47 protein-coding genes (2 of these 47 running past the window's edge) are annotated in these 57,671 nt (G+C 59.6%); 27 read left to right on the top strand and 20 right to left on the bottom strand.

What is annotated here, in order from left to right; all coding sequences use genetic code 11:
• The 7 genes from SFUM_RS14210 to panB all read left to right on the top strand — a co-directional run.
• Positions 1-457: the final stretch of a TonB-dependent receptor plug domain-containing protein gene (locus SFUM_RS14210; RefSeq protein ID WP_011699589.1), read on the top strand. It extends 1,649 nt beyond the left edge of the window; only the last 457 of its 2,106 coding nucleotides appear in the window; the start codon falls outside the window, past its left edge; it ends in the stop codon at positions 455-457.
• Positions 458-971: 514 nt separating this feature from the next.
• Entirely contained in the window at positions 972-3,074 is a 2,103-nt protein-coding gene (locus SFUM_RS21905) for an adenosylcobinamide amidohydrolase (RefSeq protein ID WP_011699588.1), read from the top strand.
• Between the two features lie 37 nt (positions 3,075-3,111).
• On the top strand, positions 3,112-4,017 hold the full coding sequence (locus SFUM_RS21900) for an energy transducer TonB (RefSeq protein WP_011699587.1): 906 nt from the start codon (positions 3,112-3,114) through the stop codon (positions 4,015-4,017).
• Positions 4,018-4,085: 68 nt separating this feature from the next.
• Positions 4,086-4,976, top strand: coding sequence for an ABC transporter substrate-binding protein (locus SFUM_RS14195; protein WP_011699586.1), 891 nt, complete (start codon positions 4,086-4,088; stop codon positions 4,974-4,976).
• Between the two features lie 3 nt (positions 4,977-4,979).
• The gene (locus SFUM_RS14190) at positions 4,980-5,981 is read left to right on the top strand and encodes a FecCD family ABC transporter permease (protein WP_011699585.1); all 1,002 of its coding nucleotides are present in this window, start codon (positions 4,980-4,982) and stop codon (positions 5,979-5,981) included.
• Entirely contained in the window at positions 5,978-6,787 is an 810-nt protein-coding gene (locus SFUM_RS14185) for an ABC transporter ATP-binding protein (protein ID WP_011699584.1), read from the top strand. The genes SFUM_RS14190 and SFUM_RS14185 overlap by 4 nt, the downstream gene beginning before the upstream one ends.
• A 615-nt stretch (positions 6,788-7,402) precedes the next feature.
• Entirely contained in the window at positions 7,403-8,251 is an 849-nt protein-coding gene (gene panB / locus SFUM_RS14180; protein ID WP_011699582.1) for a 3-methyl-2-oxobutanoate hydroxymethyltransferase, read from the top strand.
• Between the two features lie 122 nt (positions 8,252-8,373).
• Here panB and shc read toward each other — a convergent pair whose 3' ends face one another.
• The 3 genes from shc to SFUM_RS14165 all read right to left on the bottom strand — a co-directional run bounded on the left by shc (position 8,374) and on the right by SFUM_RS14165 (position 12,362).
• Entirely contained in the window at positions 8,374-10,440 is a 2,067-nt protein-coding gene (shc, locus tag SFUM_RS14175; protein ID WP_011699581.1) for a squalene--hopene cyclase, read from the bottom strand.
• Positions 10,441-10,750: 310 nt separating this feature from the next.
• A complete protein-coding gene (locus tag SFUM_RS14170) occupies positions 10,751-11,584 on the bottom strand; it encodes a metal ABC transporter permease (protein WP_011699580.1) in 834 nt (277 codons plus the stop codon).
• Between the two features lies 1 nt (position 11,585).
• Entirely contained in the window at positions 11,586-12,362 is a 777-nt protein-coding gene (locus SFUM_RS14165; RefSeq protein WP_011699579.1) for a metal ABC transporter ATP-binding protein, read from the bottom strand.
• Positions 12,363-12,734: 372 nt separating this feature from the next.
• Between SFUM_RS14165 and mutY the strand changes: the two genes are divergently transcribed.
• Positions 12,735-13,901 (top strand): A/G-specific adenine glycosylase, encoded by a 1,167-nt coding sequence (gene mutY, locus SFUM_RS14160; RefSeq protein ID WP_011699578.1) that lies wholly within the window; start codon positions 12,735-12,737, stop codon positions 13,899-13,901.
• Between the two features lie 103 nt (positions 13,902-14,004).
• Complete coding sequence (locus tag SFUM_RS14155; protein ID WP_011699577.1) at positions 14,005-15,177, top strand: ChaN family lipoprotein; 1,173 nt, start codon at positions 14,005-14,007, stop codon at positions 15,175-15,177.
• Here SFUM_RS14155 and SFUM_RS14150 read toward each other — a convergent pair.
• Positions 15,174-15,695 (bottom strand): response regulator, encoded by a 522-nt coding sequence (locus tag SFUM_RS14150; protein WP_011699576.1) that lies wholly within the window; start codon positions 15,693-15,695, stop codon positions 15,174-15,176. The two genes, SFUM_RS14155 and SFUM_RS14150, sit on opposite strands and share 4 nt — an antisense overlap.
• Before the next feature lie 596 nt (positions 15,696-16,291).
• On the opposite strand from SFUM_RS14150, the gene SFUM_RS14145 reads away from it, so the two are divergent.
• Together SFUM_RS14145 and SFUM_RS14140 are read left to right on the top strand one after the other, a co-directional pair.
• The gene (locus SFUM_RS14145) at positions 16,292-16,675 is read left to right on the top strand and encodes a hypothetical protein (protein ID WP_150109522.1); all 384 of its coding nucleotides are present in this window, start codon (positions 16,292-16,294) and stop codon (positions 16,673-16,675) included.
• A 157-nt stretch (positions 16,676-16,832) separates the two neighbouring features.
• Positions 16,833-17,327: a hypothetical protein gene (locus SFUM_RS14140; RefSeq protein WP_011699574.1), complete on the top strand. Its 495-nt coding sequence runs from the start codon at positions 16,833-16,835 to the stop codon at positions 17,325-17,327.
• Between the two features lie 63 nt (positions 17,328-17,390).
• Here the strand turns inward: SFUM_RS14140 and SFUM_RS14135 are convergent, their stop codons facing one another.
• The 3 genes from SFUM_RS14135 to SFUM_RS14125 are packed head-to-tail and all read right to left on the bottom strand — an operon-like array spanning position 17,391 to position 20,232.
• Complete coding sequence (locus SFUM_RS14135) at positions 17,391-17,822, bottom strand: archease (protein ID WP_011699573.1); 432 nt, start codon at positions 17,820-17,822, stop codon at positions 17,391-17,393.
• Positions 17,812-18,708, bottom strand: a complete 897-nt coding sequence (locus tag SFUM_RS14130) for a CobW family GTP-binding protein (protein WP_011699572.1) — start codon at positions 18,706-18,708, stop codon at positions 17,812-17,814. Before SFUM_RS14130 ends, SFUM_RS14135 begins: the two co-directional genes overlap by 11 nt.
• A 42-nt stretch (positions 18,709-18,750) precedes the next feature.
• Positions 18,751-20,232, bottom strand: coding sequence for an RtcB family protein (locus SFUM_RS14125; protein ID WP_011699571.1), 1,482 nt, complete (start codon positions 20,230-20,232; stop codon positions 18,751-18,753).
• Between the two features lie 559 nt (positions 20,233-20,791).
• On the opposite strand from SFUM_RS14125, the gene SFUM_RS14120 reads away from it, so the two are divergent.
• The 7 genes from SFUM_RS14120 (at position 20,792) to SFUM_RS14090 (ending at position 28,434) form a co-directional block, all read left to right on the top strand.
• The gene (locus SFUM_RS14120) at positions 20,792-21,829 is read left to right on the top strand and encodes a 3-dehydroquinate synthase II (RefSeq protein ID WP_011699569.1); all 1,038 of its coding nucleotides are present in this window, start codon (positions 20,792-20,794) and stop codon (positions 21,827-21,829) included.
• A gap of 119 nt (positions 21,830-21,948) precedes the next feature.
• Positions 21,949-23,094, top strand: a complete 1,146-nt coding sequence (gene pheA / locus SFUM_RS14115) for a prephenate dehydratase (RefSeq protein ID WP_011699568.1) — start codon at positions 21,949-21,951, stop codon at positions 23,092-23,094.
• A 91-nt stretch (positions 23,095-23,185) separates the two neighbouring features.
• Positions 23,186-23,890 carry a type I 3-dehydroquinate dehydratase gene (locus SFUM_RS14110; protein ID WP_011699567.1) on the top strand — a complete coding sequence of 235 codons (705 nt, stop codon included), beginning with the start codon at positions 23,186-23,188 and terminating at the stop codon, positions 23,888-23,890.
• Positions 23,891-23,926: 36 nt separating this feature from the next.
• Positions 23,927-24,787, top strand: a complete 861-nt coding sequence (gene aroE / locus SFUM_RS14105; RefSeq protein ID WP_011699566.1) for a shikimate dehydrogenase — start codon at positions 23,927-23,929, stop codon at positions 24,785-24,787.
• Positions 24,771-26,042: a 3-phosphoshikimate 1-carboxyvinyltransferase gene (gene aroA, locus SFUM_RS14100; protein WP_011699565.1), complete on the top strand. Its 1,272-nt coding sequence runs from the start codon at positions 24,771-24,773 to the stop codon at positions 26,040-26,042. The genes aroE and aroA overlap by 17 nt, the downstream gene beginning before the upstream one ends.
• A complete protein-coding gene (gene dacB, locus SFUM_RS14095; RefSeq protein ID WP_041440589.1) occupies positions 26,039-27,481 on the top strand; it encodes a D-alanyl-D-alanine carboxypeptidase/D-alanyl-D-alanine endopeptidase in 1,443 nt (480 codons plus the stop codon). The genes aroA and dacB overlap by 4 nt, the downstream gene beginning before the upstream one ends.
• A 227-nt stretch (positions 27,482-27,708) precedes the next feature.
• Entirely contained in the window at positions 27,709-28,434 is a 726-nt protein-coding gene (locus SFUM_RS14090; RefSeq protein ID WP_011699563.1) for a metallophosphoesterase family protein, read from the top strand.
• Between the two features lie 232 nt (positions 28,435-28,666).
• Here the strand turns inward: SFUM_RS14090 and SFUM_RS14080 are convergent, their stop codons facing one another.
• The 6 genes from SFUM_RS14080 to hoxE form a co-directional block, all read right to left on the bottom strand.
• Complete coding sequence (locus tag SFUM_RS14080) at positions 28,667-29,149, bottom strand: hypothetical protein (RefSeq protein WP_011699562.1); 483 nt, start codon at positions 29,147-29,149, stop codon at positions 28,667-28,669.
• A gap of 18 nt (positions 29,150-29,167) precedes the next feature.
• Positions 29,168-30,607, bottom strand: a complete 1,440-nt coding sequence (locus tag SFUM_RS14075) for a Ni/Fe hydrogenase subunit alpha (RefSeq protein ID WP_011699561.1) — start codon at positions 30,605-30,607, stop codon at positions 29,168-29,170.
• 84 nt (positions 30,608-30,691) lie between these two features.
• Positions 30,692-31,246 carry an NADH-quinone oxidoreductase subunit B family protein gene (locus SFUM_RS14070; protein ID WP_011699560.1) on the bottom strand — a complete coding sequence of 185 codons (555 nt, stop codon included), beginning with the start codon at positions 31,244-31,246 and terminating at the stop codon, positions 30,692-30,694.
• Positions 31,247-31,265: 19 nt separating this feature from the next.
• Positions 31,266-31,985 carry a bidirectional hydrogenase complex protein HoxU gene (hoxU, locus tag SFUM_RS14065; RefSeq protein ID WP_011699559.1) on the bottom strand — a complete coding sequence of 240 codons (720 nt, stop codon included), beginning with the start codon at positions 31,983-31,985 and terminating at the stop codon, positions 31,266-31,268.
• Between the two features lie 61 nt (positions 31,986-32,046).
• The gene (locus SFUM_RS14060) at positions 32,047-33,705 is read right to left on the bottom strand and encodes a NuoF family protein (protein WP_011699558.1); all 1,659 of its coding nucleotides are present in this window, start codon (positions 33,703-33,705) and stop codon (positions 32,047-32,049) included.
• Between the two features lie 83 nt (positions 33,706-33,788).
• The gene (gene hoxE, locus SFUM_RS14055) at positions 33,789-34,361 is read right to left on the bottom strand and encodes a bidirectional hydrogenase complex protein HoxE (RefSeq protein ID WP_011699557.1); all 573 of its coding nucleotides are present in this window, start codon (positions 34,359-34,361) and stop codon (positions 33,789-33,791) included.
• 892 nt (positions 34,362-35,253) lie between these two features.
• Between hoxE and SFUM_RS14045 the strand changes: the two genes are divergently transcribed.
• Positions 35,254-35,736, top strand: coding sequence for an FKBP-type peptidyl-prolyl cis-trans isomerase (locus tag SFUM_RS14045; protein ID WP_083764071.1), 483 nt, complete (start codon positions 35,254-35,256; stop codon positions 35,734-35,736).
• Positions 35,737-35,856: 120 nt separating this feature from the next.
• On the opposite strand, the gene SFUM_RS14040 is transcribed toward SFUM_RS14045, so the two are convergent.
• Complete coding sequence (locus SFUM_RS14040; protein WP_011699554.1) at positions 35,857-37,299, bottom strand: sensor histidine kinase; 1,443 nt, start codon at positions 37,297-37,299, stop codon at positions 35,857-35,859.
• A 1,018-nt stretch (positions 37,300-38,317) separates the two neighbouring features.
• Between SFUM_RS14040 and SFUM_RS14030 the strand changes: the two genes are divergently transcribed.
• On the top strand, positions 38,318-39,079 hold the full coding sequence (locus tag SFUM_RS14030) for a hypothetical protein (protein ID WP_011699553.1): 762 nt from the start codon (positions 38,318-38,320) through the stop codon (positions 39,077-39,079).
• 350 nt (positions 39,080-39,429) lie between these two features.
• On the opposite strand, the gene SFUM_RS14025 is transcribed toward SFUM_RS14030, so the two are convergent.
• From SFUM_RS14025 to nuoE, 4 genes are all read right to left on the bottom strand, one after another.
• Positions 39,430-40,371: a formate/nitrite transporter family protein gene (locus SFUM_RS14025; RefSeq protein ID WP_011699552.1), complete on the bottom strand. Its 942-nt coding sequence runs from the start codon at positions 40,369-40,371 to the stop codon at positions 39,430-39,432.
• A gap of 75 nt (positions 40,372-40,446) precedes the next feature.
• The gene (gene fdhF, locus SFUM_RS22590) at positions 40,447-43,152 is read right to left on the bottom strand and encodes a formate dehydrogenase subunit alpha (protein ID WP_083764070.1); all 2,706 of its coding nucleotides are present in this window, start codon (positions 43,150-43,152) and stop codon (positions 40,447-40,449) included.
• 105 nt (positions 43,153-43,257) lie between these two features.
• On the bottom strand, positions 43,258-45,069 hold the full coding sequence (gene nuoF / locus SFUM_RS14010; RefSeq protein WP_011699549.1) for an NADH-quinone oxidoreductase subunit NuoF: 1,812 nt from the start codon (positions 45,067-45,069) through the stop codon (positions 43,258-43,260).
• The gene (nuoE, locus tag SFUM_RS14005) at positions 45,050-45,505 is read right to left on the bottom strand and encodes an NADH-quinone oxidoreductase subunit NuoE (RefSeq protein ID WP_011699548.1); all 456 of its coding nucleotides are present in this window, start codon (positions 45,503-45,505) and stop codon (positions 45,050-45,052) included. Before nuoE ends, nuoF begins: the two co-directional genes overlap by 20 nt.
• Positions 45,506-47,124: 1,619 nt before the next feature.
• Between nuoE and rsxC the strand changes: the two genes are divergently transcribed.
• From rsxC to SFUM_RS13960, 7 genes are all read left to right on the top strand, one after another.
• Entirely contained in the window at positions 47,125-48,447 is a 1,323-nt protein-coding gene (gene rsxC / locus SFUM_RS13990) for an electron transport complex subunit RsxC (protein ID WP_011699544.1), read from the top strand.
• A 76-nt stretch (positions 48,448-48,523) separates the two neighbouring features.
• Positions 48,524-49,540: an RnfABCDGE type electron transport complex subunit D gene (locus tag SFUM_RS13985; protein ID WP_011699543.1), complete on the top strand. Its 1,017-nt coding sequence runs from the start codon at positions 48,524-48,526 to the stop codon at positions 49,538-49,540.
• Positions 49,537-50,451: an FMN-binding protein gene (locus SFUM_RS13980; RefSeq protein WP_011699542.1), complete on the top strand. Its 915-nt coding sequence runs from the start codon at positions 49,537-49,539 to the stop codon at positions 50,449-50,451. The genes SFUM_RS13985 and SFUM_RS13980 overlap by 4 nt, the downstream gene beginning before the upstream one ends.
• Positions 50,452-50,515: 64 nt before the next feature.
• A complete protein-coding gene (gene rsxE, locus SFUM_RS13975) occupies positions 50,516-51,139 on the top strand; it encodes an electron transport complex subunit RsxE (protein ID WP_011699541.1) in 624 nt (207 codons plus the stop codon).
• The gene (locus SFUM_RS21895) at positions 51,136-52,101 is read left to right on the top strand and encodes an electron transport complex protein RnfA (protein WP_011699540.1); all 966 of its coding nucleotides are present in this window, start codon (positions 51,136-51,138) and stop codon (positions 52,099-52,101) included. The genes rsxE and SFUM_RS21895 overlap by 4 nt, the downstream gene beginning before the upstream one ends.
• Before the next feature lie 17 nt (positions 52,102-52,118).
• Entirely contained in the window at positions 52,119-52,982 is an 864-nt protein-coding gene (gene rnfB / locus SFUM_RS13965; protein ID WP_011699539.1) for an RnfABCDGE type electron transport complex subunit B, read from the top strand.
• 96 nt (positions 52,983-53,078) lie between these two features.
• Positions 53,079-54,137, top strand: a complete 1,059-nt coding sequence (locus SFUM_RS13960) for an FAD:protein FMN transferase (protein WP_011699538.1) — start codon at positions 53,079-53,081, stop codon at positions 54,135-54,137.
• Between the two features lie 313 nt (positions 54,138-54,450).
• Here the strand turns inward: SFUM_RS13960 and SFUM_RS13950 are convergent, their stop codons facing one another.
• On the bottom strand, positions 54,451-55,473 hold the full coding sequence (locus tag SFUM_RS13950) for an NAD(P)H-dependent glycerol-3-phosphate dehydrogenase (protein ID WP_011699536.1): 1,023 nt from the start codon (positions 55,471-55,473) through the stop codon (positions 54,451-54,453).
• Positions 55,473-57,671, bottom strand: the 3' portion of a protein-coding gene (gene gyrA / locus SFUM_RS13945; protein WP_011699535.1) for a DNA gyrase subunit A. 243 nt of this gene lie beyond the right edge of the window; only the last 2,199 of its 2,442 coding nucleotides appear in the window; its start codon lies beyond the right edge, outside the window; it ends in the stop codon at positions 55,473-55,475. The genes SFUM_RS13950 and gyrA overlap by 1 nt, the downstream gene beginning before the upstream one ends.

The following is a 57,671-nucleotide window of genomic DNA, read 5'->3' as shown; positions in this document are numbered from 1 at the left end:
AATCGAGGGCAATGTCGGCTACAAACACTCCCTCGCGTTCCACGGTCATGAACTGAGCGTCAGGCCCTTCCTGAATTTCGTATACTACACTCAACGCAAACTCGAAGACGCCGCCTATGCCAAGCTTCTGAAATCGGATTCGGTTCCCTATGTGCCTTTATGGGATGTCACCGGCGGTATTGAAGTGAACATCAACCGCAAGGTCAACTTCATATTCAGCGGCTTCTACACCGGAGCCGAGAAACAGCAGGATTTCGACTGGACGTCTCCCACCTACGGCACCGCCGTGGATAAGGGAGGCTTCGTGGTCCTGGCCGCTCGGCTTGCCTTTCGGCCCGTGAAGCATTTCGAGCTTTTCCTCGTCACGGAAAACCTGACCGACCGGGACTATTGCTTCGTGGACGGATACCCCATGCCGGGGCGAACCATCCGTGGAGGCATGGAGGCCCGCTTCTAGGCCTCCCCATTAGAACACGGCGGCCCAGGGTGTTTTTCCGGGCCGCCGTGATTCGCCCATGGTGGGCCTGGTCGAGCATAAGGGTGCACGAGGCTCCGCCCGATCGTGGGCGGGTGTTCCCTCCCGGCCGGGCCATCGGCCCGGGGGGAGGTTCCCGGCCCGACGTGGGCAGGGTGGGGAGGCTCCCGGCCCGACGTGGGCAGGGTGAAACCGTGCCCACCCTACGGACTTGCACGGTCGGGCAGCCGCGTAGGGTGGGATGCGCGGCAGCGCAGCCCACGGTTTTAACGCTCCAGGGGCAGGAACTATGTGTAGCCAGCGTTTACGAGCGACCGGGGGCGGTTTCGACGTAGCGCAGCCCACGGTTTTGACGCCCTTGCCCCAGCGTTCGGCGCCGTGATGAATCTGCAACCGACGTGTGAAACGACCCTTTGAAAGCGCTCGCGGCTCCCGGGTTTCGCCGCAGGCAGCCGAAAACACCGGAGTCCGGCTTTCACCACCGAGAGGTGTCCGCATGAGAACAATCCGACGATCTCGTAAGCTTGCATTCCTGGGAATCTTTCTGCTGCCGGCCCTGTTTGGAGGTGCCGCCCCCTTGGCCGCTCAGCCGGCCGGCTTCGTCGATTCCGGCGGCAACCACGTCACATTGCCGCAACGGCCCAAAAGGGTCATCTCCCTCGTGCCCGCCCTCACCGAGATCATACTCCGACTGGGAGCCGGAGAGTGTCTTCAGGGCATCACGTTTCACGATACCCGCTTGGCGGAAGCCAACGGGAAGACAATCGTCGGCGGCTTTCTCACCCCATCCCCGATCCGCATGATGTCTCTCGATCCGGATCTCGTCCTGGTCTCGTCCATACATCGAACGGTTCAGGCAGAATTCCGGGGGCATCCGTTCCCCGTGCTCGAGCTGGAGTCCCGTTCCATTTCCGACCTCTACCGTAACATCCGGCTTCTGGGCGAGATTTTCGACAAGAAGGCGACGGCCGAGGAGGTGATCCTCGAGCTGCACGGGAAGCTGCGGCTCGTTGAGCGAAAGATCGAGCGGATTCCCGGGAACGCGCGCAAAAGAGTCGTCCGGTTCATGGGGATCAGCCACAACCGCATAACGACCCCGGGAGACGATTCCTTCCAGAACGATTTCATTCGCGCGGCGGGGGGCATTCCTCCCCGCCTCGGCAAACACGGAAACGTTGTAGAGATGACCGTGGAAGAGTGGAAACGCTTCAATCCCCAAGCGGTCTATGGTTGCGGCGCGGACCGCGAGACCGCCGCGAAATTCCTGTCGCAACCGGGCTGGAACGAAGTGGAGGCGGTGCGCAAGGGGAAGATCCTCTCCTTCCCGTGCGACTTGACGTGCCGTTCCTCGGTTCGATCGGCCGACTTCGTCGCATGGCTTGCTTCAACGGTCTACGACGATGCATTCGCCATGGAGCGCAACCGGGTCCTGCGGGAAAAACGCATCGGAACCAGGCCCGTGGAGCTCCCGCTCGATTATGTTCGATCCGCGCGAATAGTGGAAACCACCATTTTCGACTTTCCCAACAAGACGCTCCTCATTGAATTCATCGAACCCCAGCGGGTGACGTCGACCCTCGAGGGTGAACGCAGGGGAATTCGCGCCGTGGGAAACCACTACTTCCCGCCTCCATGCTGGAGCGTCGGGCACAGGCTCGGGTTCGAGCAGTGGAAGAATCACACCCTGCAAGTGATTGGCAGCCCTCCCGGGACAAGCTGCTTCCTCTTTACCGGTGCGGACATGCAAAACCTTTCCGTGCAGAAGGCGCAGTTCAAGGACCTTCAGGTTTACGCCCTGGTGACTGCCGGCGTGGAGAGCAATGCGATTCGCATGTCCGCCGACGAGGGGCTGTTTTATGAACCGGGAACCGTCAACGTGCTCCTCCTCACCAATAAGAGGCTCACCCCCAGGGCAATGAGCCGGGCGATCATCACGGCAACGGAGGCCAAGACGGCGGCGATGCAAGACCTGGACATCCGGAGCGCCGCCGGACCGAGGTTTCTGCAGGCGACGGGGACGGGAACGGATGAGGTGCTCGTGGTGGAGGGCAGGGGCGGGCGCATCGACAACACGGGGGGCCATTGCAGGATGGGCGAGCTCATTGCGAAGGCCGTATATGCGGGAGTCAAGAACGCCGTCGAACGGCAGAACGGAATAACCAATCATCGGAACGTCTTTCGGAGACTGAGGGAAAGAAACATCGACCTGCACGGGCTCACCCGGGAATGCGGCGCCTGCTCCGACAGGGATGTTTCGGACAACATCCTTGGGCAAATGGAAAATCTTTTGCTGCAACCCCGTTTCGCTTCCTTTCTGGAATCGGTTTTTGCTCTGAGCGATGCCTTTGAGAGAGGTCAAGTCGAGGACCCGGGACTCTTCAAGACATACTGCCTCGGTGTGGCGCAGGAAATTGCCGGAGACCGCAACGTTCGGTGGATCGATCGGAAGAGGTCGGAGACCATCCCGCCGGTTGTCGGGATGGCCCTCGACGCCTTGCTGAACGGACTGCTCTCAAAGGCGGAACGGGAAGGGGACGTTGTTTCACAGGCCTCGCCGCCCGAACGCCCATCCGGCCCGTACGTGTCCTCGGACCGTTGACCGCCGTGGCGGGCATCTGCATTGCGGGTTCAAGATCATGAGAATTTGGCCTAACCTCCTGTTTTCCATTCTGTTCCATGCCGCCCTTCTGGGTTGGCTGGCGTTTTCTCCTCCTTTTCTGCGACCGGAAACCGAGCGGTGCCTGATCGTCGACCTGGTGGCACTTGACGCAGACCCGGCCCGGGGCGGAACACCCGGTGGAGGGAAAGACGTTATCCTTGCGGCCCATGAACCGAAGGCGGATATGATGGCCGAACACTCCCTGGACATGTCGGCCGCATCCGCGGCAAAGGATTCAGGTACCGAACATGGGCCCAATCCGGGCGGGACCGAGCCTCCCGCCCGGATTGGGCCGTCGCAGGCAGCTTCTTCCGTCTCCACTCCGAAACCGACGAAAAAGGCGGACGCCCGGCGGAACGATCGCGAAAAACACAGGTGGAGCCATGCCCGTCGCCATGCGGCGACACGATCCACGGAGCCCGAAGGGACCGGGGAACGTGCTCCGGGGACCGAACGGGGGGCAAGCGCATCCCGGGAGACCGGGCACGGCGAACGACCGCGCGGTAACGCCGGAGGCGGTCATGGCGACGATGCGGGCTCTTCGGGGGTGGGCGCCGGCAACTCTTCTTCGGAAGGGCCCATCGACGCTCCACTGGGATCGGCAAACGGACCGAGGTTCGTCACGAAGGTGATGCCGAAATACCCTCACAGGGCAAGAGAACTTGGAATGGAAGGAACGGTGGTGCTGCGCGTGACGATCGACACTCGAGGAATGCCGGTCCGCGTCGAATCGGTGCGCAAAGCCGGGTTTGGATTCGAAGAGGAGGCCATCCGGGCGATACGGAGCTCGATCTTCTCGCCCGCCAGGATCGGCGGACGGCTGGTCGCCTGCCGGGTCCTCGTGCCCGTGCGCTTTCAGCTCGAGACGTCCGCAGACGATTGACCCCCTGCACGGACCCCGGAGACCTCACAGGGGGTGATGTGCCGCAATGCGTGTATACGGAGGGCAACATGGCATACCCATTCTCCCTTATCGTTGTCCTTTTCCTCGGATTGAGCGCCATGATTCCGTGGCGCTGCGAGGCCGGAATGCTTCCGGGGCCGGGCGGCGAAGCAATTCGGGTTCCGCACGATCCGACCCGCATCGTCTCACTCGCGCCCAGCATCACGGAAATCCTTTTCAGCCTCGGTGCGGGACATCGTCTCGCCGGTGCGACCGATCTTTGCGATTTTCCCTCCGAGGCAAGCCTGCTCCCCAAGGTGGGCAGATTCCCGGGCCCGGACCTCGAGAGGATCGTGAGCCTGCGGCCGGATCTGTGCATCGCGCTGAAGAATGTGAATCCCGCGGATTTGCTGGACCGGCTGGGGACTTTCGGCATCCCGGTGTACGTCGTGGAACCGAAAGACCTCTCGACCACCATGGAAACGATCCTGGAGCTTGGCCGGTTGCTCGATGCGGAAGCCAGGGCCCAGGAACTGGTGGGCGGCATGAGCTCCAGGGTCGAACGGGTGAAGTCCCGTGTGGCGAAGGTCGGGAGTCGTCCCGGGGTATTCCTGCAGATCGGCGTCACGCCGATCGTATCCGTGGGAAGCCATACCTTCATCGATGAGCTCATCACCCTATCGGGAGGGCGCAATCTGGCGCAAGGCCCCGTTCCCTACCCGCGTTTCAGCAGGGAACAGGTCCTCGCGCTACAACCCGAGGTCATCATTATCACATCCATGACGAGGGGACTGGTGTTCGAGCGCGTGAGGGACGAATGGCGGGAGTGGGAGAGTCTGCCCGCGGTGAAAAATCAACGCATTTTCATCGTCGATTCGGATCTCATCGACCGCCCCACGGCCCGCCTCGCCGAAGGGCTCGAGATGCTCGCCGGTCTCATTCATCCCGAGTTGTTTTGAGTCATGAATCATCGAGTGGTCAAACGCACGTTGAACGTGTCCGTTCTTTTGTGCCTGGTTCTGGCGGCGAGCACCGTCCTCGGGCTCTTCACGGGATCGACGGGGCAAAACCCCTGGGAAGTGCTTGCCCTGATCACCGGCCGGGGAGACCCGGATTCCGTGACGGCAAGCATCATCTGGCGAATTCGCCTCCCCAGGGTTCTTCTGGCCTCCATGATCGGAGCCACTCTTTCCCTGGGAGGCCTCGTGTTTCAGACCCTGCTCAGAAACCCCATAGCCGAACCCTATGTGCTCGGCATCTCGGGAGGCTCGGCGGTGGGAGCCATTCTGGGCATACTTCTCGGCCTGTCCCGGTTTCCCGGCGTTGCCTCCTTTGCGTTTGCCGGAAGCATGCTCACTCTCCTGCTGGTTGTGAGCATCTCCTCGGGGCAATCATCGGTTCGAAAGGACTCCCTAATCCTCGCAGGAGTCATGGTCAACGCGTTCTGCTCCTCCATCATCATGTTCATGGTCTCTCTGACACGGGATTCACGACTCCACAATATCCTCTTCTGGCTCATGGGAGACCTCTCCATAACCGACCAGAAGCAGGTCCTGATGCTTTTCGGAGTGCTGCTTCCCTGTTTTGTCGTGCTGTTCCTTTTTGCAAACTCCATGAATCTTCTGCTCATGGGCGAAGACATGGCCGCGGGCATGGGAGTGGACGTGCGTTTGATCTCCCTTGCGCTTCTCGGCACCACCTCACTGATGGTGAGCGCAACGGTTTGCCATTCGGGGCTCCTGGGTTTCGTCGGCCTGGTCATTCCCCACCTGCTCCGGCTGCTTTTCGGAGCGGACCACCGGGTGCTCATCCCTGCCTGCGTCTTTGGAGGCGCCGCATACCTGGTTCTCTGCGACCTGGTCGCCAGGACGCTTCCCGCCCATGGAGAAATCCCGGTGGGAGTCGTCACGGCGATGATCGGCGCACCTCTGTTTATCTTCCTCCTTGCAAAGTCTCGAAAATGAAACCGTCCCTGGATGTACGAAACGTCAGCCTGGCGTATGGAAAAAGCACCGTATTGAGAGATATTTCCTTTTCGGTTCGTGAAGGCGAGTTCTTCATCATCATCGGCCCGAACGGTTCGGGGAAATCTTCGTTGCTCAAAGTCATCGCCGGCATTGCCAGGCCGGGTTCTGGGGATGTGGAGCTTTTCGGGCGTCCTCTCCGGGGTCGCTCCCGAAGGACACTGGCGCGAACCATCGCCGTGGTGCCTCAGACTCAGCCAATGGACGTCCCGTTTTGCGTGGCGGAGGTGGTGCTCATGGGACGTTCCCCTTACATGGGCCTGCTGGGCATGGAAAGCCCCGAAGACCTGCGTATCGCCGAGAACGCCATGTCGTTCACCGGTGTGTCGGAGCTCGCCCGCCGCAAATTCGATCGATTGAGCACCGGGGAGCGGCAAAGAGTCCTCATTGCCCGCGCCATCTGCCAGCAGCCCCGGATCATGGTGCTCGACGAACCCACCGCCTCCCTGGACCTCGCCCACCAGGTCCACATCATGGAACTCATGGAGCGACTCAGGAGCCACGACGGAACCACCATCATCATGGTATCGCACGACCTGAATCTTGCGGCCATGTATGCGGACAGGCTGCTGCTCATGAGATCGGGTAGAATCATCAGCGCGGGATCGCCGGGAGAAGTTCTGAATTATGAAACCCTCGAGCGCGCATACGGCTGCGTCTTGCTGGTGGACGGCAATCCGGTGAAGAATGTGCCGAGGATCACCCTGGTGCCTGCGCACGCGTTGCCTCCGAAATCGGGCGGATGAGCCAAGCCGGGTCGGGCTCTGGGCCCCCTCAGCCGAACCTGCGTTCAAGACGGTAATATGGGCGGGAGGGCACAGAGCCCTCCCCTTGCACATCCGTCCTGCGCACCCCTGCGGACGATCTCTCCTGCACGGGAACACGGCATGACTCGCCCGCCGCGCAGCCCGGCGAACCGGGGTCCTGCAGTCTCGAACGCAAAGTGCCGGCAGCCGCACACGGAGCCCGATAACGACCGGCCGTCTCCGAGGGGATAACCCGTCGTCATCCAATCCTCGAAACGTTGGAACGCAACCCATTTTTCACTTGACGCACGATTAAAACGCGGCAATTTTGTTCGTGCCAGGAGATGACATTCCGTTCTCCAATGGTGATCTCGTCGAGAAAGTCCGCGGCAACGCGGACGGCTCTGGCGGGCATTCGGGAGTGAACCCTGCGGGAAGCGAGCGTTCCGGGCCGTTTTTCGTTGCGCTCCGCAGAGGAAATTCCCCGTATCACCGGACGAACCGATGCATTTACCGGCAAGGCTTGCCGGCGGGTCCGCCGTTGGATCCGCCCCCGGAAGAAACCTGAAGCGACGTGCACCAGGCACCTGACAGACTCAGGAGAAAGGTACGATCATGAAGAATCGAGTGACTGTTCCCGAGATCATTGCTTCCAAAGGCAAACGCAAACTCTCCGAACTGACTGCGTACGACTATCCCACTGCCCTGTGGGCGGATCAGAGCGGCATCGACATGCTGCTCGTCGGCGACTCCCTGGCCATGGTCGTTCTGGGCCACGACGATACCCTTTCGGTGGGAATGACCGAAATGCTCCACCACACGAGTGCGGTCGCCCGCGGCGCAAAGCGCGCCCTGGTGATCGGCGACATGCCGTTCATGTCTTACCAGGTCAGTGTGGAGGAAGCCCTGTACAACGCGGGTCTTTTTCTGAAAGAAGCGAAGGCCCAGGCGGTCAAGCTTGAAGGCGGGAGGAGAGTGGCGCCCCAGGTGAAGGCCATGGTTGAAGCCGGTATCCCGGTGCAGGGCCACCTCGGGCTCACGCCGCAGAGCTCCGCCCAGTTCGGCGGTTTCAAGATTCAGGGAAAGACGGCCGAAGCGGCCAAGATTCTCATCGAAGACGCACAGATCCTTGCCGAGGCAGGATGTTTCAGCATCGTTCTGGAAGGCATTCCCTCCAATGTTGCCGCCATGGTCACGGAAGCCATACCCGTACCCACCATCGGCATCGGTGCGGGACCCGATTGCGACGGCCAGGTCCTGGTGATCCATGATGTGCTCGGTTTGTATGACCGCTTCGTGCCCAAATTCGTCAAGAAGTATGCCCAACTTGGCTTGACGATCAAAGAGGCGTTGACAAAATACCGCGAAGAAGTGGAAAACGGGACGTTTCCGGGCCCCGAACACGAATTCGGCATGGCCGAACTGGAAGCGAAAAAACTGAGCGGACTGGAAGACAAGAAATAGGAAGCGTCGAGAAGAGAGTCCCCTTCGGGAACTGGCGGAGAAGGGGTTGAAAGGTTCCTGCGCCACCTCCCGCAGCGTCTTTCCGGGAGGTGGCGGTTACTCGGCGAATGAAATCCCGCCGGTTACCGCTCAAGAGCCCGCAGATACTGCCCCAGAGCCATCAGGGGGAAACAATTCCGATAATTGTGGTAGCGGATGTAGAAGTGCTTGGGAAAGCCCGTTCCCGTAAAATGGAGTTCCTCCCAAGTGCCGTCCCGTTTCTGCGTTCTGAGCAGATACTGAATCCCGCGGCTGGCTTCCTGAGATTTCATTTCCCCGCAGGCGATCAGCGACATCAGGGCCCAGGCGGTCTGGGAGGGAGTGCTCGGCCCCTGACCGCGCAGTTCAGGGTTCTCGTAACTCTCACAGGTCTCTCCCCACCCGCCGTCCGAATTCTGGTGATCCTTCACCCAGCGCACAGCCGCCCTGATGTAAGCCGCCCTGGGGTCCTCGCCGATGGATATCAGCCCCTTGAGGACGGACCAAGTGCCGTAGATGTAGTTGACGCCCCAGCGTCCCCACCAGCAACCGTCGCGTTCCTGGCGCTTCTTCAGGAATTGGATTGCCTTTCGCGCCCGCGGGTGTGAACCGTCGTATCCGAGATATCCCATGGCTTCGAGCACCCGGCCTGTAACATCGGCGGTGGGGTAATCAACCATCGCTTCCTGGTCGGCAAAAGGAATGCGATTGAGGATCTCGAGAGTATTGTCCTTGTCGAAGGCGGCCCATCCTCCATTGGAGCTCTGCATGCTGAGGCACCATTCCATGCCCCTGCACTTGGCGAATTCCAGCCCTTCGACCCGCTCCGCATTGAAGCGGTTCAGAGTGCTCAGCACAACCGCGGAATCATCCACGTCGGGATAGCGGGTGTTGTAGAATTCGAACGCCCATCCGCCCGGAAGACTATCGTTCTTGATCTGCCAGTCTCCACCCGTCAGAACCTGGTTCTCCAAAAGCCACCTTCCCGCTTTTTCCAGGCCGGGGTGTTCCGCAGCGACGCCTGCGTCGAGCATGGACAGAACGGTGAGGGCCGTGTCCCAGACGGGAGAAACACAGGACTGCATCCGCGTTCCCTCCTCGTCTTCCATGCAGAAGGCGTCAAGCGCCTTTATTCCCTTGACGATGACCTCGTGATCCAGCGGGTACCCCAGGTAGTACAGCGCCAGGACAGAGTAGACCATCGGCGGCTGTATCCCGCCCCAATCTCCGCTGTCCTCCTGGTGATCCAAAACCCAGGTCTCCGCCGCCTGCACCGCCTTGTTCCGCAAGGAAGGAACCGGGCGCCGCTCAAACGCCTTCGCAATACGGTCGAAAAGAAAAAACAGCTTGTGCGTGCACGATGCGAAATTCTTGTGCTTGCTGCCCGGGACGTAGAGCTCCTTGATCGAACACTTTGCGGGCAACGGACAACGCGGCCGGATGGACATCACAATGGACAACGGAACCACCGTGCCTCTGGCCCAGCTCGAAAACTCATAAATATTGAAATACAGACTGCTTGGGAGCAACACCAGCTCGACGGGCATGGACGGCACCTTGTCCCAGTCGTACTGAGAAAAAAGCGCCAGCCAGATCTTCGTGAATACCCGCGCCGACTCGATGCCGCCCTTGGACAGAATAAATTCGCGGGCCCTCCTCATCGGCTCCGACTCGCAGTGCTCACCCGCAAGCTTGAGCGCGAAATAGGCCTCGATCGTGGTGCTCAAATTCCCGCCGTCTCCGTAGTACAATCCCCACGAACCGTCGGGCCGCTGTTGATTGAGCAGGTATTTCACCATGCTTTTCTGCTGCTCGGGCCTGCTCACCTCCAGAAGGTAGAGCAGCATGATGTACTCGCTGGTGATCGTGACGTTCGATTCCAGTTCCGACCACCAGTACCCGTCTTCATATTGAGTCTTGAAAAGCTGACCGCACGCATTGTCGATGGCCTTCTCGATCTTTCGCAACCATGAATTCCGCACCCCCAGATGATGAACGCAGTGATGACCGGTGTGCTCCGTTGCGCTCCCGGCCTCGTACTCCTTCAACGCGGCCGGATGACCGCCTCCGGGAGTGCGCCCCGATTCGCCATGGTCAGCAAGATTCTCCCACTGATACTCTTCTTCGAGGAAATCCGCCGCGCTTCCTCTCTTGCCCCTGATTGGATTCATTCTGTCACCCAGATGAGGTTGAGATCCACACAATCCGTTTAGCCCGCAATATTCGGATAACAACAACCGCCCGCGCGCAGGTCAAACCTGCCTTCAGTCACTTCACCGCGTCGATGCGACCACCATCGGCGCAACACACGGTATTTTCAATAAATGGATAGTTCTTATATCATTTTCGAGATTTTCTCAAGTGAACATAAATGATACGCCTTGCCCCCGTGAAATATTAATGAATCAAAATTTTAGCTTGCCCAACCAAGGCCATGGGAGTGCGCATGCCTGCCAACATTATGTATTTATTGGCTGAATTTTAATCGCGCGATTCCGACCGGTTCCACTTCCGTTCACGCAGAACCTCGAACACCTGGGCGAGAAAGAAGAAGAAGGCGGCGACCAGGATGATGGTCGCCCCGGAGGTGAGGTTGAAGGAATAGGAAAGCCAGAGTCCCATCATTGAAACCGTGCAGCTCAGGAGAGTTGAGAAGAGCATCATTGCGCTCAAGGAACGGCAGTATTTCTCCGCGACATAGGGCGGTATGGTCAGCAGGGCGATGACCAGGATGAGACCGACCACCCGGATGACCATGACGACGGAGAAGGCCATCATCGCCAGCAGCAGAAAATAGAGTCCCTTGACCGGCACCCCTTTGGTCATGGCAAATTCCTCGTCGAAGGACATGGCCAGAAACCCGTGGTAGTAAACCACGACAAGAATCAGGATAAGCACATCGAGGAAGGCCATGAGCACGAGATCGAATCTCGGAACGGTGAGGATGCTCCCGAACAGATAGCTCATGATATCGACGCCGTATCCCGGCGTCAAGTCGATAAAGACGATGCCCAGGGCCATTCCCACGGCCCATAGCACACCGACGACGGTGTCCGCCCGTTGCTTGTTCTTCAACGTAACCAATGCCATCACGGCGGAAATGAGCAGGGAGAATCCGGCTGCTCCCAGGATGGGAGAAAATCCGAGATAGAATGCGATCCCCACTCCGCCGTACGCCGCGTGCGCCACTCCCCCGGAGATGAATACGATGCGGTTCACCACCACCAGAGTCCCGATGATCCCGCAGGCGATGCTGGTGAGGATTCCGGCCAGGAGGGCATTTCTCATGAACTCCAGTTGAAATGCTTCGAGCATCTCAGTGGTCCTCGTGGTCGCGAAAGACCCGGTGCGGCATTCCATGGGCGATGAGGTCCACCGGACAATGGTAGGCCATCTCGATCATCTCGGGGGTAATTTCCGCCGCGTCGTGAAAGAAGAGCCGTTGATTCAGGCATGCCACGGATTTGACGTAACTGGAAAGCACGCTCATATCGTGGCTCACCACAACGATTGTCATGGAATCGTTGAGTTTTTTCAGGAATTCAAAGAGCTCCGTCTGAAACTCCTTGTCCACGCTGGCCGTCGGCTCATCCATGATGAGGATGGAGGGGTTGCCCGTAAGCGCCCGGGCGATCAACACTCGTTGTCTCTGCCCGCCGGAAAGCCGGCCGATGGGGCGCTCGGCGTATTCCCACATGTGGACCCGTTCCAAAGCCTCCCGGGCCGTCCGGCGGTCGGCGGCCGAATACCTGTAGCCGTGTCCGGCCCCTCCGAGCCGACCCATCAGCGCCACGTCCAGGACGGAAATGGGAAAGTCCTTGTTGATGCTGGTGTCTTGAGGCACATAGCCGATCTCGCTCACCACCCTGCTCGGCTCTTTCCCCAATACGCGCACGATCCCCATGGAGGGCTTCAGAATACCCAGGAACAGTTTCAGCAATGTGGTCTTGCCGCTCCCATTGGGACCGATGACGGCCAGAAACTCCCGCTGCGCGATGGAAATGTTCACGTCGCGCAGCACGAGGTGACCGTTGTAAGAGAAAGACAAGTCCCTGACTTCAATGGCTTTCGGTTCATCCGCTGGCGTTGCCATGACCACCCTTTGCACGTAAGACGCTCCATCCCGATACAAACTCACCGCCCTCGCGGCGGCCCCAGCCCCTTGAAACACCGGAGGTTCCGGGCTCAGCCCGGAGGCGACCCGGGGAAGGCCCAGGCGAAAAAGCTTCGCAGTGGTACGCTTTGTCTGGTATCATTATCTCACTTTGCCGTTGAATGTCCATTCAGTCTTTGTACGCGGTCAACACTCCCAGCCGCTGAAAATACGAATCGCGGCCCCGGTTGTCCAGTCGCACCCATTGATTCGATCAGGACCCCGGATTCAAGGGATTCGGAAACGTTGCCGGCATTCTTTCCGCCATCATCGGTGAGGACCGCGAGAGTTCCCGGGACAGAGAGATGAGTCGTGCTGCAGCCAAAAACCCGTCTCCAAATTCAAACGCTCCTGCTTTCCTGGTTCGATGAGAACCAGAGGCCTCTTCCATGGCGGGAGAAATACCGTCCATACGAGATTTGGATCTCCGAAATCATGCTCCAGCAAACGCAGGTCAAGACGATGCTTCCCTACTTCCGCCGCTGGATGGAGCGTTTTCCGGACGTGCAGTCGATAGCGGACGCTCGGGAGGATGAGGTCCTGAAGCACTGGGAGGGACTGGGGTACTATTCTCGGGCCGTCAACATCCGCCGGACCGCCGAAATCATCGTCAGGCACCACGGCGGGACTTTTCCGAAAGCGCACAGCACCATTCTCGGCATGCCGGGCATCGGCCCTTACACGGCGGGCGCCATTTCCAGCATTGCGTTCAACGAAGACCGCCCATTGGTTGACGGCAACGTGGAGCGAATCCTTGCCCGTCTTTTCAACCTCGATACACCCGTCGAGGAAAAGAATACGCGGAAGTTCATATGGAACACGGCCGAAGAGCTCATTCCCGCAGGCCGGGCGCGGCAATTCAACCAGGCGTTGATGGACCTGGGAGCGACCGTGTGCCTGCCCCGCCGGCCCGCCTGCGAAAAATGTCCCTTGAACGGCCTTTGTGAGAGCCGTCGCATGGGGACGGCGGATCGACGGCCTGTCACCAACAGGCGCAAGGATATCGCCTCCATCGAAGTCGCCGTCGGAATCCTGCACCACAGGGGGAGAGTGCTCATCCAGAAGCGGCCCGCCTCGGGACTGATGCCCAACCTGTGGGAGTTTCCGGGAGGCAAGATTCACCCGGGCGAATCTCCCGAACAGGCGCTGATCCGGGAATTCCGGGAGGAATTGGAGCTGGAGGTCCGTTGCCGCGAGCGGCTCGCTTCGATCAGGCACAACTACACGTCCTTCAGGGTTCTCCTGCACGCATTCCTGTGCAGGCCGGCGGATTCCCGTCCGAGACCCGTTCTTCGCAGTGCGGTCGAAGCGCGATGGGTCGTGGTGGAGGAACTCGACCAATACGCCTTTCCCGCGGCCAATCGAAAGCTGATCGACCTGGTGTCCGGGAGAAAGCCGGCGGCGGCCCGAAATCATCGTCCGGAGCCTCGGAACGACGACGCAGAGGACGGAGCGAACGTCGTCCTGCTGAAGAAATGACCCTGCCGGTTGGCGCGGGAAAAGGAATTTTGCCGGTCGAAGTCACGTCGAACTGTCGTTTCCCGTCATGGGGAATGGAATCCGAACGGGGAGAGCGTTGCCTATGCACCACTTCTATTCCAGAGCTTTGGCGGTCTGGTTGTCCCTGCTTGTGCTTGCGGGGTGTTCCACCCTTGAGCCGAAACGGGGCACGGCCACAATGGAGCCTCCCGCATCGTTCAAAGTGGGAGACATCGTGGAGACTAAAACCGGAAAGACCCTCCCTGTCCACGCGCTGATGGAACAGTTGGCCCGGGCGCGGATCGTTTACGTGGGTGAAGCGCACACCAGCATCGAGGATCATCGGGTGCAGCTGGAGCTTTTCAAGAGGCTTTCGGCAGCCAACCCTCATCTCTGTCTGGCCATGGAGATGTTTCCTCGAACTGCCCAGCCGATTCTCGACAAATACGGGGCGGGCGAACTCTCCCGGGAGCTGTTGCTCAAAGAAACCCGGTGGGAAAAGGTATGGGGGCATCCATTTCGACTGTATGAGGCCATCGTGGAAGCGGCCCGCTCCGCAAATGTCCGGATCGTCGGGCTCAATGCCCCACCCGACGTCGTGAGCAAGATCGCCCGGGGGGGCATCGCATCGCTCTCCCCGGAAGAGCGGAGCAACGTCGCACGGGACTTTCACCTGGATGAACCCGGCAATCGCCTGCGACTCCACGGGGAATACGTCCGGCACATCAGGGGGGAGATCAAAGACTTCGAAACCTTCTACGAGGCCCAGCTCGCATGGGAAGAAACCATGGCCCAGACCCTCGCGGAAACCCTCAGAACCCTTCCCCGGGAAGGCCAGATAGTGGTCCTCATCGGCAAGGGTCACATGACCAAACGGCTTGGAGTACCCTATCTGACGGCCAAGCGCGCGGAGCACCCCCACAGAACCGTCGCGCCCCTCCCCTTCGACCACCTGGGAAGCGTCGTCGACCCGGACGTCGCGGATTACGTGTGGATCACGGACAAGGCGGACTCATCCCACAAGGGGCGGCTGGGCCTTATGGTGCGGACATTGGATGATGGGAGGGGACTCGAGGTCCTTTCAGTCGTCGCGGGCAGTATCGCCGAGCTCGCAGGGATTCTGAAAGGGGACGTCATCTTCATGATCGACTCCGTCCCGGTCAAAAGCCTGGACGACCTGCACCGGGCAATGGCACGGGAAGGCACGGGAAACCACAGGATTTTCATCAGAAGGGGCAAGCGGGAAATGTCCGTGCCCCTTCCCGCGGGGCCTTAACCCTGGCCGCGCGAACGGGGCGAGGCGCCCGGAGAGGAACAGCCGTTGAGTTCCTCCCGTTGCTTCTTCTTGCCCAGATGCAGGGTCACCGTACCGAACCAGTAGTTGCCAAGCCGCTCGATAGCCGTCACGAGCTCGTCGAACGACAGAGGTTTGGTGATGTAAGAATTGGCCCCCATGTCGTAGCTCTGGCAAATGTCCTCGTCCCGTATGGACGTGGTCAGGACCACCACCGGAATGCGGCGCAGGGCGGGATTGGACTTGATCTCCCGGAGGGCTTCCCGGCCGTCTTTTTTCGGCATGTTCAAATCCAGCAGGATCAAATCCGGAAGCGGAGCAAGAGATTCGTCAGAGTAGGCGCCTCGACGGCAGAGATAATCCATCAAAGCTTCACCGTCCCGGACACAGTGGAGCGCATTTCGCAAACGGTTCTCATTGAATGCATCCCTTACAAGCATGCAATCATCTTCGTCATCGTCCGCCATCAGTATGGTGAACCTCTTTTGCTTCCCGCTCATTTCCCTCCCTTCCGGCCTGGCCTATCGGCGCGGTATGACGAACGCGACGCCCCTCCGGGGACACTTTCAACCGCGGTGCCGGTCGCCGTCACATCCCCGGAGATTCATCCGCACCCGGAAAGCAATACGATAATGAATTAAAGAGTTCGCATATCTATTTGACATTCTACACCGTGTTTTAATATATGCCTAATGCAATTTTTCTCCCTCCAGCACGGCAGCCTATTTGACCCGGCAGCCACAGTGTTCGATGCCGGAAATCCTCCCGACAGATCCACCTGTGCGCCCGTCGTTCAGGCGACGGCGGGAACCACATTTCTTCTCAACCGAGCCGGCTTTCGGCCGGCGCGGGGAGAGGTGTTACGGGCAGGCGCCCACGCAACGTCGGCCACGGATAGACGTGATTCCATAAGGTGTTCTTCAGATTGATTCAAATACATATGTTTGGCCGTAAATACGCTTGACCGAGCGCCGACTCTATATTAAAAAATGTTAATATTTGCCTGGTCAAAGCATATGAAGCTTGGTTCAGCCCAAGAATCCCGCAGTTACTCGATCTTTCGAACAGCTTCTAAAAGTGGGAGTCAAGGGGCCGTATGAAGGACTTCAAGCCATGCAGTGGTTTCTCTTGGCAGGAGGAGGCAGGAAATGTGGTGCGTCCGGTACGGCGGCAACAAGTGTCCGGCGTGCGGCAGGCCGGGTTCCAGGGTGCATCGCAGGGGGTGGATGCGCTTCTTCCCGGGAAGCCGACTGTACAGATGCTCGACATGTCGCCGCCATTTCCTGGTGCTTCCATTCATTTCGGTGATCGTCCGTCGCCGCAGCCCCAAGACGGTTCGCCTTCCCGCATCGATGCGCGGCCGGCCCGAAAACGCGCAAAACGACCTCGCCTCGAATCGCTGAGCCGCTTCATTTTCTTTCGAATACCGTCTTGCGAGTATCCCGGCCGGACTGCCGTTGCAGGTCGGCTTGTTCAGTGAGGCTTGAAAACGCCATGGTCGCCCCGTCTCACGAAGCCTGTGTCACGAAGCCTGTTGAAAAAATCCCCGGGAAAGGTTAGCTTCATGGCCGCGGCGGCGGGATTTCGATGGTGATGCCGCTTGGCAATCGTCTGGGAGCCGGCATGGAGATTCCCGAATGACAAGAAGAAGCAAACAGGCTTGGGGGGCGATGGCAGCCGTGACCACGGTTCTCGCGGTGGTTCTGGCCGTTCCATGGTCAATCGGCGCCTCTGACGCGGCGCGTAAGGGTTCCGGGCACCCGCATTCGCTCAAACGGCAACTCGACGCCGTCATGCGCGGCTATCCGGGCAGCAGCGTGGTCTCCCTGGATGAAAAGCGCAAGTTCGTTACGGTGGCGCTCGATGAGAGAATCGGCTGCATTTCGGAAGAATGCAGCAAGATGACCGGCGAGCTGGCCTACAAGATAGTTTCAGCCGACAGGGAGTTGATCATCCTGTTCAAATTTGCCAACGGCGATTCCTTTTACGTGGACTACGCGGAAGCGAAGCGAATGTACCAGACCTACAGGGGGGGCGGTTCAGCCGTGGAGGACGAGGGGGAAGACGCCGGCCGGGGACCCGACAGGAGAATCTCCGAGGAACTGGCCAAAAGGGGGATCAAGGAACAGTAAACCTTGGCAGGCGTTTTCGCTCCGCGCAGACTTCCGACGCAGACCCCTTCGCCGCCCGGTACATCAAATATCGAGAATGACCGTCGCTTCCCAGCCCGACGCGGTTCGCTCCACCCGGTAACGGTGCAGCGTGACCGCTTTCACATCGACGGCCAGGTCGTGTTTCGCCGGATCGAGCTCTTCGCCGGCAGCCTCGGCGTCCAGGGTAAAGCAGCCTTCCCGCCCTTCGATTCTGACATCGCGCACCCTCAGCAGAAGCCGCTCGGCGTCCTTGAAGAAGATCAATTCCTGGAGCAGCTCGAAGAGCAGCATGTCGACGGCGTCCGCCTCCACGTGAATGGCCTTGCCCAGAATCCCGTCGATGGTATCGAGATCGGACACCATGACATTCATGGTGGCGTCGGCGGCCGAGACAAACAGTTCTTCCAGCGTTAGCCCGCGAGCCTCGAAGGCCACGTCCGCCGTGGCGATATCCTCCAGGTATTCATAGCTCATCCCGCACCTCACAACCTTTGAGGCCGGCCAGGATGGCTTCGCGGAATGTGTTGAGACCCCGGCCGATGAACACGAGCTGGGTTCTGTCGGCGGGAAACGCCTCGATGTCGACCCGTCCCACCACGAAGTTGAACAGATAGCTGCCTCCCGGAAAGCGTGCAAATCCCTTGGCGCGGTAGACGCATTCCGGAAGCTCTGAAACCAGTTTGTGGAATTTCCGATCATCGAGCAGGACTCGCGAAGTGAAAACGAACGACTGGAACTCGGGCTCACCGCGTCTGCTGGTGAACACGGGGTGGTTTTCGAGCTCGAGGCCGAACAGGAGAAGGGGGTCCACATCGCAACCGACGGTCTTGAAAAGCACCGCGTTGCGGTTGAGCCCCCTGACCCGGGCTTCCACCTCCTTTACGTCGGCCGTCGCCACCAGGTCGATCTTGTTGATCAGGACGATGTGCGCCGCTCTCAGATGGTTCCGGGCGGTGTGCCCCACATGGGGATGACGGACACTCATGTAAGCGTCGACGATACAAACCACGCAGTCGAGCCGCACGTCCGGCAGGTTATCCTCGACCTCGAACACCAGGGCATCTGCCTCCGCCAGCCCGGTGGCTTCGACGATGATGCATTCGGGCCGGACCTTTTCGATGATTTCCCTTATCGCCGCCTCGAATTCCCCCGTCATGGAACAGCACACGCACCCGCCGGCAAGCTCTACGATCTCGATGTTCTCCCCCTGTATCACCCTGCTGTCTATAGGAATCTCGCCGAATTCGTTCATCAATACGGCCATCCGCCGGCCTCCGGCGCGCAGGATCCTCCTGACCAGGGTTGTCTTGCCGCAGCCCAGCGATCCGGTGATCAATGTAAGGGGGGTTCTGGCTTCCATGGCGCAGCTCTGTCCTCTACGGCCGCATCGGCCCGGATCGTTTCATCCCTTGACATTCCCCACGGGAATCAATCGTGCAACCCGTCTGCTGATACCGGCCAGTTCGGTGGCGCCGACCACCTCGTCGATGTCCTTGTAGGCGGGACCGGCTTCTTCCGCCAATCCCGAGAAGGAAACGGTCCGCACGTAGATGCCTCGCCCTTCCATATCCCGCTGGAGTTGCTTGCCCTGGAACATTCTTTTGGCCTGTTTTCGGCTCATGGTTCGGCCGCTGCCGTGCGCGGTGCTGAAGAAGGTCTGGGAACCGGTCTCGACTCCTGCCAACAGGTATGAGCCTGTCTCCATGCTGCCTCCGACAATGACCGGTTGTCCCGTATTCCGATAGACCGGCGGCAGCGCGTGGGCTCCCGGGCCGAACGCACGAGTGGCTCCCTTGCGGTGCACCAGGAGCTGCCGAGGCTGCCCGTCAAGGATGTGTTCTTCGAGCTTGGCCGTGTTGTGGGCGACATCGTAAACCTGGTGAAGCCCCATTTCGGCGGGATCGCGTCCGAACACATCGGAGAATACCTCCCTCACCCGGTGCAGAATGACCTGGCGGTTGGCAAAAGACATGTTGACGGCGCATTTCATGGCGGCAAAGTAATCGCGGCCTTCCGGGGAATTGAACGGAGCACAGGCCAGCTCACGGTCCAGAATCCTTATGCCGTACTTCTTTTCCATGACTTTGAGAAACAGCTGCAGATAATCCGTGGCCACCTGGTGACCGAAGCCCCTGCTCCCGCAATGAAACATGACGGCCACCTGTTCGGGCAGGGTGATGCCGAAGGCTCGCGCCAGTTGAGGATCGAAAATGTTCTCCGGCTTCACCACCTGGATCTCCAGGTAGTGGTTGCCCGAACCCAGGGTGCCGATTTGTTTGTATCCTCGCTCAACGGCCTTGTTGCTGATTTTGGACGCATCGGCCCCCGAAATGCAGCCGAATTCCTCGGTGCGCTCCAGGTCTTCGTCCCATCCGTAGCCGTTCCTGACGCACCAGCGGGCACCTTCCTCCACCACGCGCCGGAATTCATCCTGCGAAATCTTGAGCAAACCCGTGCTGCCCACCCCCGCGGGAACCCTCTCGAAGAGCCGGTCCACCAAGTCTCGCAGTCGCTCCCTGACCTCTCCGAAGCTCAGATTGGTCAACACCAACCGCATCCCGCAGTTGACGTCGAACCCGATGCCGCCGGGCGAAATGACCCCCGAACGGGCATCCATGGCCGCCACCCCCCCGATGGGGAAACCGTAACCCCAGTGCCCGTCGGGCATGCAAAACGCATGGCCCACAATCCCGGGAAGGGTGGCGACGTTTGTCACCTGGTCGATCACTCCGTCGTCCATCTCCCGGATCAGCCGCTCCGTGGCATATATCCGGGCGGGCACGCGCATGCCGTCCTTGTAGCTCGAAGGTATTTCCCATACGGTATCGGAAACTTTCTTGAAGTCTCTCACCGAGGCCACTCGGATCACCTCTCTTTCATTCATTCCGGGAAATTGTCCGCGGCAAAACGACTTGGCGGCAAAACGACCGGTCCCCGGCGCAAACCACCCCTCTTCCGGGAACCCGTTTCCCGATCGGCCCCGCGTGAGGTCGGCTCGAGCCGGTAAGGCACCGGTACACATTGGACTCACTGCTTCTTGTTACTAATATATGACTCTGCCCGAGATTGTCCAGCAGATCGGAACCGGGCCGGGAACCAGGGTCAACCGGGACTGGATTCGACCGGCGAAAATAGCCCCCGTAATAATGTTCTTGACAGCCGGCCGATTGTCCTTTTATTTTGAAAAAGTATCGCACACTTGAGAAAGGGAAGCAGAGATGTCGGTTTGCGGTTTCTTCTTTTATTATTGCTTTACCAACAGAAAGCGGTGACCTGCATCGACTGTTTACGCGCTTCGTCAGCCAAGAGCCGCAGGTCCCGCCTGCGGCTCTTTCATTTGTGTCCCCGGGATTCGATGCGTGCCCGGGATTCGATGCGGAAGACACCGAGGTGTGCCGGACCTTTCCGGAGGAAATCGCCCTCTACCGGAGAAAGGAAGACGTGTGAAAGAGGCCTGGGTCAGACTGGATCGGTGGTCCAAGGACATGGTGACCACGGCCCTGGAAAGCGGTGCGGACGCTCTTGTCGTGCCCGCAGGCCTGGAAAGCGGGATCAAGGCTCTCGGCCGCATCACCACCGTGAGCCCGGACGGGGACCTCAAACCGGGTGTGGACGTGTTCTTCGAAATGCTCGATTCCCCCGCGGATGAAGCGAGAATCGTGCAGTCCCTTGGCCGGGGCCGCATTGTTATCGGGGCCTCCGGTTCCTCCGCGGGCAACACGTCGGAGGAAGCCCCGCGCACAACCCCGTGGGAAATCATTCCCCTGGAAAACCTCCTCGCCCGCGGCGGCGACATCCTTTTGCCCGTCCGCACGATCGAGGAGATCGATCTGGCGCTGGGCATACTGGAAAAGGGCGTTCGGGGCGTGGTGATTCAGGCTTCGACGCCGGGGGAGCTGAAGGCCATGATCGCGCGTGTGAAGGCCGCCGAAGAAAAGGTTTTCCCGACGGTCGCCCGCATCACGGCAATCCGCCCGGCAGGGATGGGCGATCGGGTCTGCGTCGACACGTGTACGCTCATGACGGAAGGCGAGGGGCTGCTGGTGGGCAATTCGAGCGGTTTCCTTTTCCTGGTGCAAGCCGAATCGAAGCCGAACCCATACGTGGCGCCGCGGCCTTTCCGGGTCAATGCCGGGCCGGTCCACGCCTACGTCAGGGTGCCGGGGACGTTGACCCGCTATTTGAGCGAACTGCATTCGGGGGACGGCGTCTGCGTTGTCGACGGCAAAGGTTCTGCCCGGGCAGCAACGGTGGGACGCGTGAAAATCGAACGTCGTCCGCTGCTTTTGATTGAGGCGGACTGCGAAGGGGTCACCGGTTCGATCCTTTTGCAGAACGCCGAGACCATACGGCTCTCCAGGCCGGATGGTAAGGCCGTTTCGGTGGCCGGGCTCGCCGTCGGAGATTCCGTTCTCGTGTGTCTTGAGCGGGCGGGCAGGCATTTCGGCATCCGGGTGGACGAAACGATTCGGGAGAATTGAACGGGGAATGGCGCGGGACATCGAAGCCTTCGGGTCCCCACGGCGCGAAGACCGCTGTGAAACCCGATTCGAGGGCGGTACCGGACCACGTCGCGAAACGACGATCAGGGGAGAAACACGTGCAAGAAGAACTGGAAAAACTGCGACAAGCCATAGACGGCATCGACACCAACCTGCTGAATCTCCTCAACGCCAGGATGGAACTGGCCCTGCAGGTGGGACGGCTCAAAGCGGACAAGGGCTTGCCCCTGTTTCATCCGGAACGCGAGGAAATCATTTTCGACCGCCTCAACCGCCTCAATCCCGGGCCTCTGTCCGAGTATTCCCTGCGTTCGATCTACCGTGAAATCTTCTCCGCTTCCCGGATTCTGCAGGTTCCTTTGCGCGTGGCATTCCTCGGTCCGGAATGGACCTATTCCCACCTGGCGGCGCTTTCTTTTTACGGCCACGCCGCCCAATATGTCGCGTGCCCGACCATCGAAGACGTTTTTGACGCTCTGACCAAGGGCAAGGTGGACACCGCGGTCATTCCCATCGAGAATTCTCTCCAGGGCGGGATCGGACTCAGCATGGATCTCCTGTACGAAAAGGAAGTGAACGTGGTCGGCGAGTGCTACCTCGAAATCGCCCACTACCTCTGCGGACGCGCAAAATCCATCGACGACGTCCAACGATTGTACGCCCACCCGCAGACCCTGGAACAATCCCGGCAATGGCTCATGGAAAAGCTCAAACACGCCGAACAGCACGAATGCGCATCCACGTACGGCGCCGCGCTCCTGGCCCGCAAAGACCCCGCCGGAGCAGCCATATGCAACCTTTACGCCGCGCGGCACTATGGGCTGCCCATTCTTGCCGAACGCATCGAGGACCACGCCGGGAACACCACGCGCTTCCTGGCGCTTGCAGACCACCACAATCCCAAGACCGGCAAGGACAAGACCTCCGTGCTCTTCGCCGTGGCCGACCAGCCCGGCGCGCTCTTTTCCGCTCTGAAACCTTTTTCACGCAAGGCGGTGAACATGAGCCGCATCGAATCGCGCCCCAACCGCATGATGCGGTGGCAGTACCTGTTCTATGTCGATTTTGAAGGACACGCGGACGACGAAGAGGTAAAAGAAGCGTTGGCGGAACTCAAGAATCACGTGTCTTTTCTGAAAATCCTGGGTTCGTATCCGCAAAAGGACCCGATGCACCCCATCCGCCCGGAAAACGAAAGGATCAGGGGCCTGGATTCAATCAACGCGGATGCGAAGATAGGATAAGAGCCGGCATGTTCGAATCAGCCGATACCCGGACCGCATACGCCGGGGAGACCTCAAAGGCGATGCGCGATCCCTTCGGGAGCCATGGTCCATGAGTCTAGCACATTCCCTGATTTGCGGCTGTCTCATGAGGGAATCCACGGAAGACACGGCTCGTTTTCTCGAGTATCCGGGGATCGGCCTTGTGGAATGGCGACTCGACGCCCTGCACGGCATCCACACCCGCAATGGACTGGACGAGGCTCTTGCCGGGCTGTCCCTGCCCGGGCGTCACCCGGTGATTGCGACCGTCAGGCCTGAAAGGTTCCGGGGAGGATTCCGCGGCACCGAGGAGGCTCGTATCCGGGCGCTCGAGAGGACCGTTCGGGCCGGAGCGGAATGGATCGACCTCGAAGACGATCTGCCCGAAGACGTATTGTCCCCGTTTCGTGATTCCGCGGCGAGGGTCGTGATTTCTCACCACGATTTCGATGGGACCCCGGCTTCCGATCCCCTCAAACACCGGGTGGAACACCTGGCAACGCTCGGGGCGCATGTTCTCAAGATCGCCACCTATGCCCGCACCGTTGAAGACAACCTCCGCGTTCTGGAGCTCATCCCTTTTGCCCGCAAGCAGTTCGGCGCGGAGACGATCGCGTTTTGCATGGGGCCCACGGGCCGCTGGAGCAGGCTCGCCTGCCTGTTGATGGGAAGTCCCTGGACGTATGTCCGGTTCCCGGAACTTCCCGCATCTGCGCCGGGGCAATTCACCGTGGCCCAAATGCAGACCCTGCTCGAGATTGTCGGAGCGGGGTGAGGAGAACCTTTCAACTTTCCTGCGGGAGTCGCCTCGATGATAAAACCTGTTCAGACCGAGCTTTACGCCGTGATCGGCAACCCTGTCGCGCACAGTCTGAGCCCGGTCATGATGAACGCCGCCTTCAGGAGCATGAACGTTCCCGCGACGTACCTGGCTCTGCAGGCGGATGAACTGCCGGAGGATCTGGAGACGCTGGCCCGGTTCGGATTTCGGGGGTTGAGCGTGACTCTGCCCCACAAAGAGCTGGCCTACCGGTTGGCCGATCACGTGGACGACATGGCGAGAACCATCGGCGCCGTGAATACCCTCATGAGGGAAGGCTCCGCCTGGATCGGCTGCAATACGGACTGGCTGGGCGCCACAAAGGCGCTGCGCCGGGTGACCGAGCTCGAAGGCAGGGAGGCGCTCATCCTCGGAGCCGGTGGAGCGGCTCGCGCCGTGGCTTTCGGGATGAAGAGGGAAGGCGCCCGGGTGACCATTGCCAACCGGTGTGTCGAGAAGGGAAAGGCCCTCGCCAAAAGCTTCCGATGTGACTTCATTCCCCTCGCGATATTGGATCGGGCGCGTTTTGACCGGCATTTCGACGTGGTGGTTCAATGCACTTCGGTGGGACTGCAGGGCACGATCCCGACCGTCCTGGTCAGCGACTCCTTTTTCGAGCCCGGAATGGTGGTCATGGAAACCGTCTACCGCCCATTACGAACACCTTTTCTAAACGCTGCAAAACGGGCCGGCGCCACCATCGTTCACGGCACCGACATGCTCGTCTACCAGGGGGTGGCCCAACTGGAATGGTGGCTGTCGCGGCCCATCCCGGAATTCCCTTGCGTGGCGGCCATGAAGCAAGCCATCCACGAAGTTCTGTCAAAGGAAAAGAATGCGCAAGACGATTGAACCCATCTCGGGAATCAAGGCGCAACTGTCCGTACCCGGCTCGAAATCCATCACGCATCGCGCCCTCATGCTCGCCGCCCTGGCCGATGACGAAAGCGAGATACGAAACCCCCTGGTCGCCGATGACACCACGATCACGGCCGATGCACTGGTGCAAATGGGGGTCGGTGTTCAGTGGAAGCCGGGAAGCGTCCTCGTCGCTCCCCCCTCCAAACGCTGGTCGCAACCTTCGGAACCCATTCTGCTGGGCAACAGCGGTACGAGTACGCGGCTCCTGCTGGCACTTGCCGCCACAGGAGTCGGGGATTTCACTTTCGACGGCGCCCCACGGCTGAGGCAACGTCCGGTGAAGCCTCTCGTCTCCGCCCTCGAAATGCTCGGGGCACGGTTCGACTGCACCGAAACAGATGGATTCCTGCCTCTGCGGGTGATTGCGCACGGACTGTCGGGAGGCAAGGTCCTGGTCGACGCACGCCAGAGCGGCCAGTTTCTTTCGGCCGTCCTGATGGCAGCGCCTTGCGCCGGGGGGGAAGTAACGGTAGAATGGTTGGAGCCGGTGGCCTCCTATCCTTATGTCGCCATGACGCTGGCCATGATGGGCGAACGCGGCATCGATTTTCGCAAGGATCGCGCGAACCGGGTCATCGTCCCCGCTCCTCAGAGGTATGCGGGCGGCAGGTGGACCGTCGAAGCCGATTGCTCGTCCGCGTCCTATCTGTGGGCGGCCGCCGCGCTGACCGGCGGGGATGTGCTCACCCATCCCCTCTCCCCGGACAGCCTGCAGGGAGACTGCCGCTTCCTCGGAATCCTGGAACGGATGGGGTGCCGTGTCACCTGGGAGGAAGACGGAGTGCGCGTCGTTTCATCGGGTGAGCTGCGACCGGTGGACCTCGATTTGAACGAAATGCCCGATATGGTGCCCACGTTGGCGATATTGGCCGCTTTTGCAGGCGGGGTCAGTCGAATCCGCAACGTGGCGCATCTGCGGGTGAAGGAGTCGGACCGGCTACAGGCGGTTTCCTCGGAGCTGGGCAAGCTGGGGGTTCCGAACCGCGAGCTTCCGGACGGCCTGGAGATTCGTGGCGGCGCGGCAACTTCGCCCAAAGTCGGCATCGATCCGCACGACGACCATCGAATTGCGATGGCCTTCGCCGTGGCTGGGCTTCGTGTCGGGGGCGTGGAAATCGAGGACGCGGAAGTCGTGGCCAAGTCTTTTCCGACCTTCTGGGAGACTTTCGAAAAGTTGAAGTCATGAAACCCTGTGCTTACCGAACGATCCTTTTCCTGACGGCCCTGCTGATGGTCCTGCAACCTCATCCCGCGAAGGCGGGTGAGTCGGACTTCGCTTTTCACAACCATCTCCGGAAACTCCAACAAAGTGCCGGCCAGGTCGGAATCCAGGTGCTTTCCCTGGCCCCGGTCAAGGTCATCTGGGAATTCCGGTCCGAAGAGCCTCTGGTCCCGGCGTCCCTGGTCAAAGTGCTCACCAGCTACGCCGCTCTGAAATACCTGAAGCCGCAGTACCAATTCCGGACGTCCCTTTATGCGCTCGATGAGCCGCGGGGGGATACCGTCCGAGGCCACCTCTGGATCAAGAGCACGGGGGATATTTTCCTGCTGGGCGAAAACCTGAAGGATATGGCGCTCCGCTTGAAGGAGCGCGGCATCCGGTTCGTTGAGGGCGGGGTATTCGCGGACAACAGCTTCTTCAACCCGCAGGCTGAACAGATCTGCCTGGACGAACGGTGTGCGAGCAGCTACAACCCTGTGGTCTCGGCGACTTCCATCGAATTCAACACGATCGCCTTCACAGTGTCGGGGGGAGCCAAATCGGGCACCGCCCCTCAAGTGAGCTGGTTCCCTCCGGGCGATTACGTTCAAGTCGACAATCTGGCCAGGACGGCCTCCAAAAAGGCCGCCAGAGTCGGCTTGGCGGTCCGGTCGGCCGGCATGACCGGGACGGGACGGGAACGATTCCGCGTCACCGGGAAAGTCGGCCCCAGGAGGAATTTCGAATACCGTCTGAACGTCGACGACCCGGCATCTTTTGTGGCTCGTTCCTTTAAGGAGGTGCTTCGCCGGGAGGGAATCGAGGTCCGTGGCGCCGACGCCGGGCCGGGGACGGTCCCTCCCGGGGCAAAACCCCTGGTGACTCATGAATCCCGAGCCCTGGGGGACATCATTTACGGACTCAATCGCTACAGCAACAATTTCATGGCCGAGATGCTCCTCAGAAGCCTGGGCGGGCTGGTCCTCGGGCCGCCGGGAACGGTTGACAAAGGGGTCGAGTTGGTCCGGAAGTCACTGGTCGGCCTGGGCGTTCCCCCACACGAGGTACAGTTGAAGAGCGGGTCCGGGCTGAGCCGTGAATGCCGGGCCAGCGCCCGGGCGTTCTGCACGCTCCTCGCAAACGCATATGCCGATCCGTCCATCGAACCGGACTTCATTTCCTCGTTCGCAACGAACGGCAGTGAAGGAACCCTGCGCCGCAGGATCTGCAAACCGGACGTCGAGGTGCGAGGCAAAACCGGAACCCTGCGGGATGTCGTCGGCTTTGCCGGTTATGTCGCCGGCTGCGGCAGGGGCCCGTACGTGGTCACCGTCATTCTCAACGACGTGAGCAACATCGGAGAAGCAAGACGCGCGCTCGACGGATTCCTGGAACAGGTGCCCCTGATCGCACCCTCCATGTAGAGCTCCGTGTGGATGGCGCACGGCACGTGAGCGCGGCCTTCCGCGCCGGGGCCCTCGTTCCGGCGAACCCTCACCAGCCGATGGGCGCATCGAGCATCGACGACATCCTCGTCCTCCTTGCAGGCAACCTTGAGCCGGAAGCTCCGAGCAGAATATGAGCGCGGCCGTCGTCATGCTCGCGCGCGGGAAGGACGGAACCACCCGCGCCCTCCGCCAATGGAATCTCCATGAGGATCGCGATTCTATCGGACATCCATGGAAATCTCGAAGCGCTGGAACAGGTGCTCGAAGATCTGGACCGACAACGCCCGGACAGCGTCGTCTGCCTCGGAGACAACGTTGGGTACGGCCCGAATCCTGAAGAAGTGCTCAACATTGTGCGGGAGCGCCGAATGCCGTGCGTGATGGGAAACCACGAGCTCGGAGTCGTGGACGCGCAGTACCTGGGCTGGTTCAACCCCCTTGCAAGAACATCGCTTCTCATCACCCGACAGCTTTTGTCCTCGGGCTCTCTGGAATACATACGGGATTTGAAGCCATTCCTCATCCATGAAGAAGGGCTCTTCGTCCACGGCTGCCCCCCGGATTCCGTCACGCGCTATCTCTTCGAAGTGTCGAACCGGGCGATGGCGGGTCTTTTCCAGCGGATGACACAAGCCGTCTGCTTCGTCGGTCACACCCACGACCTGGAACTGGTCACCTTCGACGGTGCCCGAATACGCCGCATCGCCCTTGGAGAAGGCGTGGTGCAGCTGGCCGAGGGATGCCGCCACATCGTCAACGTCGGCAGCGTGGGGCAACCGCGGGACGGGAACAACAACGCCAAGTACGTGATCTGGAACGTGTCCGCGAACAGCGTCGAAATCCGGTTTTTGCCCTATGACATTCCCCGGACGGCGGAAAAGATTCTTCGCCTGGGTTTTCCCGAGATCAATGCCCTACGATTGTTTTGATGCCGGCGCGAGAGGGCCGGAGAAGGGTGCGGATCGAGTGTCCTTCGCCTTGGAGAACCGGGGCTTTTCGAAGGCGATAGAGGCCTTGCGGGCGCCGGGCGGGCTCCTGCCCGAGGCCGTCCGAGGCGGCAGCGGATCGGTTGGCGCAAGGGGGCGGGGCACCTTGATTTGAGACATACACGGGTGCTTCGCGGGTCCCGGCAATGACGACCGGTCGATGGATGCTCGGGTATCACTCCCTGGAAGGGCCCAGGGGCCAGTCGCAAGGAAGACTGCGCAGGAAGTCCGGCACACCGGAGAGGGCGTGCAAGGCGACTTGGCTCAACCCCTCGCCGTGGTCGAAATCCACTCCCGGCGCCGTCACCAGCCAAGCGGGCGGGGTCTTGTGGTAGAGGTAGCGAGCATAGGCCATCAGGACCTCAGGGCTTACATGATGGCCCATGCTCGCGGAAGGATTCTCGGGGGGAGGCAACGGACGGGTCTGCACCTTCAAATTGTCCACGCCCGGATCGACGACTCTCGTGTCCACGAACACCACGGCCGATACCTGCTCGCCGGCAATGGTCTCAGCCAGCTCCGGCGTCAACTGATGGACGCTCTCGAGGTGCACCTCGAGCCGGCGGTCTTTCCAGACCCGTTCCAACACTTCGGCGAGCACCAGGCCTGCGCCGTCGTCACGGCGCAGGCTGTTGCCGTATGCAATGATCAGAATCATCCGGGGGCCTTCAGGTTCCTAGTCCCGCACGCGTTCCTCAACCAACTCCCCTTTGGAATCCACCAGTTGAATGTGCAGCGGCATCTGGCCGACGGCATGCGTCGAACAGCTCAGGCAGGGGTCGTAGAGCCGAATGCCGTGCTCCACACGATTCATCAGACCTTCGGTGATCTCCTTCTTGCCGTTCATGTACGCCCTGGCGATCTGGAGTACCGTTTTGTTCATGGCCTGGTTGTTGTTTCCAGTGGCCACGATCAGGTTCACCTTCTTGATGATTCCATCCTCGTCCACATCGTACTCATGGAACAGAGTGCCGCGCGGGGCTTCCATGATTCCGACGCCCTTTTCCTCGTTTGCCCCGCCGTAGTGACGCAGGCGGCCGCCGATGAGGTCCGGATCCTCGACCAGTTCGGCAATCTTCTCGAGAGAAAACATGATTTCGATCAGCCGCGCATAGTGGGAGTGGAAACTGCTGGTGACCACCCTCCCGCCATCGCCCAGCCGCCTGAACTGCCTCAATTCCCGATCGGCGCGAGGAGTGCCCGCGAAGTCGCAGATGTTCAGCCTGGCCAGCGGACCGACCCGATAGAGACCGGCGTCCGTGCCGTATCCGCCCGGTTTGTAGTATGGGAACTTCAGGTAGCTCCAATCCTCCACGGCTTCCGCGATGATCTCACGGTAACGGTCGTTGTGGAGTCCGGGCTCGATGATCCGGCCGTCGGAATCCATCACCCTCAGCAGACCGTCATAGTGTTCGAGGCCGCCCTCCGGGGTCACCAATCCTATGAATTTGCTTGGGAAATCTCCATAGGTTTTCACTTCGGCAGAGAATTTGTCGTAGTTGTCCTTGAGCAGGTCCAGGGCGATTTCCGTCGTCTGAAAGGCCTCGGGAAGCATCGCCTTGATCTTCTGCACGTTTTCGGCACTCAGCGCTTCCCGGACACCGCCCGGGACGGCCCATGCCGGATGGACGCTCTTGGTGCCGATCATGCGGATGATTTCCTGTCCGAACTGGCGGAGGCGTATCCCTTTGCGAGCCAGGTCGGGGGCCTTCAGAATCAGGCCGACCACGTTACGGGTGGCGGGCTCGCTCTCCATTCCCAGCAGAAGGTCCGGGGCGCTCAGGTGAAAAAAGCTCAGCGCATGGCTCTGCGTATACTGGGCATGGTTGATGAGACGGCGCAGCTTGTTGGCGGCCGGGGGAATCCTGACGCCGGCGATGGCGTCGCAGGCCTTGGCCGAGGCCAGCATATGGCTGATCGGGCAAATTCCGCAGATGCGCATGGTGATTCCCGGCATTTCAGGGTAGGTCCGTCCCACACAGAATTTCTCAAATCCACGGAATTCCACCACGTGGAACTTGGCGTCGGCCACCTGACCGGCGTCGTCCAGCTGAATCCGGATTTTACCGTGGCCTTCAATTCGAGTGACTGGATCGATCGATATAGTCTGTGCCATACTTGTCCTTCTTCACAAGCGGATTAACGGGTTTGCACCGGAACGAACGATAAACGATTCGTCCCTTGGCCCTGTCCGACGGAGTTATCCGAAGCTTCTCATCTCCTCAGGCAACAATACCGGTTCCCCTTTGAGCAGAGCGACGATGGCGGCCCAAATCCTCTCTGGATCGGGGGGACATCCGGGCAGGAAAATGTCAACGGGAATGACCTGGTGCAAAGGCAGCACTTTGGGGATGAGGGTCGGCAGGAAGTGACCCAGCACGGATGTTGGAGGCGGCTTGCCGGGGCCCTCGAAATAGACCGAGTTGATCATCTGATCCCGGTCCAGGCGGTTGCGCATGCTGGGCACGTTCCCGGTCACGGCGCAGTCGCCGAAGGCGATCACGATCTTGCTTCTTTCCCGGACTTCATGGGCCAGATGTACGTTCTCGTCATTGCAGCAGGCCCCTTCCACAAGGGTCACGTCAACCCCCTCCGGGAACACCTTGATGTCAGCAACCGGGCTGTAGACGATGTCCACCAGCCCAACCACGTCGATCAGGCGCTCGTCCAGGTCCAACAGACTCATATGGCAGCCGGCGCACCCGCCGAACCAGGCGGTGGCCAACCGTACTTTGTTGCTCGCTGTGGTGGTCATGCTGTGGCTCTCCTTCTAATCAGGACCATCGCCAGATTTTCTTCTCTCGTCCGTCCAGAATCCAGATCAGGAAATCGTGTTGTTTTTCCATCTCGGCCGCCGTGGCTCCCTTCTTGAAGAGAGCGCCGGTGGGACAAACCTGGACGCACTTGCCGCACTTGGTGCAGCTTCTGCTCGTTCCCCATGCCTGGTTCAGACCGGCGATGACCCTCTGTTGAATGCCGCGTCCCATGACATCCAGGGTGTGCGCCCCTTCCACCTGGTCGCACACGCGCACGCACCGGGTGCAGAGGATGCAGCGATTCGGATCCATCACGTTGCGTTCGTGACTGGCATCCATGGGCAGGTCCGGACAGAGGTAGTCGTAGCGCACGTGATCCACCCCGAGCTTTGCCGCCACGCTCTGGAGCTCGCAGCCGCCGTTCATGACGCACGAGGCGCAGATATGGTTTCGCTCCGAAAGGAGCAGTTCCACGATCATCTTTCGATAGGCGGTCAGGCGCTGGCTCTCCGTCTGGATGACCATGCCCTCCGCAACGGGAGTGACGCACGAAGCCACCAGTCTCGGGCTTCCGACCACCTCCACCATGCACAGGCGACAGCCGCCCCAGTCGGTCAAGCCCTCCAAGCAGCAAAGGGTGGGAATATCTATTCCCTGATCCTTGATCGCACTGAGCAGACTCTGGCCGGCCTGAGCGCTGACGAGTTTGTCGTTGATGGTAAGGGTGACAACCGACATTATGGCACCTCCGTTGGAGATTTTAGCGGTATGGTTGGGTCGGTGCAGTGACCGGCGGGCCCTATACGGCCTTCGCCCCGAACTGACAGACCCCGGCTGGACAGTGATGGTCCTTGATATGGGCCTCGTATTCATCCCGGAAATAACGCAAAGTGCTGTAGATCGGGTTCGGCGCGGTCTGACCGAGACCGCACAGGCTGCTTTCCTTCACCATCAGGCAGAGCTCCTCCAGTCGCTTCAGATCGTCCATGGTGGCAGTGCCGTTGGTGATCTTGTCCAGCATCCGATGCATCTGCACCGTACCCACCCTGCAGGGCGTGCACTTTCCACAGCTCTCGTCCATGCAAAATTCCATGAAGAACTTGGCCACGTCAGGCATGCAGGACTGGTCGTCCATGACGATGAGCCCGCCGGAACCCATGATCGAGCCGAGTTTTTGCAGGGTCTCGTAATCGATGGGAGTGTCCAGGTATTCAGCCGGGATACAGCCTCCGCTCGGCCCTCCCGTCTGGGCCGCCTTGAACGCGCGCCCTCCGGGGATGCCGCCGCCTATGTCGTAAACGATTTCCCTCAGGGTTATGCCGATGGGCACTTCAATCAGGCCGGTATTGTTGACTTTCCCGGCCAGCGCGAAAATCTTGGCCCCCTTGCTCTTCTCGGTACCGAAGCTTGCATACCATTCGGCCCCGTTGCCGATGATGGCGGCAATATTGCCGAAGGTTTCCACGTTGTTGATCAGGGTCGGCCCGCCCCACAGACCCTTGTTGGCGGGATACGGGGGACGGGGCACGGGCTGCCCGCGCCGGCCCATGATCGAAGCCATCAGGGCTGTTTCTTCACCGCAGACGAAGGCTCCCGCGCCCATCCGGATGTCGATGCGGAAACTGAAATTACTGTCCAGCACACGGCTGCCGAGCAGACCTCGACGCTCCGCCGCCCGGATGGCCTTCTCCAAACGCTTGGCGGCAAGCGGATACTCGCCGCGCACATAGATGTAACCCTGGTCGGCGCCGACGGCGTAGCCGGCGATGGCCATGCCCTCGAGCACCCGGTGCGGGTCCGATTCCATGAGCGTGCGGTCCATGTAGGCTCCCGGGTCACCTTCATCACCGTTGGCGACCACGTATTTCTTCTCGCCGGGGGCCTTGCGGACCATGTGCCACTTGAGCCCGCTGGGATACCCCGCACCCCCGCGGCCGCGAATGCCGCTGCGCGCGATTTCCTCGCACACCTCCTCCGGAGTCATCTCGCGCAGGGCGTGGCCCAGGGCGGTGTAACCACCGCGCGCCACGTAGCTTTCCAGTTTTTCCGGATCAACCGTGCCGCTGTCCGCAAGGACGATCTTTTTCTGCTTGACGAAGAACGGCCAGTCGGCGGGCAACATTTTGTCGTCAAGAGCCACCGGCTTGCTGCGCAGGTGCTTGTCCAGGATCCGGGCGGCCATTTCCGGCGTGACCTGCTCGTAGACCACATCCTCACGGCCTTCCATCTTCACCGTGATCAACGGACCCCGGCTGCAAGGTCCCACGCATCCCGTAGCCACCGCCTCGACTTCAGCCTGCAATCCCTCGGCCTCGATGGCTTGCTTCACCGCCTCGTACACAGCGGTACCACCGGAAGATATGCATGGAGTGCTGGCACAGCACAGCAGCCGGCAGCGGAATTTTTGTTGTCGGTCCAGTTCGGCCTGGGCCATGGCGTAGAGTTCCGTTCGGTTCATAACGCTGTATTCTCCTTAGAGTTTGAACGTTTCATGGCGCTGATTTTCCCTCAGGTTCGACTTTACTCCAGGAGTTGGCCTCGTCAGGCCGACGCCGTCTCCTCCTCGGTTTGGGGTTTCGCCGCGGAAGGCGCCGCCGGAGCACCGGCAAGCACGGCCTTCACTTTGGCAATCGTCGTTTCGGGAAGTTCCTTGCCCAGCACCTGATTGTCCAGAACGGCCACGGGCGCCAAGCCGCAGCATCCGAGGCAGCGCGTGGTGGTCACGGTGAGCTTGCCGTCCTCGGTGGTCTGCCCGGCCTTCACATTGAATTCCTTTTCCAGGGCTTCGACGATCTCGTTGGATTTCCCGACGTAGCATGCGGTTCCCAGGCACACGATGCAGGAGTGCTCCCCCTGCGGCTTCAGCGAAAAGAAGTGGTAGAACGTGGCCACTCCATAGACCCAGCTGAAGGGCAGCTTCAACTGCCGTGCCGTGTAAATGAGAACATCCTCGGTGAGATACCCGAAAGCTTCCTGGGCGCTGGTCAAAACCTCGATCAGCGCATCCTGCTGGTACTGTTGGCGTTTGAGAACACGATCGATTCCCTTGTAGCGGGGGTCCCCGCTTGGATGCCCACCGGGAGCATCCGCTTTCTTTGGACTGGTCGCAGGCATAGTGTCATTCCTCCGTATTACCAGCGCTAGCAAGTTGAAATGGATTGTGTGAAATGCCCAACACCACGGTCTTCCCCCGTGCCGGGTTGTCCGCCGGGGACGGCACGAGTTCGACCCATCCGACTAACCAACTAAAAATACTGGCATTTTTCAGCAAAATGCCAGTAGAGAATCCACTTGCATGCCATGTTGTCAAATTAACTAATAATCCATTTCACAATTTTGAAACGCTTGAATACCGCCGCTCTGCCTTGCTCTGTGATGAGGCCATCCCCGGACTTGGAAGGAGCCTCTTTGTGCATCATATAATTATCGGAATTAGCCCAAATTTCCCGCTTGCTTGTACCCTATAGTAATTTGAATAGGCTGTCAAGAGATTTTTTTAACAAGAGCGAATCTCCAATCCTTTCGCCATATTCCCAAGTAGTTACACTCGATTCGCATCAACCCCCTCACCATCCCCTCCACTCGCTCCATTTTGCTCCGATAACGAGTTTCCACTGCAATATCCAATAGATCGAACCGCTCTCCAAGAATCCGCAGTTCTTGCGCCACGCCTCGAACGCCCCCTGATGCCGTTGTGCATCTTGAAGCCCTTTTGCCGCCGACACGATGCCCACCGGGACATGGACCGCCGGTCCAGCCCGCCCCGGCAACAGGCCACCCGCGATCTGCGGCCAGAATCCCGACTCAGGGCTCCGCCTGTTCCCGTGCGTGGAGACCCGGATTTCATGAAAGGCCGGAAGGTTCTCTTGACTTCTTTTCGGAGGTTGCATAACCTGTCTGTCTACGGACCAAACCATGAGGTCGATTGCCTTCGCTTCAGAGTTTTTGGGGTAACGGCAGCTTGCGCCTCAATCTTCAACCCCGGCCGGCGAAGGCAAAGGAGTCCATGATGCAGGTGGTCAAAAAGGGCGACTACGTAAAAGTCCACTATACGGGCAAATTCGACAATGGAGCCGTATTCGAATCGAGCACGGGATGCGCGCCGCTGCAGGTCCATGTCGGCGCGCGGGAGCTGTTGCAGGGATTTGAAGATGCACTGCTGGGAATGACCCTCAACGAAACGAAGACGTTTACCCTGGCTTCCTCGGAAGCCTATGGCGAACGTGACGAGCAACTCGAACAGACCTTTGCCCTGTCCGATTTCCCGGAGGGCTTTCTGCCCCAGGTGGGCGAGATGATCCTGGTCACCAACCAGGAACAGGACGAGTTTCCCGCCCTGATCAGGGGCGTTGAGGATGAAATGGTGCGTCTCGATTTCAACCACCCGCTCGCCGGCAAGACCCTGACGTTTGAGGTGGAAGTGATGGAGATTTCAGATCGGCCCGAAGCCGACCGTTGCGGCGCAGGGTGTTCCTGCTCGGATCGGTGAGCTTCGCCGCATCGCGGGAAGCCGAGGTCGACGGCCGCCCGCCCGCCGGCAGCGGCGCCACGCCGGCCGGTGCATCGGTTCGTTCGAATCGATTCCGTGCGGCGTGGAGGCGCAATGGACTCACACGGTGAACTGTGTTTGCTCTTTCATCGGCAGGGTGAAATAGATGAGATTCCCGTAACGTTGCGGTTCGCAGCCCACATCGCCGCCGTGTATCTCCACCACGTTTTTGACGAAGTGAAGCCCGTGCCCGCTTCCTTTTTCCGTTCGTGAGCCCGATGCCCGAAACCCCTCTCTGAACAGCTTCCGGGCTTCCTTCTCGGACAAAGGTTCCCCCGTGGTGAAGAAGTTGAACCTCACCCCGTGCATCCCTTCCCCGAAGCAGTCCCTGAGGATTTGGCGGTTGTAGGAAACCAGCTTGATCTTGTTCCCCAGCTGGTCCTCCACTTCCCGGGTATACTTGAGGGCATTGGAGAAGAAGTTGTCGAAAACCTGGGAAATGAGCCCCTTGTCCACAAACAGCGTGACATGTTCGTCGGGTACGTTCTCCAGCCGGTTGTCCACCGTGATTCCTTTCTTCTCGAACAGCGGCAGGTATCGTTCGAGCAAGGGCTGGATGATTTCCGTCCGGAAGTTGCACGATTGCCTTCTGAGAACGTAGGTTCCCTTCTCGAAGTGGTCCCGGCGCAAGAGCGTTTCAAGAAACAGGCTGGTGTGCTCGTAGTGCTTGCCGAGGCCTCTGGCGGCCTCATCGAGCCGTTGATTGCTCTCGTCCAGAGCGTGGTGGATTTCACACAGCTCCCGGGAGAGCGCCTCGTCCCCGTCCCGCAGGAAGAGGATCAGGTCCCGCAGCCTGGCCTGGAGTTGGCCGTAAGCGGCGATGTGCTTTTTGAGCCGGATCAGGAAAAGCCTGTAATAGAGGTTGGGTGAAATGACGTTGTGTTCGATGTCCGCCACCAGCTGGTTGATGAACTTGATATGATCGATGTTCTGCTGGATGAGCATCTTCTGGTGCAGATTGTATCCGATCCGGTTCGTAAACTTTTCCAGGAAGAAATGTTTCCTGGCATCCAGCAGGTCCTTTGGAAAAATTTCGAACAGGCCGAGCACTTCACTTTGATTCAGGAACGGATACTGTTTCGTGAGTGTTTCATTGCCGTGAATCGGAAAGACCCAGGTGTCCTCGGTTTCATAGGGGCGTGATTTGAGACTCAACCCCGCCGTCTCCCGCAGCTCCACGGGCACCAGCCCATCGAGGCTGGAACACACCTTTTCAAGGCGGCACCTCTTCGGATTGAATACGTAAAGGCTGCTCTCCAGTCCGAAGAACTCCTTGGGCACGGCGACACACACCTGGTAGAGATTGTCGATGCTGGTATATTCCTGGGCGAGGTCGAAAAACGTGGCGAACGCTTCCTCCTGGGAGCGCTCGAGGTTATACCGGCCGTAGTCGTTCTTCTTTGCCCTGACCCGGTCCCGGATGTTCAGCAGCGATTCCTGCTGCGCGGACTCGGCGTGATTCTCCCCGACGGGGCCGGTACTGTTCCCTTCACGCTTTCCCATAAGGCACTCCAGATAAGCCGGATGTGTCCCGGGCAGAGGATGCGGGTTGAAGATCGAGTGTGAAACGGGCCGGGTCGGACACTCATTTACCGTTTAATTCTATCAATGTTGCCCCATGGGCACAAGCTCTAACCGCCGGTTGCGACGACCCGGGTGAGCCTCTTTTCTTCATTCCGGAGGTACCGTCGTGTGCCGCGGGACTCACAAGGCTCCATAAAAGCGATCGACCTCCATCCCGTGCGGGCGGCACTCCAAGGTTGATTCCCCGACCGTCATGCCGTTCCGAGGCCGCCGGCCCCTCCCGAGTTCCACGGATTCGACGCATTTCGTCCGGTCACAAGCTTCGGAACTTCGCCGCGTCCTCATCGAGGAAGCCCATTTTCTTTATTCTTTTATGTGATTGCCTTATCGTGGCGATACAATAATAGGCAATCGAATCGCGCGGAAAGGATCGGTTCGTCCTTCAGCGGCATGTTTTCCCCGGCACGACGGCTCGAACGGCTGCAGGCGACTATCCTTGACATATGGGAATGAAACGATGGTTTGATGCCGTTCAGGCGGCTCTGCGAAATTTCGCCCGGTGCTCGGCGCATACCGGCTTCCGGCGTTTCTCGGAGCACCTTGAGTGGCTTTTCGGGCGGCGGCAGCGTCACCGCGACACGAAGAGCGAATCGGCGCCGGCTCATTGCCCGGCGCTCGTGCGCCTGCCGGAGTAGGCTCGATGAAGCACGCTTCGGCTTGCGTTCGCAGTTCTGTGGGTGGCTCCCCCTGAGACGCATCCCTTGAAGCGGACCCTATCCTGCCGGCGCCGGTTTCCCAACCCGGGTTTGCCTTCCGGATCGGCTGTGCCGCTCATGTGGATCGATCCGTTGCGACACCGGGTCATCCGACTTGAAAAGGGGGCCCGCACCGGAGCCCAACGCCGAAGCGAGGTCGCATTGTTATAACGGCTCATGGCCTTCTCCCACGCACTCGGGCACCACTATTTTGCCTGGCACCGAACATGAGGATTTCGCCCATGGACGACAGAGAAAAAAGGACAAGATACCAACTGACGCGCACACTCGGTGACTTGGCGGAGTCTATCATCAGGCGGGTGCCGCCATTTGACCGGGTGGAGTTCCAGCCGGAGGTCCTATCCAATTTACACGGCAAGTATATCGAGTATTCAGATGAAATTGAAAGCTCAATGAAGCAAAGAATTTTGTTGATGCTGATCGACTCCGCCAGATGGGAAATCAAGAACACCATCATTGGAGGATCAAAATCGTTTGAATCCATCTATTCTGAACACCTGGAAACTGAAAAGGTATTTAAAGAATGGATAATTCAGAAGGAGTGCAAACGACTCAATTCCACAGACATACCGGAATATGCAACTGCAAAAGGCATCAAAATCAATCGAATTATCAGAAAAGTAGTAAAGGAAAGATTTCCGGATTTCAAATATGGGAAAATAAAAAATATGCCTGAAATTATGCCGTTTGCGATGAATATTTTTGACGGCAACAGAATATATCTGGTTGTGGACAAAGATATCAGGCGAAAATGCCTGGAATTCATGATAGGAATAGACTATCCAAGATTTTACTTTAACCCTTCCATTTTGTTCTCGAATACCCAATCAGCATACAAGTACAACACGGAAGAAGAAGCAAACGACGCAGTGAACAAGGCGCTGGACGTGATCGACGTCATTCTTCCTCACCTTCTGACCAGGCTGAGAGAGGCCCTTGAAAAGTTCGGGAACGCCTCGCAACAACAGGCTCACGGCGAGTGACATCGAGCTTGCGAGCAAGACGGAGACTGTGTGCGAGGTCATGGCTCCTTGCACGCAGCTTCCGGCAACGGTCTCCATATCCGGACGCGTGCAACGAGGTCGGACTTTACATATGCTTTCAGGAGGCCGGGGTCGCACTGACGAAGAACGGGCGGGCAGGTCTTCGGACTTCGGCACGAACGCGCCGCGGGCGGATCAACCCCTGGCGTGGGGACCCCTCCGACGCCAGGGGTGCAGAGGTGAGCACCTTCGGCACGAAAGCCGGGTAATCTCACCGGAGTGACTGAGGTTTGGGTGTTGTTGCGGGGGAGAAGCGGCCTTTGGGGACCGCCCCTTCCCCCGTTGGTCAGTTACTTCTTCTGCTGGCTCGTCAAAGGCACGCCGCCCGTGGAACCGCTCCAGGTCGGCCGCAGGTAGATGAACCAGTACATGCCGCCCACCATGAGCGCACCGCCGATGATGTTTCCGATGGTCGCGGGCAGCAGGTTGTTGGCCAGGAACGTTCCCCAGGTGAGCGCCGCTCCGCCGTCTTTCAACCCCGCGGACACCGAGGCGAAATACGTCGGATCGAGCGTCTTGATGAAGATGGCCGACGGAATGAAGTACATGTTGGCCACGCAGTGCTCGAAGCCGCACGCAACGAAGGCCGAAATCGGAGGAATGATCGACAAGATCTTGTCCGTGGTGCTCCGTGCGCTAAAGCACAGCCACACGGCCATACACACCAACGCGTTACAGAAGATGGCCAGCGTGACGCACTGGATGAACCCCAGGCTGTTCTTGGCGATCCCGATGTTCAGTGCGGCCACTCCCACAGCACCGCCGCCGAAGGTGTGCTGCTTCCCGAGAAACACCAGGTATGCCGTCAGCACGGAACCGACGAAATTGCCGATGTAGACGATGACCCAGTTCCTCAACATGGCGCTGGTGGTGACTTTCTTATCGGCCCAGGCCATGGGGATCAGGCAGTTGCCGGTGAAAAGTTCCGACCCACCGACGACGACCATGATCAGACCCGTGGAGAACACGATGCCCCCCAGGAGACGCTGCAAGCCGTAGGGAAATCCCGTGGTGAAGGCCACATCCTTTCCCGCGTTGACCACGATCTTGCCCAGGCCGGCCCAGACCGTGGTGGCGTAGTTGGCGCCCATGGCGATGAAGGCCCCGGCGAGGATGGCCAGGGCGAACATCCGGTAAGCCCCCAGGCCCGCCTTGGCGATCCCTATGTTCTCGGCCTTGATGGCCATATCCTTGGGCATAAGAGCATCAAACGACGGTGGGCTGGTACTCATGGAAATTCCTCCTTACGAAAATGAGTTGGAAAGTAATGCCACTACGTCACTGAGAAACACAAAACCCGACGACTCTCAACCGGCCGCCTTCTCCACCCTTACCGCGCAGACCTTGTACTCCGGGATCTTGGCCAGCGGATCGAGCGCTGCAATCGTCAGGTTGTTTGCCGCCGCTTCGGCAAAATGGAACGGAACGAATACCATTCCCTTTTCGACAACGTCGGCGATTTTTGCCTTGGCCGTTATGGAACCACGGCGGGTTACCAACCGGATATCGTCCATGTCCTGGATGCCCATGTTCGCGGCGTCCCGTGAGTTGATCTCGATAAGACATTCGGGATAACGCTCGTTCAACCCGATCGACTTCCTGGTCATGGTCCCGGTGTGATACTGGTAGAGCACCCTGCCGGTGATCAGCATGAAGGGATACTCCGCATCCGGGGATTCGGCGGGAGGAATCCATTCAATGGCGCTGAACAGTCCTTTCCCCCTGACAAACTTGTCTTTGTGCAGGACCTTCGTTCCCGGATGCTCCTTGGTGGGACAGGGCCATTGCAGCCCGCCGTTGGCCAGCCGATGATAATCCATTCCGGCATAGGACGGCGTGACCTTGGTGATCTCGTCGAACACGGCCTCCGCATCGGGATAATCCATCGGATAACCCATTCGCTTTGAAATACCGCAAATGATTTGCCAGTCGGGAAGCGCATCTCCAGGCGGATCGACCGCCTTGCGCACCAGTTGCACCCGGCGTTCGGTATTGGAAAACGTGCCTTCCTTTTCGGCAAAGCATGCTGCGGGCAGCACGACATCGGCCAACGCCGCCGTTTCGGTGAGGAAAATGTCCTGCACCACCAGAAAATCCAGCTTCGTCAGGCCGTCTTTCACATGGTGAAGATCCGGATCACTCACCATGGGATTCTCGCCCATCACGAAAAGTGCCTTGAGCTTTCCTTCCGAGGCCGCATTCACTGCCTCCACGATCGTCAGCCCGGCCTTGGCGGGGAGGTCTTTCACACCCCAGGCCTTGGCGAACTTCTCGCGAATTTCGGGCGACGTGACTGTCTGGTACGCCGGGAACACATTGGGCAGCGCTCCCATGTCGCAGGCGCCCTGCACGTTGTTCTGCCCACGCAAGGGGTTCACTCCCCCGCCCTCGATCCCGATGTTGCCGCAGAGCATCGCCAGGTTGGCGACACTCTTGACCGCCTCGGTGCCGTTGATGTGCTGGGTGATCCCCATGGCGTAGGCGATCGAGGCCGCCGGAGCTTTCGCATAGAGACGCGCGGCCGCGATAAGATCGTCTTTGGGAATGCCGGAAATCTCCTCGACCCGTTCCGGGGTATAGGCGGCTACCGCTTTCTTGAGCTCCTCGAAACCCTCGGTGCGATTCGCCACGTATTCCTTGTCGTAGAGACCCTCGGCGATGATGACGTTCATCATTCCGTTCAGCCAGGCCACGTCGGTCCCCGGTTTCTGGCGCAGCCACACTTCGGCGAATTCCGCCAGTTCCGTCTTTCTCGGGTCCACGACGATGAGCTTGGTCTTTCCTTTCTTGACTCCACGTTTCATGTACGACGAAATCACCGGGTGCATTTCCTTGGTGTTGGACCCGGTGACAAGGATGAGGTCCGTATTCTCGAACTCCTCAATGGAATTGGTCATTGCACCACTTCCGAATGCGGCGGCCAGACCGACCACCGTCGAGGAGTGTCAGAGTCTTGCGCAGTGATCGATGTTGTTGGTCCCGATCACCGCGCGCGCAAACTTGTTCAAGAGGTAATTTTCTTCATTGGTGCACCGGGCGGAAGAGAAGAACGCCACCGCATCCGGCCCGGATTTCGCCTTGATTTCGCCTAGCCGCTTGGCCACCAGGCCCAGCGCCTCATCCCAGGAAGCCTCGCGGAACCCGCCGTTTTCCTTGATGAGCGGGGTCTTGAGCCGGTCCGGGGAATCGATGAAATCATTCCCGAACCGACCCTTGACACACAGGCTGCCGCGGTTCGGTCCGGGAATGTCGAAGCTCGACGTCGTCTTGACGACCTTGTTGTCTTTCACGTTCAGCTCGACCTGACACCCGACTCCGCAGTAGGTGCAGGTGGTGACCACCTTCTTCAGATCCCAGGGGCGGCCCTTGAACCTGGCCTGCTTGTAAGTCAGCGCCCCCGTGGGACACGAAGCCACGCATTCTCCGCAGAACACGCAATTGGACTCTTTGAGCTCCGTGTTGTCGAACGTGGTGATGAACGAGTCGGAACCGCGCATGGCGATGTCGATCACCCCGTTCACCTGGACTTCGAGGCACCCCCGAACGCAACGCCCGCACAGGACGCACTTGTTCTGGTCCCTGATGATCATGGCGTTGGCGTCGTCGAGGGGCTGCGGCACGAAATCCGATTTGAACCGCACATGGTCGATCCCGTGCTCGTACACCAGGTCCTGCAGCTCACAGTTGCCCGTCTGTTCGCAGAGCAGGCAATTGTGATTTCCGTAGGCCAGGAGCAGTTCGAGCACGGTTTTGCGCACGCCCATCACCTTGTCCGTGTGCGTATGCACCGACATCCCGTCCACCGCGGGGGTGGTACAGGAAGGCGGCAGGCCGCGCATGTTCTCGATTTCCACGATACAGAGCCGGCATCCGCCGTACGGGGGCATCTTGGGGTGGTAGCACAGCGTGGGGATGTGTATACCATTCTCCCTGCAGATCTCCAGCACCGTCTGCCCCTTCTTCCCCCGAACGCTCTGTCCGTTCACCTTCAGGGTAATGATGTTGTTGTCCATTGTTCCTCTCTCTGTGTTTTAAGGAATCAGCTTTACGACTGAATGCTCTTTCTTCTCAGCTTTATGAACCCGTTCCCAACGACTTTTCGTCCGCTCTGAAGACGATCAGTCGATTGCATTGAAACGACAGGCCAGGATGCAGGAGCGGCACTTGATGCACTTGGACACATCGATCTTGGCCGTCTGCTTCTTCTCCCACGAGACTGCTCCCGCCGGGCAGGCCTTGAAGCACAGTCCGCATTTCTGGCAATTCTCCTCGTTGACCTCGAACTTGATCAGGTCCACGCAAACACGCGCCGGGCACTCCTTGCGCAGAATGTGGGCTTCGTATTCATCCCGGAAGTACCGGACCGTGGAGAGCACCGGGTTGGGCGCCGTCTGGCCCAGGCCGCACAGCGACCCGCCCTTGACGTCCTGAGCCAGCTCCAGGAGCTGTTCCAGGTCTTCCATGGTGGCCTTGCCCTTCGAAATGTCGCCCAGCACTTCCAGCATCTTCTTCGTCCCGAGCCGGCAGGGTACGCACTTGCCGCAGGATTCCTTCTGGGTGAACCCCAGGAAGAACTTCGCCATGTCCACCATGCAGGTCGTCTCATCGGTCACGATCAAGCCGCCCGAACCCATGATCGACCCCACCTGGGTCAGGTTTTCGTAGTCCATCGGGATGTCGAAATGCTCCGAAGGAATACATCCTCCCGAAGGACCGCCCGTCTGCGCCGCCTTGAACTTGCGCTTGTTGGGAATGCCGCCGCCGATTTCATCGATGATCTCCCGAAGCGGCGTGCCCATCGGGATTTCCACCAGACCGCTGTACGAGATCTTCCCCGCCAGGGCGAACACCTTCGTGCCCTTGCTCTTTTCCGTGCCGACGCTGGCGAACCAGTCGCCGCCCTTGGTCATGATCGTCGCGATGTTGCCGAACGTCTCCACGTTGTTGATGTTGGTCGGCTTGCCGAAGAGCCCCTTCACGGCGGGAAAAGGCGGGCGGGGCATGGGCATGCCGCGCTTGCCCTCGATGGAGGCCATCAGGGCCGTCTCCTCGCCGCATACGAACGCACCCGCGCCGAGCTTGAGCTTGATCTCGAAATCCATGTCCGAACCGAAAATCTTCTTGCCCAGAAAACCCCGCTTGGTCGCCTGATCGATGGCGATCATCGAACGCTCGTAGGCCATCGGGTATTCCGCCCGGCAGTATATGTAGGCCTTGCTCGCGCCGATGGCGTACGCCGCGATCATCATTCCCTCGAGCACCGCGTGCGGATCGCCCTCGAGCACCGCGCGGTCCATGAAGGCGCCCGGATCCCCCTCGTCGGCGTTGCAGATCAGATACTTCTGGTCGCCCGGAGAATTGTGGCAGAACTCCCACTTCATCCCCGTGGGAAAACCTCCGCCCCCGCGGCCCCTCAGCCCGGATTTCTTGATCTCGTTGATCACGTCCATCCGGGAGCCGCCCAGCGCCTTTTGGATGCCCTGGTAGCCGCCCACCGCAATGTAGTCGTCGATGTCCTCCGGGTTGATGAACCCGCAGTTCTTGAGCACGATGCGCCGCTGCGGGCTGAAAAACTTCATGTCCTTGTAGCTGAGCACCCGCTCCTTGGTCTTCGGGTCGATGAACAGAAGCCGCTCGACTTTGCCGCCGTCCTTGATGTCGATCTTGACGATCTCATCGGCGTCTTCGGGTTGAACGTTGCAGTAGAAGGTTCCCGCGGGCATGACAATGACCGTCGGCCCCTGCTGGCAGAATCCATGGCATCCCGTGAACTTCACCTCGATGTCGTCGTCGAGCCCGAGCATCTTCAGCTCGTGTTCCAGGTTGTCGAATAGGATTTTCGCCTTCTGGGATTCGCATCCGGTCCCGCGGCAGACGAGAACCTGACGTTCCTTTGCCGGCTTTTTTTTCTTACTTGCTTGTGGCTGCATTCAAGATCTCCGTGATTCGTTCGGGTTTCATTCTGCCGTAGGTATCCTTGTCGACCACCACCGCCGGCGACAGAGCACACGCACCAATGCAGGCCACCGTCTCCAGCGTGAACATCCCGTCGGGAGTCGTTTGCCCGGGCTGCACTCCGAGTTGAGACTTGCACTCCTCGAGGATCCGGTGCCCTCCCATGACGTGGCACGCGGTTCCCTGGCAAACCGTCACCGTATGCCTGCCGACCGGACTGAACTTGAACTGGGCGTAAAAGGTGGACACGCCATAGACTTCCACGGCGGAGGTGCGGCAGTGCCTGGCGGCCGCCTGCATCGCATGCGGCGGCAAGTAGCCGAATTCTCCCTGGATGTCCTGCAGGACCGGGATCAGCGCGTCACGCTTCCGGTCGTGGCGCGTAAAGATCCGTTGCAGCTTGTCTTTCATTCCCACTTCCTCCTTTCTTTAGTGAATCAATTCACAAAAACCACTGACGCCATTCTTTTTTCAGGTCGCTGCCGAAGCATAAGGTTTCTTTGGGCACCCCCCAAACGGGAGCTTCGGCTTTCTCATCGGGCGACCGGAAACAGCAGACACCGCAGGCGTTGGTCGACCTCGCCGCTACGGTGCGTTCGATTCTCCGGAGTCACCCGGACCCGGGTTGTGCAAGGAAGGATTATCCGTACGCTGAAGGTTTCAAATGGATGGCAACTATGTGAAAATTTACACGACACGAGAAACACCCGCATCGTGCACGATTCTGAAGAGGTTGGCTCTTCATCGCGATTCCGCCCGTGGATGAGGATGAGCGATTTAACTTCAGCTAACAAACAGCATGGAAAAGTCATATGCAGCCTATGTCAACATCATCATTTATGTCAAGAGAAAATTGGAACGAAGTAGGTTCCCGATGATGCAAAATGCGCAAAACATCCAATAAAAGCAAACTATTGTCGAATCAAAGGGGCAAACGCCCCTTCCTTCACAAGTTCGCCCGCAAGACAATGGCGCCCGAATGCAGGCGAACTCCTCTCGGGCCGGGCTCCTTCATGAATGGAAACCGGTTCCCTCGAGGGCGACTTCTCGATGAAATCCGACTTGCGGCAGTGACCGGAGCAAACCGTGTGCGGATGCAGGTTCGGAGCGTTCCGGGCGAACGGAGCGCATCGGCGCAGGGATGCGAACTTCGGCGGATTCGAAAGACGCGTGGTCTCAACGAACATTGAACGTGAAAGATAATACAACATTACGTCCATTCCCTCAAGTGGGGTTTTTCACGCTCAAGACCCGCTTGACCTGGAGTCCCGGGGCGCGCGTTCCTTGCCGCGAAGGGCGAAAAGCCCGGCCGTTGGAGACCGATCTGCACACGTGAATCCAAGCTGAGCCAAGAAGGCCGGCGCAGACCCGAAAGGGGGGCTGGCCGGCCTTTCGGGTTTCCGGATTCGGTTCCCCGCCCGCGGGTCCGCCGAAAGCTCCGCGGCACCCGTTTTCGCGCGATGAAAAGCCTCGCCCCCGGATCGCCGCGGTGCTTTCGGTACCGGCGATTGTTCGAAGCGCCGCACAATAACCCCATTTGTTTTCATTGGCAATAATCCTTGACAACATGCACACAGACCGATAGCATGCATAGACATTCTCAATGTAAAAATTGTACATCGGTTGTCGGGAAGGGGGGTGATCGAACAAGAGCGCACATGCTTTTGGATTGACACGCATGTGAGAACGGAGCCGGAAGGTCTCCAGGCAATTCACCACGCAGCGAAGTTGTGCACGGAGTCTCCGCCGGGTGTCCGGCCGGTTTGTGGTGCAACATGCCGCAGAATTCGGTTATGCCGTTCCCGTTGCGATCGTGTCGCTTGATGCGTCACGGAAATTGAGACGGTTTTCGGTTTTCCGGATGGTCCTCGCCCGGCATCGCGTCGTGGGCGCATGCCGTTCGTTGCCATTGCGTTCAAGAATTTGTCCCCCCCCAGCCATTGTCCATTCCATCGTCCACAGGCCGGCGACCTCCTGTGGCTTTGCCGTTTTCAAAGGATCGGCGATACAACTGCAACCTGGGGGCTGACATGAGCAAATCGTCTCCGACTTTCTCCAAAGGGGGCATACACCCCCGCGAATCAAAGGAACTCACCGAGCATCTGCCCATAGAAGCGATGCCGCCCCCCGAAGAAGTGGATATTCTCCTTCTTCAACACTTCGGTTCTCCCTGCAGGGTTCTTGTCGACAAAAAAGCAACGGTGATCGAAGGCGAGACGATCGGAGTCGTCGACGCCGGGCTTGGCGCGAGTGTGCATTCAAGCGTCAGCGGCACAGTAAAGAGCATCGGCGCTTCACCCCACCCGGTCAGAGTGGAGGCGCCGAGCGTGACCATCCGCAGGGACCCGCAAGCGGAGCCGAAAGTCTTCACGCCTTCCGAGTGGGAGCACTTTTCGCCCGAGGAACTTCTTGAAAAAATAAGAAATGCGGGGTTGGTCGGCCTCGGCGGGGCCGGATTCCCCACGCATCTCAAGCTCTCGCCCCCGCCCGGGACCCGGCTGGACAAGCTGATCCTAAACGCGGCCGAGTGCGAGCCGTACCTCAACTGCGACAACCGCACCATGATCGAATTCCCTCATGAAATACTGACTGGCGCTCGGATCATTCTCCGGATACTGGGAATCAAAGAGTGTCACATCGGGATTGAGAACAACAAGCAGGAAGCCATCTGGGTTCTGAGCAGGGCAGCGGCCGAAAGCACGGCCCCGGACTGCAAGATCAGCGTCAATCCCCTCATGGTGAAATATCCCCAGGGGTCCGAGAAGCAGCTCATCCAGACGATCACCGGCAGGCGGGTCCCTTATCCCGGGCTGCCGTTCGACGTCGGGGTGATGGTCATCAACGTCGGCACGGCCAAGACCATCCATGACGCGGTGGTTTTGGAAAAACCCCTCTACGAGAGGGTCGTGACGATTTCAGGGCGAGCCATCGCCAGGCCCGCCAACCTCATGGTCCGGATCGGCACCAGGCTCAGCGACATCGTGACCTTCCTCGGGGGCACCATGGACAATCTGGCCAGGATCGTCGTGGGCGGGCCGATGATGGGCTTTTCCATCCCCACCACCGACCTGCCCGTCATGAAGACCACGTCCGGGGTGCTTTTCCTTTCCGATGACGAGATCGACTCCAGACCGCACGGACCGTGCATCAGGTGCGGGAAATGCGTCGAAGTCTGTTCCATGGGGCTGTCCCCCAACGAGGTGGGAATATACGTGGAGGCGGGGCGGGCCCGGGACACCGCCCAGTTCGGGGTTTTCGAGTGTTTTGAATGCGGGGCCTGCGCCTTCGTCTGCCCGGCGAAACGGCCTCTGGTCCAGTTCACGCGTCTTGCCAAGGCGAAAGCCAGAAAGTGACGTCGCTCTCATTTTCCAAGACAGATAAAGGAGTCCGGTCATCGAAACTCAAGCCGAACAAAAACTCGATGTGAAAATGATCCCGCCGGCCTGGTCGGTTTCGATCTCTCCGCATCTCAAGAGCACCGAATCCGTCGAGAAAATCATGTGGACGGTGGTAGCTTGTCTCATTCCTTCGCTCATCCTTTCCGTGTTCGTTTTCGGCCTTCGAGCCCTCATCATAGCGGCGATCAGCACGGCAAGCTGTGTCGCCGTTGAAGCCGCCACTCAGAAGCTGCTCAAGCGCCCCGTCACCGTGAGGGACGGCAGCGCGGTGATCACGGGGCTTTTGCTGGCTTTTTGCATTCCTCCCGGAGTCCCGCTCTGGATGCCCATTCCGGGAGCGATCATGGCGATTTATGTGGCCAAACACCTTCTCGGGGGCATCGGGTTCAACATCTTCAACCCCGCCCTCATCGGCCGCGCATTCCTCGTCGCCACATTCCCGGTGGCCATGACCTCGGCCTGGCTGGCCCCGATTCACGATGCGGCCGTATTCGGGTCTCTTGGAGGGATCGACGCCGTATCCACCGCCACGCCGCTCTACGTGCTCAAGCACTACGGCATGAATGCGGTCATCGAGCGGTTTGGAGCGCCTTCCACCCTGTACTGGGATTTCTTTGTGGGCTGGAGGCCCGGATGCATCGGGGAGACTTCCGCGCTGCTCCTCACTCTCGGGGGGCTCTATCTCATGCTCAGACGATACATCTCCTGGCATATTCCCGTGGCGACGGTGCTGTCCGTCGGATTCTTCTCGTGGGTTTTCGGCGGGGAGAAGCTCTTCACGGGCGATCCCGTCCTCGCCGTACTATCGGGTGGCGTGATCCTGGGCGCATTTTTCATGGCCACCGACTACGTCACTTCTCCGAACGGGAATGCCGCAAAGCTCGTCTTCGGGGCGGGCGTCGGCGCTCTGACGGTTCTCATCCGCCTGAAGGGCGGATATCCGGAAGGAGTCTGCTACGCCATCCTGTTGATGAACCCTCTGAGCCCCGCACTCGAAGGATGGTTCAAGCCAAAGCGGTTCGCTCCTCCGAAAGGTGCAACGACATGAAAGAAATCCTGAGAATCACCATCAAGCTGACGATCACCTGTTTGGTGGCCGCGTTCGTCATGGGCTCGGTGTTCGCGTTCACCTACAACGCCAAGAAACACAACGAACATCTCAACGAACGGCAGACCATGCTCGGACTCATCGGTTACGGCAGGCACAACGATGCACCCTCCGATCTCAAACTGCACACGATCTACCGTTACATCATCGAAGACCGGGGCCGGCTTTTTCTGGGATACCTGGTTCCGGTTCGCAAGGAACGGGAAGAATCCCACGAGTTGCTGCTCGTCACCGTCGAGGGCGAGTTCGTCAAACGATTGGAGGCTCCCCTCGACCCGGAATCCGCGATCGAGGCGGCGGCCAGGGATAAAGTACTGAAGCGTCTGTTGGAGGCGCCGAAGACATTCTCCTACTCGGATTCCACCATCATCGCAACGGTCGGATCCGGCAGGTCGGCGTATCTTTTGCCCGGTAGATTCCCCGGGTTCAAGACTTTCATCAAGGTGATGCTCGCTCTCGATCCGGCTTTCAACATAGTGGGGCTCGAAATCATGGAACACGAGGAAGACCCGGGGCTCGGAGCGGAAATTACGAAGGAGTACTTCAAGAACCAGTTCGTCGGCAAGCCCTTTGAGAGGCTGAAGACACTCGGGGTCGTCAAGGAGCCTTTGCCCGATGAATTCAGAAAGGCTCTCGAAAGGGAGAAATGGACCGGCGCTTCCATCTCCCCGGAAGACGTCGACCGGATCAATAAGAAATACCGCGATCACGATATCTACGCGCTCACGGGCGCGACGATTTCGAGCAAATCGGTGACCACCGGGGTCGGGAACATGGTGAAGAAGTTCTCCTACCGCGTGCAGGCCCTGGACCGGGTCATCACGGCTCAGAAGGTTCCCGTGACGTTCTGAGCCGCCAGGGTGTCAATCGGCTTGTTCGCTTGTTTTGGCGATCCATCAGCTCAGGAGTGAAACCGTGCCCGCCACAACCAAGACCAGCTCTCAATTGGTGCTCGACGGCATCTTGAACGAGAACCCCATCTTCCGCCTTGCGCTTTCCATGTGCCCTGCGGTCGGAATCAGCACAACCATAATGAACGGGCTGCTGCTGGGGGTTGCGGTCCTTTTCGTCCAGGTGTTTTCGAGCTGCACCATCGCGGCCGTCAAGAATTTCATCCACCCCAGGATCCGCATCCCCACCTACACGCTCACCATCGCCACCTGGGTGACGGTGATCGACCTGGTGCTCGCGGCCTATGTGCCGGGGGCATACAAGCAGATGGGCATCTTCGTCAAGCTCATCGTCGCTTTCGCCATAATCACCATGCGGCTCGAGACATTCGCCTGCAGGAACGCCGTAAGCCCGTCCTTCTGGGACGCGCTGGGCATGGGGCTGGGCTTCATGTTCGGCATGGTGAGCATAGGGTTCGTCCGCGAGCTCCTCGGCCAGGGCACCCTCCTGGGGTTCGACGTCCTCGGCTTCCAGCCCCTTCTGTTCTTTGCGCTGCCCGCCGCCGGCTTCTTCTGCGTGGGGATCATGATGGCCATCTTCAACTACGTTGAGCTCGTCTACAATCGAAGGAAGGCGAAAAACCGATGATCACGCCGAAACGCTCTCTTTTCTTTCCGGGCATTGCCGCGGCCCTGCTGGGACTGATCCTGTTGTGCGGCTGCGAGACGGAGCATTCGTTCATCAAGAAGACGGCTTTCAAGGGAGCCCGGGAGATCGTCGTCTCGTTTGCCGGCCCCGTCGAGGAGGGATGGGCCTCGACTGCGGCAAACTTCAGAATCTATGAAAAGACCGATCCGGATATTCCGCTCAAGATCGTCCGCACCGGTCTCTCCGCCGACCGGACAACGCTCACGCTCGTCTTCGATGAGGATTTGAACCAGAAACAGCCGCACGTCCTGGCCGTCACCGGAATCCGATCCGAGGGGAAACCCGTGGGGGACGCCCTGGTGAGCGTCAAGAAGCTCTACGCGGGCTATGTCTTTTCAATCCTGATCGGTGCCATGATCATCAACAACTTCGTATTCACCAAGTATCTCGGCCTGTGCGTTTTTTTCGGCACATCCAAGCGCAAATCCACCGCCGTCGGCATGGGAGTGACTTTCACCATCGTGATGGTGGTGAGCGCCATGATGTCGTGGGCGCTCTACCAGTTCATCCTGAAGCCGTTCAGCCTCAATTTTCTGCAAATCGTGGTGTTCATCGGCATGGTGTCCCTGTCCGTCCAGGCGGTGGACACCATTCTGAGAAAGGTGAACCCGGCTCTTTTCAAGGCATTCGGAGTGTACCTCGTGCTGGTGATCGCCAACTGCGTGATCATCGCGGTGCCGCTCCTTCTTGCGGACAACGAATACAACGCGCTCGAGAGCCTCGCACTGGCCATCGGAGCGGGGGTCGGGTTCTTCATCGCCCTGTTCCTGATGTCGTCGGTAAGGGAGAGGCTGGAGCTGGCGGATGTGCCGCCCACGTTCCGGGGGTTGCCCATCGCGTTCGTGCTCGGAGGGCTTTTTGCCCTGGCCTTCATGGGCTTTTCGGGCATGTCGATTTTCTGAACACATAAGGAGCGCATATGGACCCCGCCTTGATCAAACTGGCCCTCGGCGGCCTTGCCCTGCTCGGATGCATCGGCCTGTTCTTCGGAATCGGGCTTGCTCTTGCGGCCCACAAGTTTGCGGTTGAAGCCAATCCCAAGGTGGAGGAAGTTCTCGAGGTTCTCGCCGGCGCACAGTGCGGGGGTTGCGGCTACGCCGGCTGCGAGGGTTACGCGGAAGCCGTGGTGAACGATCCGGACGTTCCACCGAATCTCTGCTTTCCGGGCAAGGCCGCGGTGGCGGAAGCGGTGGCGGAGATGACGGGCAAAAAGCTCGGATCCGTGGAAAACATGGTGGCCTTCCTGCGGTGCGCAAGGGTCGAAGGAAAGGTATCCGAGAAGTACCGCTACATCGGTCACGGCTCCTGTTCGGGCGCCAACCTCGCCTTCGGCGGCCCTCAGAGCTGTTTGTTCGCCTGCATCGGGCTCGGGGAATGCGCGAAAAACTGCCCGTTCAGCGCCATCGCGATGGTGGGCGGGCTGCCGCGTATCGACACCGGGCTGTGCGTCGGCTGCGGGGTCTGCGTCAAGATCTGTCCCAAGAGCAGCCTGGAATTGATCCCCGCAAAGGCCAGGGTCGTCGTGCACTGCAGCACGCGGGGTTCCGGCAAGATGGTAAAGGAAGTGTGCGACGCGGGATGCATTTCCTGCAGAATGTGCATCAAGGCCTGCCCGGCGGGGGCAATCGCCGTGGACAACGATGTGTTGGTCATCGACCACGGCAAATGCGCCGGGTACGGCCCGGGATGCGGCGAAGTGTGCGCTGAAAAATGCCCCAGGAAGATTCTGCGCCGCTACGCATCGTCATCGGCAACGGAGAGCCTTGTCAAGGCCGCGGGTTAAGCCCCCCGGGGGCCGGCATCTCATCGGCTCCTGGAGCGGGTTATTTTGTTGGCTCCATCATATTCCGAATTCCATAACTTCCAGTGGAGGCGTCAAATGCAGGCGGAAGATCGTTTCCCTTTCAAACAACGGTTCTTGAACAGGCGCTCATTTCTGAAGATGTCCGGTCTGCTCGGCCTCGGAGTCGCCTCGGCCGCCATCATATCCCCCTGGGCCGAAACCGTCCGGTTCAACGGCAAGATGCACAAGGTTTCCAGGACAAGGCTCGGGATCGGGACTTTTGTCTCGATGACCTTGATCCACGAATCGAAGGATCGGGCCGAGGAAGCCATCGCGGCCGCAAACCGGGAAATCGACCGGCTGGTCGCCCTGATGAACCGGTTCGACCCCGCCACCCCGCTGGCCGGGCTGAACCGGGAGGGGTTTCTCAAAGACGCGCCCGAAGAGCTGATCGAGGTGGTCCAAAGCGCTCTTCATTATCACGCGCTCTGCAACGGCTGTTTCGACTGCACGGTCGCACCCGTGATCGATCTATTCCAAAAGAAGATGGGAGGGGAGAATCCCGTCTTCCCCGAAGAGAGTGAGATACGGGCTCTGCTGACGCTCGTGGGTTCCGACAAGATCGACTTGAAAGGCCGCTCGATCTCTTTCCGCGAGAGTGGAATGGCCGTCACGCTGGATGGAATCGCCAAAGGCTATATCGTGGACAAAGCCGCTGAAGCGATTGAGCGGCACGGGATTTCCAACTTTCTCATCAATGCCGGCGGCGAAATCAGAACCCGGGGGGAAGCCGGCAGGAAGCCGTGGACCGTCGCGGTGCAAGACCCGGGAAAGAGAAGTCAGTACCCCCAGGTCATCAAGGTGCGGGATGCAACGATTGCCACTTCGGGCAATTACGAGGTCTTTTTCGACCGGGAAAAGATGTTCCATCACATCGTCGACCCCAAAAACGGGCATTCACCGGCCTTTGCGACGAGCGTATCCGTCATGGCCAGGACCACCATGGAATCCGACGCTCTGGCAACGGCGGTTTTCGTGATGCCCCCCGCCGACGGCGTCGGTCTCGTCAATAGCCTTCCCTGGTGCGAATCCCTCGTGATCTCAAACAACGGTTCCATGCTCAAATCGAGGGGTTGGCCCGGGACGGCGGCCTGACCCGGATGCAGGGATATGGGAAATGCATGCCGGTTGAGCGGTGATCCGGTATGCGTCCTTTTCGAAGGCAGCCTGCCGAGAAGCTGAAGCCTCGCCGCCCGGGCGTCGGGATGTCTTGGGCCTCGAGCGGGCGGCAGCCGTACGAGAACGGTTGCGGCGGGGATCCGATCTCGGCCTTCGTTGCGTGCGGCTTCGAGCACTGCGTGGCCAACATGTACTTCATTCCGTAGGCCATCTTCATCAAGACGCTCGATCCGGCGTATTTCTCCTCGGTGTCCGCGGGGTTGAAAGACGGCGGAGCGGCGCTCACCTGTCAGTGACCGAGCTCAAGCTCGTGTTTGAGGTCTCTTTCCATGAGCTCCCGGACCACGACCCGGGGATCCTTGTCTTCGTAGATCACGCGGTAGACCTGCTCGCAAATGGGCATTTCCACCCCGATGCGCCGGGCCAGGAAATGGATGGATTTTGCCGTCTTCACGCCTTCGGCGACCATGCGCATTTCGGCGAGGATGTCCTTGATCCTGCGGCCCTGGCCAAGCTGGATCCCCACCGTGCGGTTGCGGCTCAGATCGCCGGTGCACGTGAGCAGGAGGTCGCCGATTCCGGCCAGGCCAAGGAACGTCAACGGGTTGGAACCCATTTTGACCCCGAGGCGGGTGATCTCGGCCAGCCCTCGAGTGATCAGGGCGGCGCGGGAGTTGTACCCGAAGGACATGCCGTCGGAAACGCCCGCCGCGAGAGCGATCACGTTCTTGGATGCTCCGGCGATTTCCACGCCGATCTTGTCAAGGCTCGTGTATATCCGAAAATACCCCGTTGAAATAACGTGCTGCACGGCTTTCGCCGTCTGCAGTTCGTCTCCCGCCAAGGTGACGGCGGTCGGGACTTTCCGCGCGACCTCCCTGGCAAAAGAGGGCCCGGACAGGCACAGCACCCGCACCTGCAGACCGGGAGGCAGTACCTCCCGCCAGATGCCGGACATGGTCAGCAGGGTGTCGTTTTCGATCCCCTTCGTGGCGTTCACCACCACGGCGTCGGGCTTCAGAAAGGGAATCATGGCCGTGGCGACGTTCCGATACACGTGAGACGGCACGACCATGATCAGCAGATCGTGATTCTTCACCACGCGGTCGAGATCGTTATGGGCGTTGATTCTCCCGCTGAGGACCACGCCCGGCAGGTACAGGTCGTTTTGACGCGTTTCGCGGATGGTCTTGCACAGTTCCGGTTCGAAGACCCAAAGGTCGACTTCGAATCCCTTGTCGGCGATCACCTGCGCCAGGGTCGTGCCCCAGCTTCCCGCTCCCACGACTCCGATTGGTCCCCCGGGTTTCATCAGCTCTCCTCATTCTCCCTGGACTCTTCGGATTCCGATTCCGATTCGGGAAGCACGGCCACATCCACGACCTTCTCTCCTTCGTTGAGGTTCATCAGTTTCACGCCTTGCGTCACGCGGCCGATCCTGCTGATCTGGGCCACCGGCATCCTGATGAGGCGCCCGTGATCGGTGATCATGAGTATCTGTTCGTCTTCTCCGACCTGCCGGAAGCCGACGACGCTGCCGTTGCGTTCGGTCACCCGGATGTTGAGGACCCCTTTGCCTCCACGGCTCTGGCAACGGTATTCTTCCGCGTTGGTCCGCTTTCCGAAACCCTTCTCGGTGATCACCAGGATGGCCTTCCCCTCCTCGATGACATCCATTCCCACCATCCGGCTGCCGTCCAGTTTCATCCCGCGCACACCCCGGCTCACCCTTCCCAGCGGGCGGAATTCCCGCTCGTTTACCCGGATCGATTTCCCCGCCCTGCTCATCAGGAACAGGTCGTGGCTCCCGTCCGTGACGCACACCGAAATCAACTCGTCGTCATCGTCCAGGACGATAGCCCTGATCCCGGTGGATCGCGGGTTGGAATAGGCCGAAAGGTCGGTCTTCTTGATGACGCCGTTCCGGGTGGCCATGACGGCAAAAAAACCTTCCTTGAATTCCTTGACCGGAAGAACGGTCTGGATGCGTTCGTCCTTCTGAACGGGCAGGAGGTTCACGATGGCCTTGCCGAGCGCCGACGGCCCGACTTCGGGGATTTCGTAAACTTTGAGCCAGTAGACCTGACCCCGGTTGGTGAAGACGAGCAGATAGTCGTGAGTGGAAGCGGTGAAAAGGGAAGTGACCAGGTCCTCTTCCCTGGTGCTCATGCCGGTCCGGCCCTTCCCGCCCCGCCTCTGGCTGCGATACACGGACAAGGGGGTGCGCTTGATGTATCCCGCCCGGGATATGGTGACGACCATCTCTTCGGCGGCGATGAGGTCCTCAATGCACAGTTCCCCGGCTTCCGCAAGAATCTCCGTCTTGCGCAGGTCCCCGTATTGATCCGTCAGCTCCTTGATTTCCTCGCGGATGACCTGGTCAACCAGGGCCGCTGACGACAGGATCTGCCGCAGTCGCTCGATTTCCTTGATGATCTCCTGGTATTCCTCGATGATCTTTTCCCGCTCGAGCCCGGTCAGGCGCTGCAGCCGCATTTCCAATATGGCCTGGGCCTGGACGTCGCTGAACTCGAACCGCTCCATGAGCCCCTGCTTCGCCTCGGGCGGCGTCTTGGCGGCCCGGATCAGGCTGATGACCTCGTCCAGGTGGTCGAGCGCGCGTTTCAGCCCCTCCAAGATATGCGCCCGCTTCTCGGCCTGTGCGAGCTCATACTGGGTGCGTCGGATGATCACCAGGCGCCTGAAGTCGAGAAAATTGTTCAAAACCCCCTTGAGGTTCAAGACCTCCGGCTTGTTGTCCACCACCGCGAGCATGATGACCCCGAAGCTCGACTCAAGGGCGGTATGCTTGTAGAGCTGGTTCTCGATGACTCGAGGCTCGTCGCCCTGGCGCAGGGTGAGAACCACGCGCATGCCTTCCCGGTCGGATTCGTCCCGGATGTCCTGGATGCCCTCGATCTTCTTCTGCTTGACAAGCTCGGCGATCCTCTCCAAAAGGCGGGCCTTGTTCACCTGGTAGGGAAGCTCGGTGATGATGAGGTGGTTTCGCCTGCCCGATTCTTCCACTTCCACGCGCGCTCTCATCTTGATCGTGCCGCGCCCCGTTTCGTAGGCGTCCTTGATCCCGACGCAACCGCAGATGAATCCGGCCGTGGGAAAGTCGGGACCGGGAATGTAACGCATGAGGTCCCGCACCGTGATGTCGGGGTCGTCGAGCATGGCCAGGAGGCCGGCGCACAGCTCTCTCAGGTTGTGGGGAGGAATGTTGGTGGCCATCCCCACGGCGATCCCGGACGAGCCGTTGAGCAGCAGATTTGGGATGCGGGCCGGCAGGACCACCGGTTCCAGAATCGTATTGTCGTAGTTGGGCTGAAAAGGAATCGTTTCCTTTTCTATGTCGCGCATGAACTCATGGCCGATCCGGTTCATGCGCACTTCGGTATACCGCATCGCCGCGGGCGGATCGCCGTCCACCGATCCGAAGTTTCCCTGGCCGTCCACGAGCTGGTAGCGCATGGAAAAATCCTGGGCCATGCGGACCAGGGCGTC

Source organism: Syntrophobacter fumaroxidans MPOB (genome assembly GCF_000014965.1).
GTDB classification, from domain to species: Bacteria; Desulfobacterota; Syntrophobacteria; order Syntrophobacterales; family Syntrophobacteraceae; genus Syntrophobacter; species Syntrophobacter fumaroxidans.
This window is presented reverse-complemented; position numbering and strand designations above follow the sequence as displayed.

Excerpts from the sequence above, each read along its gene's own strand:
- SFUM_RS14145 (WP_150109522.1), top strand. The coding sequence starts at position 16,292 with ATGAAGGACTTCAAGCCATGCAGTGGTTTCTCTTGGCAGGAGGAGGCA.
- SFUM_RS14140 (WP_011699574.1), top strand. The coding sequence starts at position 16,833 with ATGACAAGAAGAAGCAAACAGGCTTGGGGGGCGATGGCAGCCGTGACC.
- SFUM_RS14030 (WP_011699553.1), top strand. The coding sequence starts at position 38,318 with ATGGACGACAGAGAAAAAAGGACAAGATACCAACTGACGCGCACACTC.
- SFUM_RS14170 (WP_011699580.1), bottom strand. The coding sequence starts at position 11,584 with ATGCTCGAAGCATTTCAACTGGAGTTCATGAGAAATGCCCTCCTGGCC.
- SFUM_RS21900 (WP_011699587.1), top strand. The coding sequence starts at position 3,112 with ATGAGAATTTGGCCTAACCTCCTGTTTTCCATTCTGTTCCATGCCGCC.
- rnfB (WP_011699539.1), top strand. The coding sequence starts at position 52,119 with ATGGACCCCGCCTTGATCAAACTGGCCCTCGGCGGCCTTGCCCTGCTC.
- SFUM_RS14155 (WP_011699577.1), top strand. The coding sequence starts at position 14,005 with ATGCACCACTTCTATTCCAGAGCTTTGGCGGTCTGGTTGTCCCTGCTT.
- SFUM_RS14125 (WP_011699571.1), bottom strand. The coding sequence starts at position 20,232 with ATGAATGAAAGAGAGGTGATCCGAGTGGCCTCGGTGAGAGACTTCAAG.
- SFUM_RS14185 (WP_011699584.1), top strand. The coding sequence starts at position 5,978 with ATGAAACCGTCCCTGGATGTACGAAACGTCAGCCTGGCGTATGGAAAA.
- hoxE (WP_011699557.1), bottom strand. The coding sequence starts at position 34,361 with ATGCCTGCGACCAGTCCAAAGAAAGCGGATGCTCCCGGTGGGCATCCA.
- SFUM_RS14195 (WP_011699586.1), top strand. The coding sequence starts at position 4,086 with ATGGCATACCCATTCTCCCTTATCGTTGTCCTTTTCCTCGGATTGAGC.
- SFUM_RS14075 (WP_011699561.1), bottom strand. The coding sequence starts at position 30,607 with ATGGCACAGACTATATCGATCGATCCAGTCACTCGAATTGAAGGCCAC.
- SFUM_RS14090 (WP_011699563.1), top strand. The coding sequence starts at position 27,709 with ATGAGGATCGCGATTCTATCGGACATCCATGGAAATCTCGAAGCGCTG.
- rsxC (WP_011699544.1), top strand. The coding sequence starts at position 47,125 with ATGAGCAAATCGTCTCCGACTTTCTCCAAAGGGGGCATACACCCCCGC.
- aroE (WP_011699566.1), top strand. The coding sequence starts at position 23,927 with ATGATAAAACCTGTTCAGACCGAGCTTTACGCCGTGATCGGCAACCCT.
- SFUM_RS21895 (WP_011699540.1), top strand. The coding sequence starts at position 51,136 with ATGATCACGCCGAAACGCTCTCTTTTCTTTCCGGGCATTGCCGCGGCC.
- shc (WP_011699581.1), bottom strand. The coding sequence starts at position 10,440 with ATGAATCCAATCAGGGGCAAGAGAGGAAGCGCGGCGGATTTCCTCGAA.
- SFUM_RS14110 (WP_011699567.1), top strand. The coding sequence starts at position 23,186 with ATGAGTCTAGCACATTCCCTGATTTGCGGCTGTCTCATGAGGGAATCC.
- SFUM_RS13950 (WP_011699536.1), bottom strand. The coding sequence starts at position 55,473 with ATGAAACCCGGGGGACCAATCGGAGTCGTGGGAGCGGGAAGCTGGGGC.
- SFUM_RS14045 (WP_083764071.1), top strand. The coding sequence starts at position 35,254 with ATGATGCAGGTGGTCAAAAAGGGCGACTACGTAAAAGTCCACTATACG.
- nuoE (WP_011699548.1), bottom strand. The coding sequence starts at position 45,505 with ATGAAAGACAAGCTGCAACGGATCTTTACGCGCCACGACCGGAAGCGT.
- SFUM_RS14025 (WP_011699552.1), bottom strand. The coding sequence starts at position 40,371 with ATGAGTACCAGCCCACCGTCGTTTGATGCTCTTATGCCCAAGGATATG.
- nuoF (WP_011699549.1), bottom strand. The coding sequence starts at position 45,069 with ATGCAGCCACAAGCAAGTAAGAAAAAAAAGCCGGCAAAGGAACGTCAG.
- SFUM_RS14060 (WP_011699558.1), bottom strand. The coding sequence starts at position 33,705 with ATGAACCGAACGGAACTCTACGCCATGGCCCAGGCCGAACTGGACCGA.
- hoxU (WP_011699559.1), bottom strand. The coding sequence starts at position 31,985 with ATGTCGGTTGTCACCCTTACCATCAACGACAAACTCGTCAGCGCTCAG.
- SFUM_RS14150 (WP_011699576.1), bottom strand. The coding sequence starts at position 15,695 with ATGAGCGGGAAGCAAAAGAGGTTCACCATACTGATGGCGGACGATGAC.
- dacB (WP_041440589.1), top strand. The coding sequence starts at position 26,039 with ATGAAACCCTGTGCTTACCGAACGATCCTTTTCCTGACGGCCCTGCTG.
- panB (WP_011699582.1), top strand. The coding sequence starts at position 7,403 with ATGAAGAATCGAGTGACTGTTCCCGAGATCATTGCTTCCAAAGGCAAA.
- SFUM_RS13960 (WP_011699538.1), top strand. The coding sequence starts at position 53,079 with ATGCAGGCGGAAGATCGTTTCCCTTTCAAACAACGGTTCTTGAACAGG.
- aroA (WP_011699565.1), top strand. The coding sequence starts at position 24,771 with ATGCGCAAGACGATTGAACCCATCTCGGGAATCAAGGCGCAACTGTCC.
- SFUM_RS21905 (WP_011699588.1), top strand. The coding sequence starts at position 972 with ATGAGAACAATCCGACGATCTCGTAAGCTTGCATTCCTGGGAATCTTT.
- SFUM_RS13985 (WP_011699543.1), top strand. The coding sequence starts at position 48,524 with ATGATCCCGCCGGCCTGGTCGGTTTCGATCTCTCCGCATCTCAAGAGC.
- SFUM_RS14165 (WP_011699579.1), bottom strand. The coding sequence starts at position 12,362 with ATGGCAACGCCAGCGGATGAACCGAAAGCCATTGAAGTCAGGGACTTG.
- SFUM_RS14080 (WP_011699562.1), bottom strand. The coding sequence starts at position 29,149 with ATGATTCTGATCATTGCATACGGCAACAGCCTGCGCCGTGACGACGGC.
- SFUM_RS14070 (WP_011699560.1), bottom strand. The coding sequence starts at position 31,246 with ATGACCACCACAGCGAGCAACAAAGTACGGTTGGCCACCGCCTGGTTC.
- SFUM_RS13980 (WP_011699542.1), top strand. The coding sequence starts at position 49,537 with ATGAAAGAAATCCTGAGAATCACCATCAAGCTGACGATCACCTGTTTG.
- SFUM_RS14135 (WP_011699573.1), bottom strand. The coding sequence starts at position 17,822 with ATGAGCTATGAATACCTGGAGGATATCGCCACGGCGGACGTGGCCTTC.
- SFUM_RS14190 (WP_011699585.1), top strand. The coding sequence starts at position 4,980 with ATGAATCATCGAGTGGTCAAACGCACGTTGAACGTGTCCGTTCTTTTG.
- SFUM_RS14130 (WP_011699572.1), bottom strand. The coding sequence starts at position 18,708 with ATGGAAGCCAGAACCCCCCTTACATTGATCACCGGATCGCTGGGCTGC.
- SFUM_RS14040 (WP_011699554.1), bottom strand. The coding sequence starts at position 37,299 with ATGGGAAAGCGTGAAGGGAACAGTACCGGCCCCGTCGGGGAGAATCAC.